The following is a 56,344-nucleotide window of genomic DNA, read 5'->3' on the forward strand; positions in this document are numbered from 1 at the left end:
GAGTTACTGGAGCACAACCATGTCGATGTTATATTTTTAGACATTGCTATGCCAGGCGGCAATGGATTTGAACTTATACCGGCCGCAACAAAGCAACAGGCTGCCGTTATTTTTACCACAGCATATGATCAGTATGCGATAAAAGCAATAAAAGCAAACGCACTAGATTATTTATTAAAGCCGATTGATATTGATGAGCTTAAAGAAGCAGTTGATAAGGTAGATGACTATTTAGCGCGGATGTCAATGCACGCCGAGCAAGATGATAGAATGACTAATTTGAGCATTGCACTTGCAAAAGAAACCGAGATTAGTAAAATTACGCTGCCGTTTGGTCAGGGATTTAAAATGATAGATGTAGACGAGGTCGTTTATATAGAAGCGGACAGCAACTATTCTGTTGTACATTTAATTAGCAATGATAAAATTACTGTCTCAAAAGTATTGAGAGAATTTGAAGAACTATTGCCATCTGCACAATTTTTAAGAGTACATAAATCTACCTTGGTCAACCTAGATTATCTGGCAGAATACAATAACAAAAACGGTTTACAAATTTTACTAAAAAACGGCGTTTCATTAAACGTTTCTAGACGAAGGGCAACAGAGTTTTTCGAAAAGATAAGATCATTTAAAAAAACATGACCTGCTATATAAATTTCGAACTTGATGCGCACTGAGGTACAATCTTCAATTGGCAGATTTTTCTTCCTCGTTCTTATAGTCGTGCTCGCATTCCCTAACTATGGGTCTTTGGCATTCGGGCAAACAACTTATTTACCTCACTACAGTACAAAGAATGGCCTTGCGAGCAACACCTGTTATTTTATTCATCAAGATAAAAAAGGTTTTTTGTGGATTGCTACGAGCAACGGCGTAACTAGATTTGATGGGACCAATTTTCAGAATTTTGGAATAGAAGATGGATTACCCGATACGCAGATTGTGCACATTGCAGAAGATAGGCAGGAACGGATGTGGTTTTTTGCGCTAAACGGGCAGGTCAGTTTCCTAAAAGACGGGAAATTCTACAACGCTAGCAACAACAAGGTACTTGCAAAACTAAATTCTGGTGCCGTAGTAGTTTCGTTTTTGCAAGACAATTTAGGCAGAATTTGGCTTGGCACAAACTCAAATGTTATTGTCTGCATCGCCGGTGGTATAGTTAGAACATATAGCGCTACTAGCAAAAGCCACAATTTTTTTAATGCTTTCTTGCATCAAGGTAAAAAAGGAAATATTTATGCGCTAAGCGATGGCTTTGTGCACAAGTTTTATAAAAATAACTTCGTATTGGATACTTTGAAGTTAAGTCCGCTTTCTTTTATGAATGCCGCCAATTTAGAAAACAATACGCTGGTATTTTTAGATAAAAGAGGACTTACAAGTTATAACAATGGAGAAATCAACAACGTCATAAGCATTCCTGATAATCTGCTAAAAAACAGCTCCGGTTATTTTTATTACGACCAGTTAAATAAAAGAGCTTGGTTGGCAACTTTAAGCGGTGCAATTGCGATAGACAGCGCTAAAAAAACAATTAAATATCTCCAAGATGTCGGGATAAACCAAGTGCTAAAAGACAAAGCTGCCAACATTTGGTTCGCAACCAATCAAGGCTTATATATGTTGCCAAAAGAAAGTTCAAGGCTTTCTATCATAGACGCTGAAGATGGTCTAAGTAGCAATGTTATAAAGAGCATTGCAAAAGACAATGAAAATAGACTTTGGTTAGGTACAGACGATGCTGTGATAGATATTTTGAATACCAAAACCTTTAAAACTGATGAAGTAGGATTGGATGACTTTAAAAAATTTCGAACCATTAAGCAATTGGCATTCGATGCTAGTTCCAACTCCATTTATTTTTCCTCAGAATTTGGCCTTGGCGTGTTTCAGCAGGTAGACAAAAGCACCTCGAATGTAAAATACCTTAGCGAGAAAAATAATTCTTTATTTGTAATCAAAAACTTTGGTCTCAATAAAAAGCAACATAAACTTGCTTTGGCACTATCATCTGGGGTAGTAAGTTTAACAGATGCTCCGAACAATTTAAAGTTTAATACGAGCAACTTAATTGAAAATTACAATTATATAAAAGGAAGAGCTTATCACGTTTATTATGATAAATCAGGAACCTTATGGTTTTCTAACGTAAATGGACTGAACGCTTTTAAAAATGATAAAATTGTAAGGCATTATCAAAACAATTTCCTACTTACAAAGCGCATAAATGACATCTATGAGTTAAGCGATGGGACACTCCTACTTGCAACAGATGGATATGGCCTGCTCTTTTACAGGGATAATAAGATATTTAAACAACTTAAGCAAAGCGATGGACTAACAAACAACATCTGTTTAAAAATATTTGTAAAGAATAAAGAAATATGGGTACTTAACAGTGCAGGCGTAAATAAAATATCTAATTATCCGGCGAGTCCGCAAATTGCGAATTTCGACTATGGGAAGGATTTACTTACAGATGATGTAAACGATCTATTTATCGACGATAGTACTGCATATTTCGCAACCAACCGCGGACTCATATTATTTAATTACGTAAAAAATAGAAGCAACACAAATGGTCCGCCGGTGTACATCACTTCTATAAAGAAAGATCAGGAAAGGCTATTGTTGAACACTAATCATTTTAAATTTACCAGCGGCAACAGTAGCATTTTTTTAATGTTTAGCGCCATAGACTTTTCTACTAGCGACATTACTTATCGGTATAGACTTAATGCGAACACCCCTTATATAGAGACAAAAACTCGAAGATTAGATTTTTCTTCTTTGCAACCTGGCGACTACAACTTTGAAGTAAGTGCGAAAAGTCAAAACTCTAATTGGGGAACTTCCGCTGCCTTATCTTTTTCTATTGCAAAACAGTTCTGGCAAACCTGGTGGTTTTTAACTTGCATAGTTTTGCTTGCAGGCTTCGTCTTTTATAAATTAGCAGCTTATTTTATCAGAAAGCAAAAAAACAAAGAGCAGAAAGATTTGAAATTAAGAAATAGGGTTTTGATGTTGGAGCAGCAAGCACTACAGGCTATGATGAACCCGCACTTTGTGTTTAATGTTATGAATGCCATCCAACATTACATAAACACGCAGAACACAACCTCTGCAAATAAGGTGCTAACAGGTTTTGCACGGCTGATTAGAAAAAACTTAGAAATTTGCACCAAAGGATATATTTCCCTGCACGAAGAATTAGAGTATCTAAAACTCTACCTAAAACTAGAAAAAAACAGGTTTGGGGATAAATTAACTTACCACTTCAATATAGATAAACTGTTGGATGTTGAAGAAACTTTTATACCATCTATGCTGCTGCAGCCTTACGTTGAAAATGCGATTTGGCATGGAATTATGCCCAAAGAATCTGGTGGAAAGATAGAAATAAACATGTCTTTAAAACAGGGAGAAATCTTAGCCATAGACATTATTGATGATGGCGTAGGCATAGATAATTCCATTCGTACAAAGAAAGGAGGTCATGTGAGTAAAGGAATGCAGCTCACGGCAGAAAGATTAAAGCTTTTGGCAGAGATTGGATCAAAAAACATACAGTTAAATGTTAGGCAAAACGCCCAAAGCGGCACAACAGTATCCATTTTGATGCCGATTTAAATCCCTTTTACCGTTTACTCAATTTTTAATACCATTCACTAATTTATTGCGTTGAATACAAATGTTTAGCGTTAAACTTGTTCTATAGATAAACGATAAAAGTTTTATCAAAAGTTCTTATAGGGTTGATATAGCTATTTTAATAACCTAACTTAAACTATATCTTAATTCAGGTTTCATTTGTGTGTTAAAAAGCGGTCTTGTTTGAAAAAAGCGAGACCGCTTTTTGTTCGTCAAAAGTCTTAGTTTTGTACATGCCGCCAGCAACTCTTTCTCAGCACATAGAGGCACTTATTTTTTCATCGGTACTCAGCATTACTGCCGAAGAAATTTCTTTAGCACTTAGTTCTGCGTTTGAAGAAGCTTTTTCATCAACATTAATCTTGGATCATTTAGCGGATATAGAGCGGAAATATTTAGGTGACGATTTTATTTTAGAACTTATTTATCTGAATGGTGGATACCAATTCCTGACAAAAAAAGAGTATTTTAAAACAATTAACCAACTTCAATTGGTAAGATCTAAGAAGAAACTAAGTCAGGCAGCGATGGAAACTTTGGCCATCATTGCTTATAGGCAACCAATAACTAAATTAGAGATAGAGCAAATAAGAGGCGTAAATTCTGATTATTCTGTGCAACGCCTTCTAGAAAAAGACCTGATTTCCATAGCAGGTAAATCGGAAACGCTGGGAAAACCGATACTGTATCAAACCAGTGAAACTTTTATGGATTATTTTGGATTAAGAAACCTTAAAGAATTGCCTCAATTAAAAGATTTTGTACAAACAGAAAACACCGTTGGAGAAGAATTAGAATAAATGCGAAAAATTATAACACTTGTTTTGCAAAAAAACTTATTTTTATCCTTTCAAGTTATTAAACCAATTTTTATTTTTGTGTAATGAAAACGCCAAAAAAACATTCTGAAAAACCGTCTACTAAAAAAGCTGAAGTGGATGACAACGATTTTGACGAAGACGATTCCAACGAACAACGTGGTAAATCGACTAAAAAATATGAGGACGACGAGGACGACGACTACGACGCGCCTTTAGACGATCTGGATAGTTTAGACAACTTTGATGATGAAGACGAAGACGATTATTAATCCTTAAAAAAATATTTAAAAAGCATCTTATTTACAATAGGATGCTTTTTAAATTTTACTCTCTTTCCATGCAAATCATTCACGTAAGCCAGCTAGCCTTGGCAAAAGATTTTTTACAAACTCCTAAAATACTTTACAAAGACGATTCTTGCTACATCAGTCCTTTAGACGAAGTGGTAGAAAAAGTATTCGACGTGAAAAAAAACCCTTTCTTCTCACATGGGAAATGCACCAGATGGGTGCTAAAAAATGAAAGTGGACAGCTGATTGGTAGAATCGCAGCATTTATTAATGAAAAAAAGGCCTATCAATCCGAACAGGCGACAGGAGGAGTGGGCTTTTTTGAATGCATGGACGACCAAGTTGCTGCTAATTTATTGTTTGATACCGCCAAAACTTGGTTGATGGAAAATGGCATGAAGGCTATGGATGGTCCAATTAATTTTGGCGAAAACGACAGCTTTTGGGGCTTGCTGATTGAAGGTTTCACAACACCATCGTACGGCATGAACTATAACTTTCCATATTACCAAAAGCTTTTTAAAGACTATGGATTTAAAACGGAGTATGAACAGCTCACCAACCATATAAACCTTAGCATTCCTTTTCCGGAGCGATTTACAAAAATTGCAAATTGGGTAGCGAAAAAACCGGGGTATACTTTTGAGCATTTCACAAAGAAGAACGCCGCAAAATACCTTTCGGATTTGATGGAGATTTACAACGATGGCTGGCAGGATTTTGAAAATTTTACGCCGATAAAAAAAGATACATTAATAGAAAGCTTTAAAAGTATGGAAACCATTATGGATGAAAATCTGATCTGGTTTGCGTACTGTAATGGAGAACCCGCAGCCTTTGTAGTGATTATTCCTGATGCAAATCAAATGATTAAAGGATTTAACGGAAGATTAGGTATGTTGGAGAAAATAAAATTTGCCTATCGTAGGTGGCTTGGTGTTACGCGAATGCGCGCAGTGGTAATGGGCACAAAAAAAGCTTATCAAAAACATGGCTTGGAGTCAGTATTGTTTATCAAGCTTGGGGAATATGTATTGCCAAAGAAGCAATACAGAGAATTAGAACTAAGCTGGGTTGGAGACTTTAATGATAAAATGATTGCCATCCACGAGGCTACAGGAGCAACAATGGGTAAAAAGCATTTAACTATGCGAAAAACATTTTAAACAACCGAGATTCGGTATTGTCGTATAGTAATGACAAATTAAAAAACGGTTATCCTTCTGATATTTTAATTTAAAAGATTCAGAGGCACTACTTTAAGTAAACATATGTGATTCCGTCTCCACCCCTATCTTGGTGTTCATCTTCCATCCGATCCACCTGATTGTATTTCTTCAAATATTCTCTAATAAGCTTTCTTAAAATCCCATCGCCTTTGCCATGAATGATTTTAATTGACGGAAAACCTAGCATAATGGCCTTGTCTAAATACTTTTCTACTTCAAACAAAGCAGCTTCACCACGCAAACCGCGCAAATCTAATTCTGCTTTAAAATCTGCTACAGCATCTGTCATCCTACCTGAAAATGACTGCTGAATTACCTTTTTAGCCTCCCTATTACTAATTTTATATACCCTATTTTGCTTTACAATCGAACGCAAATCACCAATGGCTAATACTAAATTATTGCGGTTTATCTCCAAAACTTGTCCTGTTGCTTCATTGTCTATGATTTTTACCCAATCTCCGACTTCAACCTTTTCGTTATCAACTTCTATCTTGGGTTTCGGCTTTTCTTTAGGCACCTCAACCCGTTCCAATTCTATTTGTAGATTTTGACGCAGTGTTTTGGTTACCACTTTATCAGCATCTTTGGCGCGGATTTCGAAAATTGTTTGCTCAACCAGCTTATTTGCATTTTTGATGATGTTCTGAGCCTCTTGCTTTGCCTCCTTTAAGAGCATTTTTTTATTTTCGGTTAAGAAGTTTTTCAACTTCTCGTTTTCGGCAATTAGATTCTTAGCCTTATTCTGTTGGTTGGCCAATGTAACTCTGCTGTCGTAAATCTGCTTTTTATCTCGCTCTAGATCGATCAATAGACTATCTAACCTGTTCTCGTTCTTGCCAGACTTTAGCTTCGCCAATCGGACCACTTCTTCCGGCAAACCAATATTTTGTGCAATCTCAAAAGCATATGAACTGCCAGGCTTTCCGGTTTCTAAAATGTACAAGGGCTTCATTAACCTGTTGTCAAAAAGCATCGAAGCATTTTCCAAACCTTGGGTATTTCCAGCGAACAATTTTAGATTAGAATAATGAGTAGTTATCACCCCATAAACTTTCTTATTGTTCAAGACTTCCAAAACTGCCTCAGCCATGGGGCCGCCGAATTGCGGGTCGGTACCTGTTCCAAACTCATCGATCAGCACCATTGTTTTTGCATTCGCACGCTCTACAAAAAATCGCATTTTGGTAAGGTGTGCGCTATAAGTACTAAGATCACTTTCGATAGATTGGTCATCTCCAATATCGGCGAATATATGCTCAAACAAGCCAACTTCGCTATTGGGATCTGCAGAAATAAGCAATCCACTCTGCAGCATAAGTTGTAAAAGTCCAACCGTTTTCATGCAAACTGATTTACCACCGGCATTTGGACCGGAAACTACGATAATGCGTGCCTTATCATTAATATTGATATTTAAAGGCGTAACTATTTTCCTCTCTAATTTGAAAGAGCGCAACAACAATGGATGAACCGCATTGATCAATTTTGTTTCTGGCGTTTTCAATAGTTTTGGCATTTCCGCACCAATTTCAATTGCAAACATCGCCTTTGCCCTTACAAAGTCTAATTTGGTTAAAAAACCATGGTAAGAAAGCAGCAGATTGGAATACGGCCTCAACTGATCTGTTAGCGCAATTAATATTTTGACGATTTCTCTGCGCTTATCGAATTCCAAATCACGCAGTTTATTATTTAGATTGAATACCTCTTCCGGCTCGATGTAAACGGTCTGGCCACTTGCAGATTCATCATGCACGAAACCCTTCAATTTGCGCTTATTTTCTGCTAAAATTGGAATACACATCCTACCATCTCTCATGGTCAAGCTTCCGTCAGCAACCCAATTACTTGCAACTGCATGCTTATAAACAGCATCCATTCGCTTTCGAATATCCTGCTCGGTTTGATTAATGGAAGAGGTTATTGTCATTAATTCTTTAGATGCGTTTGGTTTGATTTTTCCATTTGGGTCAATCACGGCTTCGATGGTTCTCAGCATACCCTTTTCTATGGGCAAATATTCAAATAGCGCTTCTAACGTTGGATAAACATCTGGTCGAGAGGCAAAAAAGTGAAGCACGCTAAAAACAGTTTGCAAGGAGGTATAAACCTTAAACAATTCATCTTCTAGTAGATAAGAACCCTCAACCTTAATTTTTTCAATCAAAGATTTAATGTCGAAAAACGCATTGATTTGTAATGGTTCTTGATTTTGGATAATGCTTTTAAACTCCTTGGTTTGCTTTAAAAATTTATCTATTTGATCAAACCGATAAATAACCTGCATTTTCTGCACCATTGCCTTACCCATAGGACTTAAACAATGTTTCGCAATGAGGTGCCTTATTTCTCCAAAGCCTAATCTCTCTTCACAATTTTCGGGATATAACATAGAACTTAAAAACTTTCTTTCTTTATCGGTAGAAGATTCTTTTTAACCTTCTTGCGAGGTAAAGTCAACTTTTTCTTCGGCTTAATTTTTTTCACTAAACTGTCTGCCTTTAACTTTTTTGCAAATGCAATAGAGTCCTTTTTTGCCTGAAGTTTCAATTTTATAGAATCCGCTTTGAGCGCCTTCTTAAGCGCGATGGAATCTCGCTGGTCCATATAACGTTTTTGCGCCTTTAATCTTGTCGAAATCCGTTTGTACATCTTCTCTAACTGTACGGGCTTCTCGGAGTAATAAGCCAGACTTTCAGTAAACTGAACTGAATCAATATCGAATTTTTTATAGATTCCATTATAATACCGAGAAGCCACTTTTTTGGCAGAATCTTCTGGATAAATGTTAGAAATATATCCATCTACTACATGAACATCATATATAACGTTTTCCATTTTATCTGGCTTTATTATGCCATTTGGAACGCTGTTGCTACAGGCAAGCCAAAAAATACTTAAAAGTAAAGCCAAAAATATTTTTCTCATTCAGAATTAAAACAGTAATTGTTGCCAAAATTTCGGCAAGGTTGTTAATTTTACCAAAAATAGGTATAAATGAGCATAGCTGATAACATAAAGAAATATAAAAATGAGGTTGAGAGCCAGGGAGTGATGCTCATTGCAGTTTCTAAAACAAAACCAAAGGAAGATCTTCTACAAGCGTATGAGGCCGGACAAAGAATTTTTGGAGAGAACCATGTACAAGAAATGTGTAAAAAACAGGAGGAAATGCCAAAAGATATTCACTGGCATCTTATCGGCCATTTGCAGAGTAATAAGGTAAAATACATTGCTCCATTTGTAGAGTTGATACATGGTGTAGATAGTTTAAAACTTCTACAAGAAGTTAATAAGCAAGCTGCAAAAAACGAAAGAATTATAGATTGTTTATTGCAAGTGTACATCGCCGATGAGGAAACTAAATTTGGATTAGATTTTGATGAAGTGATCGAGTTGCTTAGGTCTGAAGAATATTTAGCCCTTAAAAATGTAAAAATAACAGGGTTAATGGGCATCGCCACGAATACAGAAAATGAAAAACAATTGAGCGTTGAATTTAAGGAGTTGAAAGTTTTCTTTGATGGAATTAAGGTAAGTTTCTTTAGGAACGAAGCGACATTTAAAGAACTTTCTATGGGTATGAGTGGAGATTACAAATTAGCCATAGCAGAAGGAAGTACCATGGTTAGGATTGGAAGCAATATTTTTGGAAGCAGAACGTCAAAAGACTAAAGTAAAGCAAAATATTTCTTTGATTTTTTGGCTATTCTGTTTTTATAGCCAACACTTTTTAAGAAGATAAAGAGATTATACACATGAATTTAAACATCAGAAAAGCAGAATTAGAAGATTGCGAAGCCATTTTAACTTTAATAAACGAGCTTGCACTTTATGAACGTGCGCCACAGGAGGTGACGGTAAATTTAGCCCATTTTAGAGATGCAGGGTTTGGAACTGCCAAAGTTTGGGATGCTTTTATTGCAGAAGTAGATGGGAATACAGTTGGATTTGCGCTCTATTATACTCGTTACTCCACCTGGAAAGGCTGCAGATTGTATTTGGAAGATTTTATCGTAACCGAAAAATTTAGAGGAAAAGGAATTGGCAAACGCCTATTTGAAAAAGTGATCGAAGTTGCCAAAAATGACCACTACAATGGTATGGTTTGGCAGGTGCTAGACTGGAATAAGCCCGCATTAGATTTTTACCACAAATACAATGCAGAAATAGAAATTGGCTGGTTAAATGCATCGTTCAGCGCAGAAAAAATAAGCAAATTTTAACCATGGATGTATTTAAATTTGGCGGTGCTTCAGTAAAAAATGCAGCTGGAGTGATAAATCTGGCAGAAATTGTTAAAAGTTACAACACTGGAGCCCTATTAATCGTAGTTTCTGCAATGGGCAAAACTACCAATCAGCTAGAGAATTTAACTAAAGCATATTTAAGTAAAAGTCAAGAAATCCATCAAATTTTTGAGGAGATTAAAAACTTTCATTTTGACTTAATTGATGAATTGTTTGGTGGCAATCAAAACGCTGTTCATGATGATGTTGCAAATGTATTTGTAGAGATTGATTGGTTGATAGAAGATTCAGCAGATGAGAACGACGACTACATTTACGACCAAATTGTATCGATTGGCGAGATCGCGTCCACTAAGATTATAGCTGCTTGGCTCAACCACTGCGGGCAAAAAAGTATTTGGGCAGATGCAAGGAGCTATATTCAAACAGACAATACCCACCGAGAAGGGAAGGTAAACTGGCAGAAGACAGAAAAAATAATACAGGAGGATTTATCATTAACATTAAGCAAAAGCATTGTGGTAACCCAAGGTTTTATTGGAGGCACTACAGAAAATTACACCACTACATTGGGAAGGGAAGGTTCAGATTATTCGGCTGCAATTTTTGCTTATTGCTTAAATGCAGATGCAGTAACGATCTGGAAAGATGTACCGGGAGTGTTAAATGCAGATCCTAAATGGTTTGATGAAACTAAAAAAATAGATCAATTAAGCTACTACGATGCCATCGAGCTTACTTATTATGGTGCGACAGTCATTCATCCGAAAACTATCAAACCTCTGCAAAATAAAAATATACCTTTGTATGTAAAGTCTTTTTTGCAACCCGCAGAAAAAGGAACAGTAATAAATAATACCGCAAACCCTTTACCAATACCATCGTTTATCTTTAAAATAAACCAAGCCCTAATATCTATTTTTCCGAAAGATTACTCTTTCATTATTGAGGAAAATTTAAGCAAAATTTTCGACGTTTTTCATAAACATCACATTAAAATAAATACAATGTTAAACTCTGCAATGAGTTTTTCTGTCAGTGTAGACGATGATGAGGGCGCAATAAAAAAGCTCTTAGAGGTGCTTTCTGTGGATTTTATGGTAAAGTATAATAAAAATCTGGAGTTGGTTACCATCAGGCATTATGATGACCAAACCATAAAAAGAACAATAGTTAACAAAGAAATACTGTTGGAGGTGAAAAGTAGACATACGTGTCAAATGGTCATGAAAAATTTATCGAATGGTTTATCCTAAATGCTGAACATTGCCATTTTAGAACCACAGGTACAGAATTTTATTACGAAAAATCTAAATGCGGATCCAGCTGAAATTGCGCTTGCAAAAAGCCCGTTTCCTGATGTCTCTTCTGCAGCCTTAGCCGCGCAGATTTTGGCAAAAACAAAGGCAGAAAAAAAGCTTCCCACATGGTTTAACGCAGCTTGTATTTACTATCCAGCTTCGTTATCTATTGAACAAACTTCCTCTGAAATCGCGGCGAAGCATAAAGCATCTATTGTACCAAGCGAAACACTTATAGACCTTACAGGAGGTTTTGGGATTGACGCTTTTTATTTTGCACAACAGAACAAAAGTGTGATTCACTGTGAAATTAATGAGGATTTGTCTGACATAGCCCAACACAATGCGCAAAAGCTTGAGGCAGGAAATATCGTTTTTTTGAAAACGGATGGAATTTTATTTATAAAGCAAGAGAACCGCAGATGGAATACCATCTATGCAGATCCAGCACGTCGAGGCAGTACTGGAAAGGTTTTTAAATTGGCCGACTGTACACCAAATATCCCCTTACATCTTGATGATTTATTGACTAAAACGGATGTTTTAATGTTAAAAACTTCTCCTCTGTTAGACATTGATGCAGGATTACGAGAATTGAAACACGTAAAAGAAGTACACGTAATTAGCATAAAAAATGAATGCAAAGAATTGCTATGGCTTATGGAGAAGAGTTTTAGTGGAAAGGTAAAAATTATAGCAACCACCCTCAACAACCAAGTAAAAAGGGCTTCTTTTTACAGACAAGAATTATTCCATCTTAGCATTTTTGCGGACAATATATTTCCGGGGTTATTTCTTTACGAACCTGATGCGGCCGTGCTCAAAGCAGGAATACAAGATTTGATTGCGTTGCAATACGGACTCGAAAAACTAAACCCCAACACCCAATTATTTGTCTCTACACAAAAAAACATTAATTTTCCTGGAAGAATTTTCGAGATTTCGGGAGTGATGAATAGTAAGGATATAAAAAGAAAAATGCAGTTAAAAAGTAACGTGATCGTCAGAAACTATCCTGCAAAAGCAGAAGAATTGGTTAAGAAATATGCTATAAAGCCGGGTGACGAAGCATTTTTGATTTTTTGTAAAGCATCTGGAGAAAAAAATATAGTGATAGAGGCAAAAATACTTCAGTACTATTAAAAAGTAAAACAAAAAGACATCAAAAACCGCAAACGCTGTCAAACAAAAAGTTTAATAGCGTTTGCGGTTTAAAAAGGCCACAAAAAGCAATGTACAGTTTTGTCTATTTATTGGGCTGCGGCGTAGTTCTTAAATACGGTTTGATAATTTTATATCCTTTTGGGAATTTAGCAGGAATATCTTCTGTTTTTATGGCTCCAGAAACAATTACATCTTGTCCATCTTCCCAATCGGCAGGCGTGGATACGCTATAATTTGCGGTAAGCTGCAGAGAGTCTATTACTCGAAGCACCTCATTAAAATTTCTGCCAGTAGAAGCAGGATAAATGATCATTAATTTAATCTTTTTATCGGGACTGATTACAAATAACGACCTTACGGTAAGTGTTTCCGAAGCATTAGGGTGAATCATATCGTACAAATCTGCTACTTTTTTTTCTGGATCTGCAATAATGGGAAAATCTACAGTTGTGTTTTGTGTTTCGTTAATGTCGCTAATCCATCCTTTGTGAGAATCTACTGAATCAACACTCAATGCGAGAACTTTAACATTTCTTTTTTCGAACTCTCCTTTTAAAGCAGCGGTTCTACCAAGTTCCGTTGTGCAAACAGGGGTGTAATCTGCAGGGTGAGAAAATAAAACCCCCCAACTATCTCCTAAATAATCGTAAAAATCTATTTTTCCTATTGAGGTTTCAGCCTGAAAATTTGGCGCAGTATCTCCTATTCTAATACTCATAATTTTATGTTTAATGTTAATAAAACAAACTTACATAAAAGTATACTAAAATAGTAGTTTTAATTTGCTATGGAAATAATATGTCCGTAAAACCACAATTATAGGTCACCGAAGGATTTTTAAGCTTAGGATGGATAAAAGCGAAAAAACCTTAATCTAAAAAAGTTGCGTCCTATGTTAACTAATTGGATTAGTTAGTTATATACCTTAATCATAAAAACATAGTCTTGCAGTTTTTCTATTTGCTTAGTACGTTTTAGTCCAAAAAGTGCACTTTTATGATTTGTAGATGGTCTTTTACCGAGCGAATCGGCAGGTATTGCGTTAATTGCCTCCAATATATAGGTAGCCTTTATAGCGAAAGCTGCACCATCGGCCTGACTTTCCTTACCGCTGATGATACCTACTAAATTACCAGAATTATCTAAAAGCGGGCCGCCACTGTTGCCCGGATTTACTGGGATGGAAACCTGATACTGCGTTGTATCGCCCACAAATCCATTTTTTGAACTTACATATCCTTCTCCCAATACCGCATCATCCTTTGGATATCCTAAAGTGTACACATTCTCGCCTATGGCCGCACTATTTTTCTTAATGGTGTAAGGAATGGCCAGTAAATTTTTAAATTTATTATCCTCTATCTTTAAAATAGCCATGTCGTACAAAGGGTCTGTATGTACAACTTTTACTTTGAAAGACTCACCTTTGCTGTTCTGAATGTAAATCGAATCAGCATCTCTAACCACATGTAAATTAGTAACAATGTAACCGTTTGTAGAAATTGCAAAGCCAGTACCCCCATAGTTACCGGGCCTCAAGGCCTTAGGCTGGCTTGTCTCGGCATTTACTTTTATATTTCTTATTAAATTGTTTTGACTTTTTATTGCTCTAACCACATCTTTACGCATTTGTAAATAGCTGTCAGCTTGTTTACTACTGTGCTGGATGGAATAAATAGAAATTAAAGATAGAACAATAAAAGATGCCGCTATTCCGATAAGTGCCTTGTTTTTACGCCAAATGCCAACAATTTTAGAAGGATGGGGTCTAAGTTCATTTGCGAGGGCAACAACGTCTATTTGATTGTGAATGGTATTGAGTTGATTTTTTAACTGCAGTCTCGAAGCATAAATATCCATCGAATCTAAAAAAAATTTATGTGTAACAACCTGGTGATCTATGGCAGGCTCATTTTTACGCAATAACTCAAACGACACCGATTCCTCTTTGGTAAGATTACCCAGAAGATAGTCTTCTATAATTGTCGCTAGTTCTAACTCGTTTCTCATTTAATCTTTTGTCTTAAAAAACAACTTCTTTAATCGCTGTAAACACTTGTATTTCTGTGTCTTGGCATTGTCTGTATTTGTGTATCCGAATTTCTCACAAATGTCGTTCATGGATAAACTATGGAGGTAAAAATCCTGAATAATTGTTTTACAGGGTTCGCCCAACGTAATTAATGCTGAATGCATCTTATCAAAATGCGCTTCCTTCTGTTCAAAATCCTCTACATCCTCTTCAACTTCCAAAAACTCTTCATAATCTGTAATGTTCCCCACCTTTTTACTCTGACTAGCAAGTTTTTTTAACCAAATTCTTCTGCTAACAGAATAAATATAGGTTTTTAACTTGCTGGTAAGCTCAAAGCTACCTTGCTTTACCTTGTCGTGCAGTACGATAATCGCTTCCTGATAAACATCCTTTGCATCATCTTCACTGCCGTTATTATTTAAAACCAATTGCAACACCATGGCAAAATAAGCTTTGTACAACCTACTAAGTACATCTCCAGAATTATTTAAAATTCCTAAAATTACTTCCCTATCTGTCGGCACGGATTCTCTCAAAGTAAACTTCACCAGTTAATACATTTTATGTTAAAAAGTAACCCAATAATAGGTAAAAAATTGTGTTGAAGGCAACTTAACCTCATAATGTTACCGGTAAGCGCGTTGCAGGCATCTTAGAGTAAGCTAATTTGATAACAATCCGGTAAGCAAAAATATTAAATTTTAAATATGATGCTGTACCGCACACATGATCAACAAAAAAGATCAAAAAATGACCGGATATGAATAAGCATTTGAAAATAATTATTTAGAAGCATTAGGATTTATTAAAATAAGCTATACCTTTGCGGCCTCAATCAGAAAAAAATGAAAAACACTTTAAAACTTACCTTCTTAGCAGTTGCTGTTTCTCTAGGTATGGCTGCTTGCAGCTCAGAAAAAAAAGCTACTGCAAATGACACAACTATGGTAGATACTGCAAATGTGGATACAATGGTTAAAGATTCTACAATAAAAGATACCACTGTAAAAATTACGACAGAGAAAACAGAAACTAAGACTAACTAGTCTTTAAAATTATTTTAAAAATTTTTGGGTTACCTTTTTCCTTAACCCGTATTAACGTTAAATTAAATTACCTTAAAAAAGAAAAAAATGAAAAATGCATTTAAATTCGGCTTCTTAGCTTTAGCCTTATCATTATCAGTAGCTGCTTGTAACTCAGAGAAAAAAGCTGACGGTGCAGATACCACTATGACTGATTCTTCTACTATTGTTACTGACACTACAGGTGTTGATACAACTGTAAATGACTCTACAGTAAAAGATACTTCTGTAAAAGTAAAAACTACTACTACTGAAGTTAAACACTAGTTTTAACAAGTAATTGAAAAGAAGGCTTGGAAAATTTCCTTAGCCTTCTTTTTTTTTAAAAAATGGGTTACCTTTTATGTTTTTTAGTATTAATAAGCGTAATCATTATTAAACTTAAAACAAAAGAAATGAAAAATGCATTTAAATTAGGCTTTGTTGCCTTCGCTTTGTCTTTATCTGTAGCTGCATGTACCTCTGAAAAGAAAGCTTCTGCCACTGATTCCTCAACAACAGATACATCTATGATGTCTACTGACACATCGATGAAAGACACGATGATGACAGACACCATGAAAAAAGATACTACGATGAACAAAATGTAATTTTATACATTTCATCTAATTTATTAAAAGGGTTTCAGGAAATTTCTGAAGCCCTTTTTTATTTATACAGTCTTAAGCCGCCATAATGAAAAAAAGCCGATCAATTCTTTTAAATTTGCGCTTTAATTAAAAAAATCAGGCATGAAGTTAACCACATTGCGAGCAATTTCTCCAATAGACGGGAGATACCGCAAGACATCAGATCAATTGGCGAATTATTTTTCTGAAGCAGCGCTCATTAAATATCGCGTTTTCGTAGAGATAGAGTACTTTATATCGCTGGTAGATTTAAAATTGCCTGGATTAGAAGAATTCGATATTAAATTATTCCCTAAGCTTAGAAACATTTACAGCGAGTTCTCTGAAGTTGATGCGGAGGAAATTAAGGAAACCGAAAAGATAACCAACCACGATGTAAAAGCGGTAGAATATTTTATCAAAGCAAAGTTTGATGATCTTTTGCTTAACGACTATAAAGAATTTATTCACTTTGGCCTTACCTCACAAGACATTAACAATACCGCCATTCCCTATTCTATTAAGCTGGGTTTGAATGAGTGTTATTACCCGGCAATCAATACTTTAATCGAAAAGCTAAAAAGTTTATCCGAAACTTGGGCTCATATCCCAATGTTAGCGCACACCCACGGACAGCCTGCGTCGCCTACAAAACTTGGTAAAGAGTTTTTAGTTTTCACAGAGCGCTTATCCATTCAACTTAAAAGCTTACAACAGGTGCCGAATAGCGCAAAATTTGGTGGTGCGACTGGTAATTTTAACGCACACCACATTGCATATCCAGAGGTAGACTGGGTTAAATTCTCAAACAAATTTGTAAATGAGGTATTGGGATTAGAGCGAGCGCAATATACCACTCAAATCGAACATTACGATCAATTTGCAGCCCAATGCGATGCGATGAAACGCATCAATAACATCATTATCGACTTAGATAGAGATATTTGGACTTATATCTCTAAAAATTATTTCAAACAAAAAATAAAAGAAGGTGAAATCGGTTCTTCTGCCATGCCCCATAAAGTAAATCCGATAGATTTTGAGAATGCCGAAGGTAACGCTGGAATTGCAAACGCACTCTTTGAGTTTTTTGCAGCAAAACTACCTATTTCTAGGATGCAGCGAGATTTAACAGATTCTACTGTGTTAAGGAACATTGGTGTCCCTTTTGCCCATAGTTTAATTGCGTTTAGCTCGACACTGCGTGGCCTGGATAAAATTATATTAAATGAAGATGCGCTTAATGCAGACTTAGAAAATAATTGGGCCGTGGTTGCAGAAGCAATTCAAACTGTTTTAAGACGAGAAAAATTTCCGAATCCATATGAAGCACTTAAGGATTTGACTCGGACAAATTCAAAAATCGATGCAGAAAGTATTTCGAGTTTTATAGACGGCTTAGCTGTAACAGCACATGTAAAAGCTGAATTGAGAACCATTACTCCTTTTACCTATACGGGAATCTTTTAGCTTTTTATAGGGGGTAAAACCTTTCTTCCATAATCCATAAACGGCAAAACCGATAAAAAACGGGTATTGCATGCAGCAAACGGCATTTTTAACATTAGATATGTCTTTAGCAAAAATTAAACGAATCTTCCTTATTACTGTTATGTACCGTTCCGGTACCATACGAGCGGATCTAGTGGTTAAATCTTTACCATTTACGGCCATAATCATATTTAAAATGTATTTAAACGTATTTTAATTATCAATTGTGTGGTGTTTAAAACAAGCGTTTAAACGCAATATTTGTGATTTCTTATTTTGCCAAAAATTACGCTTTTATTGCATTGGATATTAGATTGCATATTACAATGGATATTAAAAACATGGTTTTAAAAGTTCCGAAAAACAGCCTAACAACGTTAAAAACGTTCGTACTACCCTATAAAAAGCCATTTTGCGACATTTTAAGCATAGGTATATCTATCTAGTAAACAAATGATTACAATTACTTACAGTTATTATTTTACTATAAAAATTGTGTGTGAGAGTTTAAGTAGAAGTTTTGTTGTTAGTTTTCCCTATAGAACCCCAGCAGAAGAAGTGAGAACGTCCTTCTTGCCGGTCTGAGAAGCGATAACAGTTTCTAGAGCATTAATAGTTTTGTCTTGCGCACTGATTACCTTATGTAATGAGTTGATAATTTGCCGATCTGAAACTGTATCATACTGAGGAGCCGGCTCTGCTGCCATAGGTAGATTTCTATCTGGTAGAATCATATCTCCTCTATCTATAAGCCACCAATCTAAATTTATTTGAGGGTATGAATTTTTCATATCTCTAATATTTTCAATCGATATCTTCTTGTGGCCTGTTTTTAAGTCGTTAATACCTGCCTTATTGGTATTTAGGACACCCGAAAGCTCGACTAGAGTTTTTATCAGCCCCTCTCCCTTCAGGTATTCAAACACCTCAAATAGCTTCTCGTTATCCGACATTAATAATTTAGTATGAAATAATTATACTTAAAAACTTGCAAGTATGAAATAATCATACTATACTTGTGCCATTAATAGAACAAATATAGAACAATATGCAAGATAATAAGCTAGAAATTCAAAACGATGTTGAAGGAATATACGAAGGAAAGTTAACTGAGCTATTGGAGGGCAAACGCAAAGGCGATTGGTTGCTTGTGGCTGAGCTCGTTGGTATAAGTTCTAAGAACGCAGAAGTTGCATTTAATCGCATCTATTCTAAAAATCATAAGCAGGTGGTTACCGCTTTACAAAGAGTGATCAATAACCGCAAATCAATGTTGCAAAACCCTAAATAATCTACAATGCCAATCTATCACAACAATATACTTTGCATTTCCTACAAGGAGCTGGTTAACAAAGAGGCTAAGCCTAACGTTGTTGGCGAAGGTGCAATTATTACACAATACGACTTTGTAAATCTCTCTAACGCTAAAAAGCTAAAGACAGAACGGAGAGCTTGCCGAGGTACCGAAGCACTTTACCAATTAGATGCGCTGCCCGAATTTGTACAGAACGAAATCGCTAAAAAATACGATGTTTCTAAAGTTGCCCGCCAAGAGCCAATCAAAAAACTTTTGGTTAACGACTACAGGGCTTACCAATTCTTTAGCACTTACACCAAAGATAACGGCGAGCATTTAAAGCCTAACAAGATTAGAGAGTACACGTCTACAGCTACTGTGCTAAATGTGATTACTAGCTTAATGAGCGATGCAAAAGCATGGCGCAAAGCTTTGGGCGGTACAACTTCTACAGCCGGTGCTTTAAAAAACCTTACAGAAATCCTTTCTACCATGCAGCCTGCTTACGGTTGGAAAATTCCAAGTAGCGATCGTGGTTTGCGTGGTAAGATTAAAGTTTATAGAGAAATGGGCTATGCCGGTTTGATTAACGGCAACGAGGGCAACGACAACGCTGCAAAAGTTACCGAAGATGCACAAACGGCAGCGCTTCGTAGAATTATGGCTCTTGGGCGTAATTTAGATGATGTGCAGGTAATGAAGCTCTACAATGTGGCTGCCGAAACTTGCGGATGGAAAAATATTACCAAAGGTACGGTTGCCAATTATAGATCTGAGTGGCAAGTGTATGCAGATGCAGGCAGCCGCGGTAAATCTCACCACGATAATAACCACGCTATGCAAGTTAAACGTAGCGCACCTACTTCGCCATTGCTTTATTGGACTATTGACGGATGGGATGTGGAACTTCTTTATCAGCAAAGAGAAACCGACAGAAAAGGCTATTCTAAAGTTACCTATCACAACCGGTTAACGGTGGTGGTGGTTTTAGATCCTTGTCAAAAATACCCAATTGGTTACGCCATCGGCACGCACGAAACGCCAGAACTTATACGGAGTGCAATGCGCAACGCTGTAAAGCATACCGAAGAATTATTTGGCGAAATGCACCATGTACATCAATTACAAACAGATAGATATGGTAAAGGTAATTTAACACCATTTTACGAGGGTTTAAGTAAGGTTTACACACCCGCTAGAGCGCACAACGCCAAGGCGAAGGTGATAGAGCCTTACTTTAAGCACCTCAATAAGAACTTTTGCCAATTACAGGCCAACTGGTCTGGTTTCGGAATTACATCCCGCAAGGAAGTACAGCCAAATGCAGAATATTTAAACAAGATCCGCCACTCCTTCCCCGATTTGCAAGGCTGTATAGATCAGATCGAAGCAATGATAAGTGGCGAGCGTAGAGCAAAGAAAGAAGCTTATTTAAATGCTTGGGAAAATCTATCTAGCGATTTAAAGCTGACTTGGACCCATGAAGAGTATTTGCACAACATCGGCGAGGATTACGGCCGTAGTAACAGATTAGAAGGTCAGGGGATAAAGAAAACCATTAACGGTGATTCATTTTTCTACGAAAGCTTTGAATCTAACTTTAGAAAGCACCGCAATACCGACTGGGTTTTAAAATGCGATCCGGATGATATGACAAAGGTGCTTGCAGAGAACGAAGATGCAACCCTACGCTTTATGCTCTCAGAAAAACACGTGCAGCCAATGGCTTTAATAGAGCGAAAAGCTGGCGATGCAGATCAACTTGCTAGAATTAATCAATTCAATAAAGCACAGGTGCAAGATATACTCGACGTGCAAGAACACGACTTCCAAGTTTTGGGCGATTTAATGAATAAGCAACCGGCCCTACAAGAAACCCTTGGCAAGCTGCTAATTGTAGACAGCAACGGACAGCATAAAGACAATAGAAATGCCGCCAGATTAAACAGCCAAGCGCGTAGAATAGAGATAAAAGAAGCTGCCAAAGTGCAAAAGCAAGCAGAACAAACCCAAGATGAGGCGCAAGATGCTTACATCGACGGAAAATTGAATTTTAACGACTTTTTATAACCAAACATGAAGATAGAACAGAAAACCGAGATTATAGAAGCGCTAGAAACTTACATGGCTTTACACCAAGTTTCGCAGAACGAGATTGCTAAAAAATCTGATGTAAATGCAAGTTACCTGGTTAACATGCGTAAGGGAATTTTTGCAACCTCTACCGGTGTAGCTTTCGCCGATAAGTATTTTGAGCGTTTGGCATCTATCATTGGCTTTAAAATAGAAAACGATAGTGTAGGTATTAAGCAAACCCGCCAATTTAACTTTATCCTAGCAAATTTAACAGATGCACGAGAATATGCAGAAACGTCCGTTTTAATCGGCGAAACTGGCGCAGGTAAAACCTTTACCGCAGATTTCTTTAAAACTAAGTTTACAGACCTATTTTCTATAAAAATTGGCTCGTCTGATACGCTTAATGACGTGCTAAACAAGATCGCTTTGGAGTTAAAGCTAGATTTTATAACGCACTTAAGAAGCGGTTCTTCTAGGTCTATGAAAATAAACTACATCTGTAGAAAGCTTGCCGGATTAAGAGACAGCGGCAAAAAACCTGTTTTAATTTTCGATGAGGCCGAATATATGAAGCCTGCTGCGCTTTGTGCCTACAAAGAAATTTATGATGTGCTGCTTGGTATTTGTCCAACTGTTTTGTTAGGCACTCCAGAGCTCATTGCCAACATAGATAAGTTAATTTCTAAGAAACAACCAGGTGTGGCGCAACTGTTTCGTCGCATAAAATTCAAGATCAAACACATTCCTAAAATAAATACCAAGTTCGAGCTATTTATAAACGACATAGAGCCCGAATTAAAAAAGTGGTTGCAAACCAACTGCAACAATTACGGCGAGCTTACCGATGTGCTTAAACCCTGCATCCGCGAAAGCGAAAGACTTGGCAAAGATCTAACGCTCCGCTTAGTTTGCCTAGTGCTAAACCTAGATTATGAATCGGCAAGGAACGGCCGCTAATGATAGAGGCCAAAATAAAAAAGCGACCATCTAAGCGCATCGCTATTAAAACCGATGCGCCAGATGTGCCTAAGAAAACTAGAGTTCAGAAAGGTACCCCGCCCAAAGAGCTCGATAAAATAAAGTTTGATCTATTCGACTTTACAGGCGAATGGTTCGAAGCCTTTAGTAAGCCAGAGCGCAACGGCATGTGGTTTATTTGGGGCAACAGTGGCAATGGGAAAACAACCTTCGTGCTGAAGATGGTAAAGTACTTAGCCAATTTTGAGAAAGTGATTTATAACAGTTTAGAAGAGGGCGTGAGAAAAACGATGCAAGATGCCTTTAGAAAAGTGGGGATGAATGAGGTTAACGGCAAGGTGCTGCTAGTTAAAGAATCTATAGATGATTTAATTATCAGACTTAAAAAAAGGCGCAGCGCCAAAATAGCCGTTATCGACAGCACCCAATATTCGGGCTTAAATTTTAAAGCTTGGTTAAAGCTTAAAGCAATGTTTCCAGAGGTGCTTTTTATTCTAGTGAGCCAAGCAGATGGAAAAAAGCCGAAAGGCCGCCCCGCAGATGACATACACTACGATGCAGATTTAAAGATTTGGGTAGAAGGGCACAGGGCAATAAGCAAGGGCCGCTACATAGGCACTAAAGGATATTACACCAATTGGATTGAAGGCGCTATAAAATATTACGAACATTAAAAACTGCAATGATGATAAAGAACTATGATTTTGATTACAACTGTGGAGAAGGAAGAGCCTGTTTTATTGTTGATACTGAAAAATTTAATACTGAATTGACAAGAGAATATTTAGATTTTTTTACGTGGGATTATGATGAAGATGAAGATCCAATAGATGCGTTGATGAAAAAATATGCAATGCAAGCGATAAGAATAAGCACGCTTGAGAATTATAATGAATTCGGAGTAATATCATGGTTCGCAGATGCAGAAGGATTCCCGCTTATCGATGGCTCTATTGGAATCAAACTTACTCAAGTGGAAGGATATGAATTTGATGATTATAACCTATTTGTATTAATCGATTAGCACCCATCTATATGAAGACACTAACCAAAATTACCAGAGTTGAGGAAATTAGAAAGATAGACTTAACGCAAAAGCAAGCGGTGTGCGAGCTGCTGCAATGGACCGAGCAAATGTATTTCGATTTTATGTTTGCTCAGTACGAAGAATTTCTAAACCGCATGTTTAGCGGTTATCCCATACAATTTTTAAACGATGTAAAGTACTCTCCAGTATTTAGTGGCTTTTGGAATAATGAGATTGCAGCTCGCAATGAATTTGATTTTCTACCATTTGCCAATACAGAGACAGAAGATTACTACGAGGTAGATGTAAATGGCGAGCTACAGGTTTTGCAGGCGCTGCCGGTTGGCGATATCTATTTGATAGACGAGTTTATGTTTATACACAACCCACAGCGCTTAATGCACGATGATGCCTTTATGCACCGCTACAACAAAACACTTAGACTTTTAGATAGAAAATATGGAAAACTTAAATAGCCTACAAAATGAGCTTTTGCAATTCTCTAAAGCAAATGCAAACGCGGTAAAAGTTACCGAAGCCGAAGAGATTATTCTGGCTGTGTGCCAAGCTTTAAATGTTGGTTTTGATGATTTAACGAGTGTTAGGAAAAACAGCGAATTTGTAGAAGCACGCCAAATTGCCTTTAAAATACTTAGGGATAAAAAACACAACTGTGATACTATTGGCGACTTATTTAACCGGGACCACAGCACGGTACTTTACGGCGTAAAATGCTACGAAGATAAGATATACACCAAAGATAGATCCTTCTTACAAAAAGTGGCCTTGGTTGCAGAAGAAATGGAGGGGTTATGCGCGTAAACCTAAACCGCGAGAAGCTAACCCGAGTGCATGAAATGGTAACGCTTCTTTTAAACGATTACCCTGCGGGCGATGCTGCCGAAAAGCTTATTGATGCGCTGATAAACAAGGTTAGACTAAAAATGCGCAATAAGTTGGATAAGATGAGTTTTAAAAACTGCTACAGCTTCTCCATACCCCAAGAAGAGGCAATGGCGCTTTTTATATGGTTTGGCCAAATGGAAGCGGTAGTGCAGCCAACCGATTACATTTTTGAAAAGAACGTGCTACAAGACATCATTAACCAAATAGATAGAGAATATGGAACGATTAATAGAACTGGAGAAGTTGATAGAAGTGTACAAAGAACGATTAGTTAAATGGAGTGGCGCAGAGCAGATCAATATTTTGTATAAGCACTATGTAAAAATTCAAGACGAGATCATCACAATACAAAACGAACAAATAGAAAATTTAAAAAGACAGATCAAATGAAAACAATTAACCAACAAAAATCAGCCGACACCTTTTGGAAAGACGAAGCCGGCATTAAAATCCCGTATGCTAGAACCACTAGCCTCGAACGGAAAGCAGAGCGCACGGTCGCCAAACTAGCAAAGGATGCAGTTAAAGCGCATAACATTTTAACGGTATTTAAAAGCGATTTAAAAGCGCAGGTAGAGCAGCTTTATGAGGCGTTTTGCATTGAGAACAAATGCGAGCCTAGAGAAGGGAAACATGGCATTACCTTTTACAATTTCGATAGAAGCATTAAGGTAGAAGTAGCCATTAGCAAGCCACCAACTTTTGATGAAAATACAATTGAATTGGCGAAGGCGAAGCTAGACGAGGTTTTTGAAGACGGATTAGCAGGTGCAAAAGAATGGATTAAGCCGGTAATAATGGACGCCTTCCAAACCAGTAACGGCAAGTTAGACCATAAGCAAGTATTGGGGTTGCGTAAATACACTGATAGAGTGGATGATGCCCGTTATGCCGAAGCTATGGGGCTAATAGATAAATCTATCCGCAGACCAAGCAGCAAAGAGTATTTCCGCGTGTGGATTAAAGATACGCATGGTGAGTACATCGATGTACAATTAAACTTTTCAGCAATTAAAATAGAGGATTAAAACTATGAATATCATCGAATCAGAAATATTAGCGCTTACCAAAGAGGTAAGAAAAGCACAAAAGGCAATTTTTACGGGTGATGCAAAAGCATCATCTACAGACCATAAGAAGATGCGAGATGCAGAGAAGCAGCTCGACAATTTAATTACCAAGGCAGATGCTTTAAACGCCGCTAAAAAGGCAGACAATAAGTTCGATATCGTTATCAAATTAGAGTTTGATGCAAAAGGATCGCCAATGATGCGCCCCGAGTTGCCCGGTCAATTGGTGGCAGCTACCGCAATAGATGCGCTGCTATCTTCTGCGAGTAACATCCAAAAGATGGTAAACGCTAAAAGTGGCGATGATGTGCTTAGAAAATCTACCATTAAGATTTGCGAACTTTTTTAATCCCCCAAACCATGAAAATGATAAGAGCTTATAGGGCAAACGATTTAGAGAGAGTAGACGAGAAATTTTCTATGCCTCTTGTTAGGAAGTATCCTAAGATAGAGCGGAATATGCCTTGCCCATGTGGCTCTGGTATTAAATACAAAAAGTGTAATCATCAAAAATAACGATGCCAATTATGGTAAACGCCAAAAGTGGCGAAGATGTGCTTAGAAAATCTACCATAAAGATCTGCGAAATTTTTTAATCCCCCAACCCCCGAAGGGGGCTTTTAACTACTTAGCCATGAATAAGAAACTATTTGCTTGCATTACCATCATTGTCATTATTGCAGTTATTGGGCTCTTGGCTTTGGGTTGCGGGTGTATCTATGTCATTTATAACATAATAAATTAATGAACGCTAACAAACAAATAAACGAAGGCTTTACGAAGCTTTTTACAGAAGCAACCGAAGAGGTAATTAAAATAACTGCCGCCATCGAGATGCTTAAAATAGACAACGGTTTAGAGATCGTTTACATAGCCGGCAAAGTAACCGGTTTAGATTACGAGGAAACCAAGCAGAAGTTTAGCAACCGTGCAGAGCTATTAACTAGACGAGGTTACATTGTAATCAACCCAATGGACTTTATTGCGCCAGGCACAGATTGGAAACTAGCAATGAGCATTTGCCTACTGCTGCTTTCTGTAGCAGATAACATAAACCTACTGCCCGATTGGTATTTGAGCAAGGGTGCGCAAATGGAAAACGACACCGCCGATAGGTACGAAATACCAACATTGTTAACGTCTATTGCAGACAAAACTAGCTTATAAAAACATGATAGACTTATATAATTATTTAGCATTCATAGCGGTGATGATCATACTAGGTGTGGCGATGGATAGCATAAGCAGAAAGAAAGCAGCAAAAAGAAAGGTAAAAGTTACGGGTTACGGGTTAAAGGTTACAAGTCTAACCGCCCAAACCCATAACTCGCAACCCGCAACCTGTAACACAAAACCCCATGACTAGAGGCGATGTAACCGAAATAAGTAGCCTTTACCCAGGGGATAGGTTTTACTTACACAGCGATAGAAACAAAATCGTTTGGGTGTTTAGAGGCATAAAAAATAGAAAGTTTGCAGCCTATCCGAGTACAGCTTCAGAACGCTACGCAAAATCTCAGACTAGAGAATTTAAAGAATATACCTCGGTGGTATTTCTTAGAAACGAACCGATATCGGGCAATGAGCCGATAACTGTAGATATCGCACAATAAGCCGATACATGAAAGCCTTTAAAATCTTTTACGAACCGATTAACAACCTGCAAAGCGTTGGCGAAACCGTGCTAATTGCAGCAGAGAACGAAGGGAAAGCTAGACTATACTTTCGCAGTGTGTATGAGGGTAGGATTTTAAAGGTTAAAGCAATAAAGCAAGTTTAAATTTATGAGAAAAGACATCATCATCACCGTAATTATTATCGCTGCCGTTTCCATCATCATTTTTGGATTGTACCTGGGCGGCTTCACTAATCCATATAGAGCATATTAATTATGATCAACAAACCCTCAACCTTCAACCTTCAACCCTCAAGCTCAAAGCGAAATTACGCCCAACTCTTCGCTATTTGCAAAAAGCATGGTCTAGATTATAAAGACAAAGTTTTTGAGTTTACCGACGGCCGCACCGATAGTTTAAAAGCGCTTACCGATGGCGAGTATAGAGAATTGATGATACGGATGCAGTTGTTAAACCCCTCCCATCCCCCTAACCCCCAAAGGGGGAACGGCCTAGCGTTTACGCCCAAGCCTGGTGATAAGCAGCGGAAATCTTTTATAGGTATTGCAAGTCAGATGCGGTGGGGTAAAGATACCAAGGAGTTAATTGCTGCAATAGATGTTTGGTGCCTCGCACAGAAATACAAAAAGCCGCTAAATAGTTTGGATGTAAAGGAGCTTAACACGCTGCTCTACATCTTCGAAACAAAAGTATTGGCAGATTATTACTTAAAATTAAACGGATAATATGAAAGGTTTTACTATCGGCAGCCAAACTGCTAAGAGAATCATTAACAACAGAGCAGATGGTGGGGTTTTAAGAAATATTCAAATTAGGATTTCAAAATGGATGTTGATTTGCTTTAATGAGAAAATAGCTTATGATATAGATGAAAGAAGCCACCGGTTCTTAGAGGAAGCTCTCGAGTTATGTCAGTCAGTTGGAACTACTAAAGAGGAAGCGATTTTACTGGTAGATTATGTATTCAATAGACCCACTGGTGAAACATATCAAGAGGTTGGCGGAGTAATGGTTACTTTAGGTGCGCTTTGTAATGCAGTAGGAAAAAATATGGAAGACTGTGCGCTTACTGAAATAGAAAGAATTGAATCGCCTGAAGTAATGGAGCGTATAAGAGTTAAACAACAGAGTAAACCACCTTCAAGCCCCTTGCCACAATGACAACCTACGAACTTACAAGCCTAAAAACGCAAGGAGATTTCTCTTTAGAGTTTGATGCAGGCGGATGTTTAATTACTTGTAAAATGGCATTTAAACAGTCGTTAAAGAGCGAAACCCTGCATAACCTACTATTTAGCAATATCCCATTTAAAGAGGCAGATTTGCCGCAATTAAATAAATTAGGTTTCACTATTACCAAAGCCGTGCCTACAAACCATAAGATTGCCCTATTCTGCCGCCTGTACGAGAAATACAAAGAAATTAAGTATAAGGTAAGCCCAAGCGACACCGGTAAGATTAAAAGCATTAAAATAGATGAAGCCTTGCTTAAGGTTTACTTCGAATCTGAAACCTTTATTTTTAAAAGCAAACAGAGCATCGCCAACCTTGCCAAATATTACAACGAGCTACGTGCAGAGATTGCCGCAGGTGGCAAAGGCAAATATCCAAATAACTATAGTGCAGAATTTATAAAGAAACTCCCAATGGACCAATGGGGCGGTTATTGGGAACATTTACGCAGCTTGGGTTTATCTCCGGTAAAAGATAGAACAGGTAATACTACAGACTGGATTCCATCCCCCAACCCCCAAAGGGGGCTTAAATAAACGAAATTATGACTATAGAGTATTTCGAGAGTGCAAAAAGAATTGTTGAAAATGCTACAAAACAGAGCTTAAATGTTGGTATGAGATTTGCATACCATTATAGAATGCAAATAATTTAACTAATTTAAAGCTCAATCCTTTCTAGCAAAGCTTCTAAATCTGCTGAGGTTAGCAGCTCTACATTATTTAAGTAAACTAAAAAGCCTGTATGAGTTCTAACAATAACGCCGCTATAAAAATTATCTATCATGATATGGTAGTTACCCTGCCCGCCGTGGGGTTGTGTAAGGCGAACAGTTTTAACTTCATTGCCGAAAGCAGCTTTAAATGTTATCTCTGCCATTAATAGTAAAATAATTTATAAATTTAACCGACCTGCCGTTATGGTGGGGTTTAACCTCTAAATAATATGAAAACAATACTCTTAGCATTAATAGTGGTATTATCCATTTCTACAACTTGCCTTGCACAAAATAATAAAGAAAACAGTAAAATCACACAAGTAGAAAAAATAAAAAATAAAGTAAAAGTTTGGTTTAAAAGCAGCTATGTAGCTGAGAATTTTAAAGACCCCTATAGTTATAAGTTATTGAAATTTGAACTATCTCCTATTAGTAAAAAGGACTACTTAATAAATGAGATAGCAACATTAAGTGTTCAAACAAACGAAGATAATAAAGTTATCATAGATACTTACAAAGAAATGATTCAAAAAGGAACTAAGGAATACCTTTCAAAAATCGACAGATATTACATTTATTTAGATGCTTATGGGAAAAATAGCTATGGAGCAAATGTCTTAGGTAAGTATCGTTTTTTAGTCGACCCAAATGGTGTATTGATTGGTAAAGTTGTTGATATGAATGATTAAAATTCCAAAGCCCCGATTTATGATCGGGGCTTTTTGTTTAATTCTTTTTTGTCTTTAGCAAAACGCGCTTGTTATATTTGTCTATATGCAGGGGCAGCAACTACTATTTACTTCTTTATTTGCCACACAAGCGCCAACCGTAAAGCGCAAGCCTGCTATTATCCAGACAGAAAGTACCGATGCTAGAGACCGTTGTTTAGTTTATCGCTACTATTATCACATAGAAATACAGCGCACCCGGTACGATGATGTGCTAGAATATTTAGAAAAGGAATTCTTTATCAGCTCTTGTGTAATAATTAAACGCCTGGGCATTCAATACGATTTTCTAAAAGAAGTGGTAGAGCAAAAGCCAAGGCTACCGAAGTTGAAGAAATTATATCCGCATTTGGTGTGGTCGCCAAACCCACAAAGAGGTACATAAAAAACCCCGAGCAGATCTGCTCGGGGTTTTTTATCGTTAATTTTTTTATATAATTACCTGCCGTTGTAATATCCGCATCCACTACCTGCGCCAAAGGTAAGTCCGTTTTTGTCCGTTACCTTAACATCTGTTCTAAACCAAGTACCGGCAGGGTATTTAGACGAATCGAATGTAGCTTTACCGCTTAATTCGGGAACTAAAACGTTATTGGTAACATCGGGATTTTGGCCATTACCTGCACTGTACCAGGTAACATCTACCTTACCAATAGGTACGTTGGTTGGCGAATAATAAACAAATTTTGCAGTTACGTTTTTGCCGCTAAAACCCACACCTACGCTTTTTGCTATTGGGAATGGTAAATCTTTACCGATGCCAAAACCTTGCTGTAAATCTGCAAATGCTTCGTTCGCTTCGGTATCTGTTAGGGCGTGGTTAACTTGAAAAATACCTGCAAAGTTCCATTTGGCGTTGTTGGTATCGGTGCCCGCGCCAATGCGTGTAAATGCTTTGTTAGAGCCAAAAAGATAGGTTTTAAGCTCGCCTTTGTAGATATTGTCTATCCAATACTTTGCGGTGTTTGTTGCGGTGTACTGCACCCGCACAACAAACGGCTTGTACAAAGGGAGACGACCTTGTATAAATTCGTTGTTTGCATTTGTGGCCCTAAATTGACCGCCTAAGTCTCCTAGGTATTTACCGTAAACATTCCAGTAAGCTTCGTAACTAAAACCGCTTAAATCTAGCCCAATAAACCAATCTTCGCTAGGTTTACCAATTTGCATATCTGGCGAAACGAAATAAAATTTATTCTCGTTATCTAGTTGGATATACCGATTGTTGTAAGTCATTATCTCTGTGCGAGGCTGATCTAAAGAACTTGCATAGAGAGAAACGCCACTTTTGCTGTTTGGTATTTGCGCAACAAAATCTCCGTTGCCAACTTTTTGTCCATTTTTGTTTATCCCGTTAGCGGCGAAGAAAACATTATCGAAAATGGCGTTCAGTTTTTCAGTAGTAGTTACTGGTGGCACTACAACAATAGGGGGCGCGCTTGGTAACGCATTGTAAAGCTTTGCAACCTGCGCGGCAGTTATTGCAGTTTTGCCTTCAAACGGTGGCAAGACGACACCATTTGCCATGGTAACTTCTGAGGTTACAGTTTTAATATACTTAATTTTGCCATCTTTTGTAGTGGCAACTTGGGCCATTAAACCGGTACTTACCAGTAAGGCTAGAATTGTGAATTTAAGTTTCATTTTATATTGATTTATTGTGTTGCTGATTTATCCATAAAAATGGTATCAAACGGAATATTCATAACCGTTAAACCATCTTGCCGAATTTCTTGCGTTTGGCCTTTGCGCATAAACTTGCCAATGTTATCATCTCCCTTGTAGTGGATTGCTTTAAAAACATCGTTGGTAACTTCGAAATAGTTGAGGCTATTGGCTAAAGCTTCAACTGGTACGTGGCTATTTGTATCTCCTTGGTAATCGAACAACAAGCGCACGTTACAGCTGCAGAAACAACGCTGTAGGCCGCCGCCCATATCTTCTGTCCTATTTATGTTAATCCGAATTAACGCACTCGGAAAAGGCAGCGCAGGGCGTAACTGATAATTATCTAACTGCCCTTTATCTAAGTCGGCCCATAAAATAGCCGGTACCGTTGCAATAAGTTCTTTTAGTTTTTCAAATATTTGTATCATCTGTCTATAGCTTTATACATTTCGGCTTTTGCCGCTTTAATTAATCTTGCTGCTAAAATTGGACTTGCGCCTAAAAATTGGCGTTTAGGCATGTTAATGGTGTATGGTTTAAAGGTGAACCCTTGGCCCTCAGTTGTGCCTTTTGTAAAACGTCCTTTACTCTTGCCTTTTTTCTTTCTGTTACGTAAAAAGGTTTCGCTGCTTGCAGCTCTATTAATAGCGCCACCGTAATTGTGTATGGCTGCATAGGGCACATCTGTAACGCCCACATTAAAACCATTTGCCCTGGTGGCAATTACGCGCAAACCTCCTTTTAGTTTACCTGTTTTTACCAATAGCGCCCGTTTGTTCTTTTTATCTTTTCGAGGTGCCCAGGCTAACCCGTCGAAGCTTTCTTTGGCGAAGTTCTCTAACCCGTAGTTAACTGTATCTTCTGCCAAAATCGGAATGATTTGCACCCTTGCAATTGCAATTCGGTTTTGAAGCTCTAGAAAATATGCATCGATTTTGTCTTGGTTGCTCATTGCTGGGTTACGGGTTGCGGGTTAAAGGTTATATGTCATTGCGACCAAATATAATTTTACGATCGGCAGCAGCTATTCGGGTAAATCATGCAATATCGCAGCAGTTTCACAAAATTTAATTTTGTTTTTTCCTTTCTCGCTCTAAAACAGATTTAGGCACATCGCTGAAATACGGATGATCTTGCGCAAATGCTACACCTTCTGCTGCTAGGTTCTTTTTAAAAGCTTCGGGAATATCCGGATAGTTTATTTCGCTATCTGGCGTTTCTACCGCATCTCGTAGTTTTCGAGTTCTACTTCTACAGTTGTAATGGTTTAACGGGAAATATATTTTCCAAAATGGACTATCCCAACGTTTTATAACACCATTTAGCGAGCTACACAGTTCTGTACTATGCTCATCTATAACGGCATCAAACTGTATAAAAGGAAATAGATCTTTCTGCGCTACAATGCTTGCCCACTCGCGCGCCATCTGTCCACTGCGAAAGGCCGTTTCATATTCCGTCTTTAACCAATTTAAATTCTGATCTGCAATTTGCTCAGCGCTCCGTTTAAAGTTATCCCAACTTTTTACCTGTCCATTTGGATCTATAAGCGCATCGTTCATCATTTGCAATTCTTTCCACGTTTTAACAGCAGAGAATTGCTGTACATTCTTTCGCAGCGAATCTGCCAAGCTGGTATCAACGGTTGTAAAATCTGCAACATCGCTTTGTCCTAAACCTTTTAAAATGGCTTTGGTTAATTCATCTACATAGCTTTCAAAAAGGCTATCATCAAAATCAATAGCAGTTTGCGCTTCGAATATTTTACGGATGATGTCTAAAATCATTTGGCTAAATTTTGGTGTAGTATCTGCCAAAGTAATTAAATCCTCCCCCTTGCCCCCAAAGGGGGAATGAGAACACGTTGTGTAAACGCTATTTACATTGTCTTTAAAAGTTAAAAATTTCTGATTTGTCGCCCGAGGTGCTACCGCTCGGGCGGGTTGAAAAAAATCGGTTAACTTTCTTAAAATAGAACGATCGGCAAGCGTAACCTTCCCCCTGGCCCCTGAAGGGGGAATAGGCTGTTCCGCCCCCGAAGGGGGAACAGGATTCTCGGTGGCTTTTGCGCGTGCTGCTATTTGTGCATCGTAATCATCGGGCTTTGGCATTTCGTATTCCTCGTAAAAGAAATCATTGCTGTAAGGAACTTTTAACTCTAAAGCCATTTCCTTATGAATCTTGAACGCTTCTTTCTTCTCGATCTGCTTTTCGCTTTTAAGAATGAATGTGCCACCTTTAACATTAAAGCCTGCGGAGATCAGCACTTTTACAAATTCGCTATTTAGGTACCTGCGTACGTAGTTAATATCAGCTTCGTTTTTCTTATTATCTTCTTGCTGGTGCGTTGCCGATTGTGCGTAGCCGCTTGTATTACTGCTATCAATTGTTTCAGTACTACCAAGCAGCGCTTTAGAAATCTCTTTATTACAGTAATCTGTAAAGCTCATCTGTAGCTGACCATTCGCGTTGCCTGTTGGCATAATAGCGGTAATCTTTGTGCCTGCGGGGCGTACAATTACACCGCCGCTGCCCATGCCGTCTAAAGCTTTAGAAAGTGCAATACGTTGCGCATCATCGTAACCATCCCACTCACCATCTATAATGCCTTGCCCAAACTTTTCTACAAAACTTGCCCAATCTCCTGTTGCACCACGTTTTAAAATGGCATAACCGGCAGCGGCTAAAAAGATGCCTAAATCGTTATCCTTGCCAACATTCATTACGGTTTTAGCATAAATGCCTTCTAGGTAATTCGTACCTGAATCACCTGTTTGCTCGTTGGTTACCAAGCCTAAATCGCAACGGTAATGCTTGCGCGGAATGAGATTTGGTACAACCTCGTGCATCTCGTTATCATTAATGATAAATGCAGGCTCTAGCAAAGTTTTACCAAATCCTTTGGTTGCAATGAGCTCGCTTAATAGATCTTCGAAACCAATACAATCTAGCAGCTGGTTAACTTCTAGCACCGGCTCGCCATTTGCATCTGTAAAAAGCCAATCGGCTGTAGTAATTGCATCTACACGCTTACCCCAAACGCCTTGCCAATGCCCATCGGTACTGGCTAAATCGTTGTACATATCATACAACTGTATGCGGCGCGGTATGGTGCTTTCTGCAAATTTGGTAGCGTTACGCCATTTTCTTAAATCGAGCGAATCTCTTACAATTGGGCGTACCTCTATGTGTGTGTTTAATACGTTCCCTGTTATTTTGCCTCGGGTTTTTGTTACCCTGTCTTTTCTAGGTGCCATAATTAATAATAAGTAGATCGTTTAGGATTGCTGGTTACAGTAAAGCCCTGGTTAAATTCTATGTTTGCCGCAATTACAGGCCAAGTGGTGTAAATTAATTTGCCGCTTTGTATGCGCATTAATTCGGCAATGGCATCGTCGTAACATTCTTTGGCAAGCTCTAAGCTCATGCCTGCGTTGCAAAGCTTTAGCAAATTCCAAATGGCAATGTCTTTGATGAAGATGATCAATGCTGCAAACTTTTTTCTTTCGGTTGCATCTGTAGTGGCAAAGATGGTTGCATAATCGTAGCGGTTTAAATAACCTTCTGCTTGGTTAATGGCTGCATCGATTGCATCTTGTACAAGTGCATTATTGCCCCGGGTAATTACATCGACTTTCTCGTTGTATATGTGTGTGCCTAAATCGGCTTTGCTTATAAAACTCATGCTTTAATAGTGTTTAGTGCCTTTACGGCTTATTTGTATGGTTTCAATTTTACTAACATCGTTAATGGTGCGGGCATTTAAAGAACTAACTCCGCCTTCTACTGCATCGGGTCCGTCATCATGCGCACGGCTTGTAGGGCTTAGCGCCTTAAACTGCCCTTCCATTGCTACCATGTGCGGGTTTTCTTGTAAATCTTTGTTGAAGATTAAATAGCCGTTTCGGTTTAGCGGGTTAAGTGTAGATTCTATACGATGGTATTTATCTGGCTTATCTCTTGGATCGGGCACAGGGTGAATGGTAATACCATGTTTGATATTTGCAGCCTTGATCTCTATTTTCAACAAATCATCTATCCACGGCCACTCAATAATAAAGTAAATAGGCACCACGCCTCGCACATAATTATAGATCTCGTAATTCCAATCTAACATATCAGAAGTGGTGGTTTGCGCACAATAAGCTTTTAACACATGGTATTGATCTCGCCACCTACCAATTAATGCTGTAGCCTTAAAATCGCCTTTCTTTTTGTACGATGGATCTGTATAAGAAATTAGAAACTTATACTCTTTGAGCGGGCGCATTTGCCCGTAATAAAGTTTCTCGAAAACCTTGCCCTCTGTAATTGGATTGTTGTAGTATTCGCCCTGTTGTGCTTTGTAGCTTAATACCCGCAAGGCGATATCTATAAAAGCTTCGGTGTTTTTTTGTGGCCAAGTAGATACACCGTTTTCATCTCTAATGTTTACAATCTCGAAACTATCAGCTACTTTCATAGCTAAGGTGATACAAGAGTATTCTGCAATGATGTTACCGTTAAAGATCACTAACAAAGGCACCGAGATAGAACGGGTTGGAATTAGCGCACGTTCTAGCCAATCGTAGTCTTCTGTAACTGTATCCGGGTTGCGGCACTTTGCATCGGTATCAAAATCATCTACAATAATACCATCGGGGCGGTACTCATCTTGCCTGGCACCACGCGGAGATTGACCCGCACCAATGGCACGAAAGCTAAAACCCGATTTTGTGGTAAATTCGCCCGATTCCCAATGGCCTATGTTTTTTTGAATGCCGTAATCGTTAATAATACGCGCATTGTTTTCTAAAATAGATTTGTATGGCATTAGCAGCCTAACTGCATTATCGTAACTGTTGCTGCCCAAAAACCAATTGCGTTTCTTTTTGGTAAGCGAAAGCTTTAAAGCTTCCATCATGGTACGCCCCGACTTAGCTAATTCTCTACTCCAAGGACGCACTAAAAAGTACTCGGGGTTTCGCATTACCAACTTGGTAGAGCGAATGTGAAACGGTGCAGGCTCTGAGCTATAGAAGTTTGGGCAGTAGTATTTAAACCAAGCTTCATCGTTACCCTCTAGCTTTTCTACACGCTTGCGCTTCTCTAGCTCGCTTTCGTTAATGTTAACCGGGAATTGCTTGCTTTCATTAATGATAAACTTATCCCAATTAATGAGAGCCTGTTTATCTATAGCCGCTTGTATTTGCTGAATTCTATCGTGCATTACGAACGGGATTTAATGAAGATATCTGCCCATTTGCTAATCATTTTGCTATCTGCCGGGCTTTCTGGGCGGACAAAGTTTATAAGTGAAATAAAGGCGTGTACAATCTCGTGCATAGCTGCTTTTGTTTCTAGCTCTTTAATGTCTTTTACGAGCTTGCGTCGTACATCGCCCATTTTGCTATCGGCAAATCTTTGCCCTTCTGGCTTTAATTTAATGGCGTTCTGTATTTCGGTTAACTCATCTAAAAGATCGCTCATGCGCTCGGAGCGTGTTAAAAGCAAGTTTCTTTTAAGCTTCTCCCAGTTGTCTTTCTCTTCTCGTACCCACTTGCCCATTGTCTTTTCGGTAACGCCAACACGCTCTGCAAGTTCTTTTTGGGAGGTAATGCCCTCTTTAATATACCAAAGCTTTGTGCTTTCTTTTAGCCTTACTACCTCGGCTTTTGTGAGTCGTTTTCCTGCCATAACAGTACAAAAATGGTATATAAGTTATGTATAGTAGATTTTATGTTTTCAAGTACAAAAACAGCATTACCAATGCGGATGCGTGGGTTTGCCACTTGTAAACCTTAATTTTTTTAGGGTAAAAAGTCGGGTTACGTTTGCATAACAAATACGATAAACGGCGATGCTAAAATCTACCAAACGCTTCTTGTTAACGAGTGAGAAAAAGAATAACCAAGGCTTTAAGGTTAGAACTGCGGGCATAGATTTAACCGATTTCTATAACAACCCAATTATGCTTTTTATGCATGAGCGCCCGAAAGGCTTAAGCACTACAGAGGTGCTGCCGTTGGGTTTTTGGGCTGACTTGGAAATTTTGGCAGATGGTAGAGTGTACGGAACGCCCGTTTTTGATGATACGGATGACTTTGCAGTAAAGATTTACAACAAGGTAGAAAACGGAACTATTAAAATGGCATCGGCTGGGCTTGCCCCTGGTACTTTTAGTGATGATCCTTTGGACCTTTGGCTAGAGACTTCTATAGGTGTAGAATTTAGCATTGTAGATCGTGGTAGCAATAGCGAAGCATTAAGTAGCTCCATTGCCTTATACAACAAAACAAATGAGCTGGTAACCCTATCAGACTTTCAATCCATTATAAATTCAACTAAATCTTCAGAAATGAAAATCATTCAATTAAGTGCTGCAACTGCGGCCTTGCTATTATTAAAAGATGGCGCTACCGAAACCGAGGCGCACACTGCAATTGAAAGTTTGGTAACGCTTGCCGCTACGAACAAAACAGCAATTGAAACCTTAACAGCCGACAAAGCAGCTCTAGCGACTGAGAAAGTAGAGCTACAGACGAAAGTAGATGAAGCTGTAAATCTTGCATCTACAGAGAAGGTAATTGCCCTGGTAGATAAAGCAATCGATGTAGATCGTAAGATCACTGCCGATTTGCGCGAAGACTACATTAAGTTGGGTTTTGATACTGCGAGCTCTATGCTTGCTAAAATGCCTGCAAATCCAACCATTAACTCCAAGGTAGAGAAAGAGGGCGGAGCTGCAAAACAAGACCCCGATTTTGTAAAGTTGAGCTATTCGGAGTTAGACAAAGCTGGTAAGCTTATTAAGTTGAAAGCAGACAACTTAGAATTGTTTAAAGCCAAGTTTAAAGAGCAATACAGTACAGATTATACAGGCTAATCCCCCTTGCCCCCAATGGGGGAATAAAAAGGGATTTAAACACCATTTAAACACACAAAAAGAAAATACACCCATACATTTAAACACCCAAATAACGTGAAAAATTTAAAATTAAAACCCTTAGCCTTACTTTACAATGTACTTGTTTGGCTTGTAGTATTTACCATTGGCGGTTTATCGCCGGTGATGGCTTTGGGCGCTGCCTGTGTTGCAGGCACCGTAACCGGATCGGCTTTGAGTTTTACAAGTTTTGGCTTAGCAATGGCCATACAGGTAGAGATTTGGCAGAACCATATTGAAGAGGAGTTATTTAAGGATAATACCTTTCTAAAAAAATGTTTCAATGCCGATCAATACGTCCTCGAAGGTAAAATTGTGCACATCCCACAGTCGGGCGGTTCTGGCACAACAGTAAAAAACAGAACTTCGTTACCCGCTAATGTTCGTAAAAGAAGTGATACAGATATAGTTTACGCTTTAGATGCTTACACTACAGACCCTGTTTTAATCCCTAATGCAGAACAGCACGAATTAAGTTATGACAAGCGTAACTCGGTACTTGGCGAAGATAAAGACAATCTTAACGAAACCATTGCAGAAGAGGTATTGTACGATTGGACTAACAGCCCGTTAAACTCTACAAGCTTGCCTGCTAGTGCTATTTTTAAAACTTCTGGTGCTGCAATTGCCGCCACTTCAGATGCTGCAACTGGTACTCGTAAAAAAGCTACGCTTACAGATTTACAAATCATGAAAACTTATTTTAAAAATAAGAAACGTTGGTTTGAAGGTAAAATGAATGCTTTATTAACACCACAAATGGAAGCTGATTTGTTTCCTGCCGATAGCGTGGTTACTGCCACTTATATGGCATCTGTATCTCAAGCAGAACGCGAGAGTGGTGTAATTGCTAAAGTACAGGGTTGGAATATTATGACGCGCTCTACCGTGTTAGTAACTACTAGCGCATTTGCTATTAAGGCACCAGGTGTAGTAGGTGCAGCGGGTGATAACGAAGCATCTTTATTCTGGTATGAAAATGCAGTTGAGGCTCCTATAGGTGCAGTAACTGCATTCGAGCAAATGAAAGCTCCTCAATTCTATGGTGATGTTTATTCTTTCGAAGTACGTATGGGCGCTAGAGCTAGACGTGCAGACTACGGCGGTATTGCTGTGTTAACGCAAGATGCGGCTGCATAATCCTCCAAACCTCCAAAGGAGGCTTAAGGGCACATAACATAAAGGTTAGACACAACTAAATAGCGGGGAGGCGAAACGCCACCCGCTTAACCTAAATCCCCTAAATCCCCAAAGGGGACTTTGAATAACGAGAACATGAGGCAGATCAATTACATCGTATTGCATTGCACGGATGGGCCACCAAACCAAAGTACAGCAGAAATACTGCACTATTGGAAAACGGTTAACGGGTGGAAATCTCCGGGTTATCATTTTGAGATTAATGCAGATGGAAGTTTCGAGCAGTTGTTGCCAATAGAGCAGGTTGCAAATGGTGTAAAAGGTCACAACCAAAACTCCGTGCACATCTCTTATAAAGGCGGTCAAAAGGGAATAGATACCCGTACCTGTGGGCAAATACAAACTCAAATTAAGCTCATTAACGACATGCGGGTTAAATTCCCAAATGCAAAGATTTTAGGGCACCGAGATTTTGCTGGTGTTACCAAATCCTGCCCGTCTTTTGATGTGGCAACGTGGTTAAAAAAAGTAGGAATAAAGCAATTATAATGACAAATGGACATAACAGACAGCCTACAAAAGATTACGCTAAAGGAGATAGCGCAAACACCCTTTGCGTGGGCACTTTATGCAATTACACTCGTGCTAGTAAGTGTAATTTTTGCCCAACGTCAAGATATGATTCAAGAGAGAAAAGACCACAACCTAGAGATTAAAGAAGAGCGCAAGCTTAAAGATGATATTGCAACAGCCTACATGGTAGAACACATGACAAACCAACAAATACAAAAAACGGTAGATAGTACCGCGATAAAAAACTATAAGAAAAATGAAAAATAACACTTATAAAATTTTATTCTTTGTTGCTGTTATAGCAATACTCGGGCTTTTAATAAAGCTTGCCTTTCCGAGTAAAGATGGCGTTAAACTATCAGACCGAAAGGAAACCACTATTATAGATGATGCTATGATAGATGCCAAAAAGCTAGCGGAATCTGTTAACTCTAAAGGTTTAAAGAAAGCCACATTTGAGCGTAAGGCAGACATTATAGGCAATGGCGATTTAAGCAAGTTACCAATAAGCCAATCGGTGCTAGATAGCTTAATGTTGGATAACACAGATAAAACCAAAAAATACCAGAGCGTGGTTGCTATAAATGCCACACTTTCTGCAAAAGGCTTGAAAGCGGAAAAGCAATTAGACAGCTTAAGCCATGTTTCTTACTTTCATCAAGATTCTACCATTACCGCACGCTTTACGCTAAATGATAAAGGTGGTATTTTCGACATTACCGGTAAAATTAGATTAGCTACGAAAACCTATACCGAGAAGAAAAACATTTTTGCACCTACTCGATATTTTACAGATGTGCTCGTCACTGATAAAAGACTATCAATCGAAAGCCTTAAACAATTAACCATATCGCCACCACCAGGCAAGTCTAAAGTTGGCTTTGGTGTAACGCTTGGCTATGGAATCCAATTAGGAAATAACAACGAATTAAGCTATGGCCCACAAATAACTGCGGGCATACAATATAGATTTTAACAACCGTAAAATATATCGTTATGAAACTTACATCATCCCAAAAAAAACAAGTAGAAAGCGCCTTTGCGCACAATCCCGAAGTAGAGGTATTATATATGACTTCGGATGATCAAATGTTTACTGAAAGCGCAAAAGCTGATAGCCACTCCCAACGTCTAAAAGACGAAAAGGTATTTAGTGCGGTTAGATCTGCTTTTGAATCTGGAGAGGATCCATTGGCAACCGATAGAGCACAGGAAGCTGGCGAAGGCAAAATTAAGACTGTACAAACTATTCCAAGTGAAATTAAAGATTTAGAGCCTGGTGTAAACAAAGATGCTGCAACCTCTACCGCAGAAGATGTAGCCGCAACAAAGGCAAGTTTGGGCGAAGCTGATAAATCAGCAGAAGCAAATAAAAGCAAGATAAAAGAAGCGGCTAAGGCGGCGGTTACCGAGCAAAAAAAAGCTGTAACACCTGCAAAGGCTGCCGCAAAAGCAGATGCAAAAGCTAAAGCAGATGCAAAAGCAAAAGCTGATGAAGCTGCAAAGGTAAAAGCCGACGCTGAAGCAAAAGCGAAAGCCGATGCTGAAGCAAAAGCAGATGCTGAAGCAGATGCAAAAGTGAAAGCCGATGCTGAAGCAAAAGCGAAGGCAGATGCTGAAGCTGAGAAGTAATAAAGAAATAGCGGCGGCGATTACGCAACTGATTATCGGGCTTAGTCTAACTGGCTAAGCCCTATTTAAAACCTCGTTAAATAGTATTTAAATAGCTTAAAAAATGGAATTATATGCATTCGGTCTAAAGACCTTAAAAATGGGAACGATAGACCCAGCAACGGGTTTACCTGTAGCGCTTACCGATGTTGGTAATGTGTACAAAGATAGTGTTGGTTATACTGGTGGCGACGTTACCAAAACACCAGTCTTCTCGCAGCAAAAACCAAATACGCCTGCCAAAGAATTTTCTAGCAAAGGTGCAGGTGCTTTTGTATTTAATTTGATGAGTACGGATGTAGACAAGTTAGCTCTGTTTGCTGTTGGTACAGTTACAACGTTAAATACCGTAAAGCAGTTGAACATTGCCGATGATCCGATTACTTTGGAAGCAGCTTTTGAGATGGAAACTACCGATGGTACAAAGTTTACGATTCTACGTGGATCTGTAACATCAAAAGCTAATTGGAAGGTTGCAGATAATGGCATTTGGTTAACAGAGATTACTGTTACGCCTTTGTTGCCAAAAGTTGCAGGTTTATCATCTGTTACGGTTGTAAACCCGGCAGCATAATATGGGCGGCCAGATAGAACAGGCGGCCGCTGATACTCTTTTAGAAAGGGGCATTCCAATTCCGATTGCTGCCCCTTTTTTTATAAGATGGTTTGGTAAAAAAGAAATTCACCCAAAAATTAAAAGCCCATACTACGGCACACAGTTAAGGGTTAGCAGTTATTTCGCCTCTACAGGTTTAACCGTAGAAGCGTTAGAAAACATTAGCGTAGCAGATGCAAACCTAGTTTTTGCAAGGCACGGTAAGGTAATTAGTAAAATAATTGCTTGCGCTTTAATTAACACCCGGTTTAGAGGTTGGCTATTTACAAAAGCTTTGGCCTCTTATTTACGTTGGAACGTGAAAACCATAAAGATGTTAGATGTAGTGTACTATTTGATAGTGTTGGGTAACACACGGGATTTTCTGAATATTATCAGATCGGCGCAAAGTTTAACGATAACAGCGCCGAACCTGAGCCAACCGACTTAGGGGAGTTAAAGCCATACGGCATGCATAGCCCTTGGGGTGCGTTATACCCAATTATAGAAAAAACAGGCTGGAAACTTAACTACATTTTGTGGGGAGTTAGCTGGATAAATCTTCAGTTAATTATTGCAGATCAGCCTGCGTTTACAAAATCAAAAAAAGCGGGTGCCACAACGGTTACCCAAATAGCAGGCAAAGATTTAGCCTCGAAGTTTTTTAGCTAATGGAGAATTTAAATTTAAGCGTCGAATTAGATTTTAACCAATCGCAACTTAAGGCAGATGCCGAAAAGGCGAAGGCTGAAATTACTGGCGTTGGCAATACTGCTGAAGCTTCTGCTAAAAGAGTAACCGAGAGCGTTAAACGTATATCTCAATCAAACCAAGATTTACTGGATAAATATGCCAAGAATGCACGGGAAGCAGAGGCGATTTATGCTGCGAAACAAGCGCCGCAAAAAGCAGATGTAAGTAGCATTAAAGACCTTGCGGTCGAGGTTTTAAATCTAAAGGATGCAAACCAAGAGAACAACCAAGCGCAAAGCGAAAGTTCTAGTCTATTAAGCGGTATTATTGGTTTATTGCCCGGACTTAGCATTGCTACAGTTTTAGCCTTCGCCGCAGGTCCTATTCTAAAATACCTCTCTTCGTTAGATTTATTTAGTGAAAAAATTAAGCAATCTGTAAAAGATAAAATTGCATTTAACGAAGTGCAGCTTCAAGGGGCACAAGCTGCGCAGAAAGAAAAGGTAGAACTAGACACGCTCTACAAATCAGCTACGAACTTAAATCTACCTCTTGCAGATCGGAATAGGTTTGTAGATGAGATACAAAGCAAGTACCCCTCGTATTTTGGCAACTTGACTAACGAGGCTATTTTAGCTGGCAATGCCGCTACAGCTTATAAATCTCTATCTGAGCAGATTGTAGCAGCTGCAAAAGCGAGAGCTGCGCAAGATAGAATAGCGAAAAACCAAGCTAGAATATTAGAGAATGAGCAGCGGAATATTGATGACCAAGCCATTAATATAAAAAATGCTGCGTTAGCTAAAGCAAATGATGAGTTTTTAAAGAAAGCTGGCAACTCTGCGAGTAGCGGTACTGCTACCGGTACAGGAAGTTTTAACAATGGATTTTTAGAAAATGCCCGTAAAAAGGAAAGAGAGATTATTGATAAACGGATTACAGATCGGGCCCGAGATACTCAAATACTAAGCAATCAGAACGAGAAACTTGCAAACGCCATACAGGGCGGCATTGAGAAAAACGGTGCGATTACTATTTTAGGAGAGCCGGCTACACCGAAAACTCCTAAAGTTCCTGCTGCACCTAAAGCGCCTAAAACCCCCAAAGAAGCAAAAGACAATTACGACGGTATTTTAAAAGGTCGTGAAGATTTAAACGATAAGCTTTTGGCTTATGATGCCGAATATACCGGAAATGTATTGAGTAATGAAGATAAAGAGATAGCTAGGATTAAAGCACTTTTTGTAAAAATTCGCAAAGCAGTAGAAGATGAGAATGTAAAACTACAAGCTTATAATGATGATCCTAAAAATAAAAAGAAAGTTGCTTTATTACCTGCCGGCGATGCAGATCGTATTGAAAAAAATGCAATTGATGCGGTAGAGAAAAAACGTTTCGACAATTTACTGAAGGCAAACGAAACCTATAAGCAAAAGGCATTAAAGCTAGAGCAAGATTACGAGAAAGACAAAGCCGATTTGTTAGCCAAAGGGAAAACAGAAGAAGCAGGTGTTTTATTCGAGACGTACCAATCGCAGTTAAGCAACTTAAACGAAGTCCACATTAAAAAGCTAGACAGCTATAAAAACCTATACAAAGGCATAGAGTTGTTAAGCAATGCAGAAGCCCAAAAGGTTATAGATAGTGCCAAAGAACTGCTAAATCGTGCAGATTTCCCCAAAGAATTATACGCAGAATTTAAAGCCTTAATAGAGAAAGCAGAAGTAAGTCTTACGAATAGAGCTTATGATGCTCTTGGTAAAATTGGCGATGCGTTTGTTGGTATGGCCAACGGCGTTAAAGACTTAGATGAAGGCTTGGCCAATTTGATAGGCACTTTGGGCAATGTGCTTAAAGCAGCCGAAACCGTAGGCAAAAGCATTGGCGGTATAAAAAAAGGCATTGCAGATTATTCTAAAACCAAAGCAGATGCTGGCGGCGGTTTTCTTGGTAGCATTGCCGGTATTGCAGGCGTTGCGGGTCCGGTTGGCGCGGCGGTTGGTGCTGTTACAAGTTTAGTATCTGGTATTGTTAATATTTTTAAAGCCGCAAAGGAATCATCAGACAAAGCAAAAAAAGAAATTGCAGACTACTACGCCACAGCAAAAGCAGGCGAGTTAGATTATAACCGAACACTCCGAGAACGTGCAAGAACACAACAAAGCATAACTGATGCCACATTATCTGAACTAGATGCAAGAAAGCAACTCCTCAACACGCAAGGCAGTCAGGCGCAGCAAGATTATGACAATGCGCTTAGAGATATACAAGCCAATGGAAAGCAGATAACTGGAGAACGCACCGAGAAATACGGAGGCTTTTTAGGTATCGGTAGAAAAACAAGGGTAGTACAAGATACTGCTGGGATTAACGGATTAACTTATGATCAGTTAGAAAAACTATCTGCTGGTGGTAAGTTAGATGCAGCTACCCAAAAGCTTTACGAAAATCTAAAGAAATCTCGTGATGAGTTAGATGCCATTGGCGCAAGTGCAGAAGAAACGGCCGCCGCTTTAAATAAAGTAATAACCGGCACAACTGCACAGAGCATTACCGATGGTATTATCCAGGGATTTAAAAATGGAGACGATGCAGCAACGAGCTTTGCTAACAATTTTAAAGACTTGATGGATAATGCCGCCATTAGCATTTTTGAGAGCACCTACCTAAAGGGTGCGATTGCAGGATTTTACGAAAATTTTGCAGCCGCGGGTAAAGATGGTATTTACACAGATGCAGAAAAAGAAGCGCTAAAAGCAGAGTATCTAGCAATTGGCGAAGAAAGTAAAAAACGGCTAGATAATTTAACAGATATAACCGGTACTAAAAAAAGCTCCAACAACCTACAAGGCGCTTTTAAATCTGCATCTCAAGATAGTATAAACATTCTTGCAGGTTATACCGCAGGCGCTCGGTTGGCGGCATTGGCGGGCAATGTAATTGCGAAAGATAATGCACAAAGTCAGCTGGTAGAAATGAGAGCTGCACAACTTACCCGGTTACAAATACAGGCAAACACATTAAGAACTGCCGATAACACCGACAGTTTGCAAGATATAAAGATTGGCATTGCAGTAATTGCAAAGGCAACCTCAGACACTTACAATTATGCACTTAGAGCCTCTGGGCAGAAAGGAATTTAAAAATGGATACAATAGATGGCATATTATTTAGCGACTTAGGTATCATAATTTCTGCTTGGACAGACTTTTTAAAGATGCCCGAATTAAAGCCGCCCTATACTAACGATTGGCCTGATGAAAACGGCATTGAAGTAGATTTAACTGCGCCAATTTTTAAACATAAGCAAGTAAGTATTTCATTTGCGATGGTTGCCGATAGCGAAACGGAATATTGGGCAAATTACCGCGCCTTATTTAACCTTTTGGCAAAGCCCGGTTTACGTAGAATATATGTAGCAGACTATCAGCGCAGCTTCTTTCTGTATTACACCGGCACACAAACGGCCGAAGCCATTACGAACATTGCAGGTAAAACCTCTATTGGGGTAAAGTACGTTTTGCAGTTTACCGAGCCTGTGCCTTCTATGATGGTGCCCTACGCTTTCTTAACTAAAAAAGAAGGCGGCTACCTTTTAACCAACGATAATAAACTCATAAACACTAATACTTAAGATTATGCCAACTGAAACTAGCGAAGACCAACCTATAAGCGGAATACCAGATGCAACATCGATTGTTGGCGCTAGAATTTTGGGTACTGATGCTGATGGGAAAACAAAAAACTTTAAAATATCTGATATTAAAGGAGATTTAAAAGGAACGGCAACTGCGGCTACTGATCCGGGTACGCCTGTACTCGCACAATATTGGAAAGCAAAGCCCGGTGTAACTTATACAAATTTCTTGGATGCGAATGCAGCTGCTATAACTATACCGGCTAAGGTTGGAGAGTTATTTGTGTTGACTGCTGAATTGGTTTTTGATGGAACGAACTGGGCGGCGGAATATAGTGAGGTAAGTTTGAGTTTCACCGGTTATGCTACTACGGTAGACCTAAATGCATATCCAAGATCAAATACAATTTTAGATGGCGCAAATACATATAACTACCTTGACGATATTGATGGGTTTTATATTAATTCGACTTCAGGTGCATTATCCGCAAATGGCACAAGTGCAGTTTCTAAAATTTATCCAATTACAGCAGGGCAAATAATATATTTGTTTAACCGCACAGGAGATTCTAATTTCAGATTTTTAGACGCTTCAAATGTTGCATTAAAACCCTTAAAAACGGATGGAACTGCATACCCTGCATTTTCAACAACGCTAAATGGTGGAGTCAAAGCCCCCGCTGGAGCAGTAGGGTATCAATTTACTACAAAGTTCACAGGGACGACCAATAGGACAAATATTATAGTTTCTTCATCTTCTACTGTGTTAACTACTATAAAACAGGCTCTAATACCACCTTTACAACAAGTTACAGATTTGCAAGCATCAGTGGCTGCAAGTCAGTTAGTTCTACAAAGTGGAGTAGACTCCAATACAACGGCTTTAAATGCTTTAAATTCAGATATTCCAATATCAAGAATTAATAAAGGAGAAAGCACTGCAACACCAGAGGCTTTCCCCCCTGCTGTTGAGGGCGTTGGTGGATTCGGCGTTACAAACATTGCAGATACCACAAGCCCTACAAAAGACATTGTTGGTAGAAAACATATATTCTCTAATACAATGACCGCTGATGGCGCTACTTGCTACCGTATTTTCAACATTTTAATAGGAACAAATAGACCGCCGATAGTTTCATTCGCTTTTTGGGTTAAAAAAACAGAATTTCAAGCAATTTTTACTACTGGTATTAATAGTTATTTTGGTGTTAAGAATTTTACTGTTAATCCAACATTAGTTTTAGCAGGAACACCGCAGACAGTATCGCCAGCTGGAGCGATTACAGAATATACTTCGGCAACCTTAACCGCCACAAAAATTGCAGAGGTTGGTGCTTATATTCGTTTAAGGCTTACATTTTCTGCAATCACTTGGAATAGTGGTTTTGTGGGAACTTCTATTCCTTACTACTTCCTATTTAACGGCGCAGCATCAAATGGTAAAAGCATGGAGTTTATTGACTTCACTGTTTTATTTAATCAAGAGCCACAGGGCACAATTATATATCCAGACCCTCAAAACGCTTTTGGAAGCAACGTAGTTAGTTTAAAGGGCATACAGGCAGATGTTACCGCCTTGAAAGCAGGAAGTGGATTAGGTAGCGTAAAGGTTAAAAAGGTAGGTGCATTTGTTTATGTATCGTCTCCTTGGAGCGCAACGCTCGACCTTGTAAAAGCTTTTGAGATTAGGCAAGGGTCGTTCTTAAACAACGGAAACCTTAACTTCCTAAACGATTACACCGTAACGAAAGGCTCGGACATTTCTGTACAGGGAACGCTATTGAAAGTAAGCACCGATGATATTACGCCTGTAAGCGTAAATGGAAGTTATGTCGGCGGAAACCACTCTTGGAACCAAGTTAGAAATATTGTAGCCTCATCACACGGAAAAACACTTGCAGACGTTGGGGCGATTTATAAGGATTCCGCAAATAATCAATTTACAATTTTAAGAATTTTGGACGCTAATAATATTTGGGCTATTGGGGACGATAATTTGCCAGAGGGGCAGTATGGTTTTAATGTGCCAGTTATCGGAAATCTTACCTACGTTTCAAATGGAGTAAATAACACAACTTTCTCTTTTAGTTCAAGCGCAAGCGCAGGTAACGGGTACACAACAGTAACCCAAACGACACCTGTTATGATGTTAGATGGTAAAACAAAAATCACAGCCGATGGAACTTATTATTGTGAGTTTATGGATGTATTAGAGACTTACAATATTTTAGACCTCAAAACAATACGAAGCGGAATTACATCAGGACGACCAACAGGTGGATATTTGACGCAGCCTTTATTTAATCAATTTGGCGATGCATTGGTAAATATATCGAATACGTACCGATTTACGGATAATGGGAACACAGTAGTTTTCAATAATTTCAGGGACTACAAGGCTATAACATTATCATATTCTGGAGTAATACAGTGCATTAAAATCACAGATCCAAACACACTTTACATTCCGAAATCTTTACCTATTTCAGATGGGGTAAAAACATTTGACTTTAGAAATAAAGAAAGTTGGACAGCAGTTCCGGCAGCTATAATGAATTTAACTTCTGCCTATTGGGAAAATCCACTTTCGCCACCAGATAGGTTTTTAAACACAAGCGCGAACTTAAATTTAATGGCAGGGTACATTACAGATAGAGGCTCGCAGACAAGCAGAAAGGACGCAGTTAATAATGCTATATTTTTAAACACGACAGGTAAAATTTATCCCTATGCTTTCGATAAACCCTATGTTCTGTCCGCAAATTCAAGCTTCTCAACCGTAGCTTTTAGAAGTTATACAAATCCTGCAAACAATCCAACAGGCAGAACTAATTTCAGCTATGTCGATTTGGGAAATACCATATTTATATTCTTGGACTATCATGGAGCGATCGATGATAATATAGCTGCAAACACGAAATGGATAGGTAAAAAAGTTGAGGTTTATGAGAAAAATGCAAAATGCATTTTATTCGGCAACGTGGTAACCGCAAGCATAAATATATTAAGCACCGCATCAGCAACAGATTACGGATTTATAGTTTTAAAAATTAGTTAATTTCTATGCTAACCATCCTCCGCGGAAGCGTACCACTAATTAATGTAATACCCGATGTAATGGATTACCAACACAAGCAACGTAATGGCATAGATTACTTGGTGTTGAATTTTCCGCGCATTAGCGGTACGGCTACTACTTTGGCTTTTGGCGATACTGTAGAGGTTTTTGGTAAGACGTACTATTTAAACAGTTTGCCGCAGCTTACTAGGGTTGGCAACAGGCGGGTAAATTTCTCATGTGTGTTCGAAGCAGAACATTATTCGTTAAGCAGGGTGCGATATATGTATTTAGATATTGCCAATAACCTGCGAGAGCGATCTTTTAGTTTAATGGGCGATCTTTCGGTATTTGCAGGGCTTGTGGTTTTAAATTTAAATAGAGACTATCCGGGCATTTGGAAATTAGGAACTATAGAGGTTACTGAAACTAAGAATCTACCATTCTCTAGTGTTAATTGTCTGGAGGTTTTAAACACATTGAAGGATGAATTTTCTGTCGAGCTTTGGTTTGATGGTAATGTGATAAACTTGGCCACTCGTAACATTGATAGCGGGCTAAGCTTTTCTTATGGTATAAGGAAAGGTTTAACAAGCATACAGCGTAACAATAGAGCCGATGATAACGATATGCCTATCACACGTCTTTATGTGTATGGCGGTAGTAGGAATTTGCCCGATGGTTACCGCAACTATGCTAATACTTTGCAGCTTGATGGGCCAATTGAGTTAACGCCAAACCCAAATAATTACCCGTTAAATGAGGCAGATATAGAATTTCCAGATGTTTTTCCTCAATACGTTGGTACAGTAAGCTCGATTGATGATTATTTAAATTTTTATTGCGCTTTGATTCCTTTTAATATTAATGATTATTTGATAGCAGGCTTGGTTGCTAAAGTGACTTTCCAAACAGGGCAACTTGCGGGATATGAGCTAGAGTTGAGCGCGTACAACAATACGACCAAGAAGTTTACTATAAATGTTTTAAAGACAGAAACGGCTTTAGAAATTCCATCGGCAAATGTATTTGCAGATGTTGGCGATTTGTTTATCGTTACAGATATTCAAATACCAACCGAGTTTGTTACGGAATCAGAGGCTAGGTTGCTTCAATTTGGGCAAGATCATTTAGATTTAAATTCGTTCCAAAAATCAAGCTATACGGTATCGCCAGACCAAAAGTATTTTAAGGATAATGATATTTTGCTTTCAGAAGGTTCGCAGGTCCATTTGATAGATGAGGGTTTGAATGTAGATAGGTTGATTAATCTTGAGAGCTTTAAACGCTATTTAAAAGCGCCGTGGGCTTATGAGTTGGAACTGGCAGACAAACCGATTGTGAGCCTCGCTACACGGTTGCTTCGTCAACAGATTAAGCAAGCAGCAGATATTAAACCAGTACCGGCAATTAGAAGTCCGAAGGTTTATACCGTAACCAAAACACAGAACTTTACACGCAACAATTGTGTTGGTACGACAGGGACTGTTGTTGAGTTTTCAAAAAAATACATTTCAAATGTATCTCTTGCCGATGCAAATACGCAACAAACTGCTGATGAAAGTAATTTTGCTACTGCTGGGCAGGCGAACGCAAATGAGAAGGGCAGTTGTTACGTAGTTAAGCCTTTAATTACGATTTCGCTTATTGATGTTACCAAAACAAACAAAAAAGCAAGCTTCACAGTTGAAGCATCACAGGCCGTTGGTAGTTTGATAACGGTTAAGGTAAGTGTGTCTGGAAATAGTTCTGGCAATTATCAAACAGGCACGGCTGATATAGATACCGGCACAACAGAAGGGTCTGGCGTTACAACGCTTACCTCTGGAGATTTTACGCCAGAGGATACTTTAACAGGCGCTGTTGTAGAGGTAACGCCAACCGAAGATGCAAACTATAGGTATACTTTTTAATGAGTTAAAAAAAAAACGCCCCAGCTCCATTTCGTAAACTCTCACATAAACAAAAAAGAATGCATTAAGCACTTGCTGAGGCGTAAGCCAAGCAGATTTGCAAAATACATTCTGTTTATGTGAGAATACAAAAGTAATAATAATAGTAACGAAATGGGAAAGATTAATTTAAAAACGCCAATTAGCTATTACGGCGGTAAACAGAAGTTAGCTACAAAAATTTTAAGTCTCATACCAGAGCATAAACTTTATTGTGAGCCATTTCTTGGCGGTGCAGCTGTATTTTTTGCAAAGCAAAAATCAGAGATCGAAGTTTTAAATGACACAAATAAAGAGCTTATTAACTTTTACAAAACAGTTCAGAACGAATTTGTAGCATTGGAAATGGAGATAAGAATTTCTTTGCATAGTCGAGATTTGCACCGTAAGGCCTCTGTTATTTATAACCATCCGGATATGTTTACGGAAATTAAACGGGCATGGGCAGTTTGGGTGTTGAGTTCTCAAAGCTTTAGTTCTCAGTTAGATAGTAGTTGGGGCTATGATTTGAGTAAGAACACCACGACAAAGAAGATTATAAACAACCGAGATCGTTTTACCGAAGAAATGGCTATCAGATTGCAGAATGCACAGATAGAAGCCGCTGACGCTTTGTATATCATCAAAGGGCGTGATACTTTAAACTCTTTCTTTTACTGCGACCCACCTTATTTTAATAGCGATTGTGGGCATTATGATGGTTATAGTGAACAGGACTTTGAAAATCTTTTAAAGGTGCTGTCTGGGTTAAAAGGAAAGTTTCTATTGAGTAGTTATCCCTCGCCGCTGTTATTAAAGTACGCGAAGTTATATAAATGGAATATGTGGAGCGTTGAGAGTGGGGTGTCTATTAATAGTAAGGGAGGTTATTTAAAGCGGAAGGTTGAAGTGTTAACTGCTAACTATCCGATTGATTAAATACTGTTTAAAAGCCATTTAATTATTTGTTAAATGGCTTTTATTTTTTTGGTTTAAACTGCTATTTTTGGCAAAATTGTTTTTAAAGTGCGGAAAAATCGTTTTGGCGCTTATATTTTAAATTTACGCTGTCAAGACAGGAAAAGCAGCCGAAATCCCTAATTTTGAATGATTAAAAATAAAGACATGACCATTAACGTATATACCGAGCAAACGCCCAATCCTGCTACCATGAAATTTATGGTAAATAAACTTCTTATCAATGGAAGTGAAGATTTTGCTACAAAAGAAAGTGCCGAAAGGTCTCCATTTGCCAAAGAATTGTACAAATTCAATTTTGTTTCGGGCGTGTTTTTCGCTAGTAATTTTGTTACCATAACAAAAACATCAGATGCCGAATGGGCTGATATTGAGGCTATTCTTAAAGAATTTGTTAAAGGTGCCGTGGAAGCCGAGCTTAAAATAACTGAAGTAAGTGCGGAAGATACTCCAAGTTTTGAAGGATCAGAAACTGAAATAAAAATTCAACAGATTTTGCACGATTACGTTAGACCCGCTGTAGAGCAAGATGGAGGGGCAATTTCCTACAAATCCTTCGATGAGGGAGTAGTAACGGTTGAACTTAGAGGTTCTTGCAGTGGCTGTCCATCTTCTACAATTACGCTAAAATCTGGCATTCAAAGCTTATTACAGCGCATGGTTCCTGAAGTTACGGAGGTGGTTTCAGAATCCTTATAAAATATTTTTTTCTCGTTGATTAGAAAGCCTGTAGCGTTATTATCGCAGGCTTTTTAAATGTAGCGATGTTTTTATTAATTCGATTTAAAAATATCTGTTTACTGCTTCCAGCAACTCCGAAGTTATTTTTCTATTTGTTGCTATCACCTGCCTTTTTTCTAAAAACGAATTGCCGCCAGCAAAATCCAATACCTCTCCCCCGGCCTGCTGTACAATAAAACAACCTGCGGCGATGTCCCAAGCTTGAATATTAAATTCGAAGTATGCTTCAAATCTTCCGCAAGCAACATAGACTAAATCAGTTGCGGCAGAACCTATGCGCCTTAAACCATGTGTCTTTTGCATCATTTCGTTAAGCAACTGCATATACTGGGGTAGCTTGTCAAATTCGTAATATGGAAAACCAGTAGCCAATAAACTAGACTTTAAATCTGGATTGGCGGACACTCTGATCTCTTTTTTATTTAAAAACGCACCCCCGCCTTTGTAGGCATAAAACATTTCTCCACGGTTTAATTCGTATACAACACCCAACACAGCTTCTCCATCTTGGTAGAGCGCCACACTTACCGCATAGGTCGGGATTCCATGGATGAAGTTTGTCGTACCATCCAACGGATCAATGATCCACGTAAAGTTTTTACCTGCCCTATTTATGGTTTTTTCTTCTGTTAAAAATCCTGCATTAGGAATTAATTTATCTAAGTTGTTGACCAGCTTTTCTTCCGCAGCTTTATCTACGTAAGAAACCATGTCATTTAAACCCTTATATTCCACCTTGTCAAGATCAAATTGTAAGGCCTCTTTTCTAATGAAGTTTCCTGTGAGCCTTACGATATTTACTACGCTAGTGCACAATTTTTCGTAATCCATAAAATTATTTTATTGGCCTTCGCCAAGAAGTAGATGACTTATTAAATCTTTGGTTTAGCTTAATTTATTACCTTTTCGAAGCGCGTAAACACAAAGGCCAATACCTCCAATAACAAGAAAAGTAGAAATCATTTCTGCCTGTGTAAACGCAAGGCCAAAGGCGTGGTATTTAGAATTTACCCTTATAAGTTCGATTAAGAAGCGCTCAACCCCAGCTAAAATCATATAAATTCCGAACATCAGCCCTGGCGCTTTAAGCTGTTTCCTGATGCTCCATAAAAAAGCGAACAAGAGTAAGCAAATAATTACTTCATAAAGCGGTGTAGGATAAACGCCTTCAGCCAATTCATGACAAAATTTCCCTACGCAACCGTCTATTGGAATCCCCTCATTTATAACGTTGTTTGGATATTTGTAAGACCACAACCAATCTGGCAACCAATTGAAGGGTTTTGGGTTCAAATTCGGAATGCCCCAATCGCCATCTCCAGCCAAATGACACCCGATTCTTCCCACCCCATAAGCCAACATCATGCCTGGTCCACCAACATCCAACATATGAAGCGGCCTAATTTTATTCCTTTTCGCAATAACTAATACGGCGGCACCACCACAAATTAACCCACCGTAAAAAGTGAGTCCACTAAAAGACAGCAGCCTTTCTACAGGATTTGCTACAAAGTCATTCCAATATTCAAGATTATCGAAAAATTTCGCCCCTAAAAAACCCCAAACTGCAGCCCAAACAATCATATTGCTCATCAATTGATACGGATGTACAATAACCTGCGTAGCTTTAGGCTTATCCAATTTGAACTTCGCCTTTTCTTTATAATCCCAGTAGGCAAAAAGCACCGCAAAAGCTAATCCACCCAAAATATTCCCCTTTAAAGAAAGTAAGACGGTTTGCGCATCGCTCACAAAAAGCGAGTAATTAAGCAATGCAAACACTAATTTGTACCCAATTAAAAAACCAAATAGTGCATTTAAAAAAAGCTCTAAAGTTGTTGCTGGCTTACCTACGACAATTGTTTTTGTAACAGGATGTAGAATCCCTAAGCCTTCCTTTCGCTTTAACTCCTCAGAAAAAGCCCAATAGCCGGCGATAAAAGCAAACGCAACGAAAACTCCAAAAGTATTGAACGGCATTGGAATGTTTACGCCAAACAAATATTCTATAAAATGCGAAACGGTAGGGAACATAAAAATTATTTGCTGCGAAGATAACAAACAAAGATGAAAGGCTGAAGTACCAAAGCTATAAAAGCCAAAGCATCAAATAGCGATTTATAAGACGAATACTTATGTAGTGTTAGCTTGAATTCAAATGTTTATGACTAGTTTGAAAACCTAAGAATAGTTGGAATTCACAAAATTCAGCCCCGTTTCTAAGTTTAGTTGAATGCGCTCAGCTCATTTTAAAATGGGAATTCGCACGTTTACTCCTGTCTAAAAGTATCCCATCATTGTTTAATGCGCAAAAACCGAGTCTAACTCCTCCACATCTACTTCACCATCGGCAGCAAGCGAGACCAATTTGACCGATTTTAAAGCATTGATATTCAACGGGTCATATCTGGCTCTTACTTTAACATAATTTTTGGTAAAACCATGCATGTAACCCTCTTTGTGGTCTGCTTCAAAGAGTACTTCTGCGCTACTGCCAATTTGCGACTGGTAAAAACTTCGACGTTTTTTTTCCGATAAAATATGTAGCATCTTATTCCTGTCGTTACGCTCTGAGCCAACTACAACTCCGTCCATCGCTGCAGCTGCCGTATCAGACCGCTCAGAATAGGTAAAAACGTGAAGATAAGAGATATCCAATTCATTTAAAAATTTGTAAGTTTCTAAAAAATCTTCTCTCGTTTCTCCAGGAAATCCAACAATTACGTCAACACCAATGCAACAGTGCGGCATGATCGATTTTATCTTCGCAACCCGTTCTCTGTAAAGATCACTCCGATAGCGCCTCTTCATTAAACCTAAAATCTTATCAGATCCGGACTGTAAGGGAATGTGAAAGTGAGGAACAAACCTCTTAGAAGTTGAAACAAATTCTATAATTTCGTTACTTAAAAGATTTGGTTCAATAGACGAAATACGTATGCGATCTATCCCCTCAACTTCGTCTAGGGCTTTAACTAAATGGATAAATTCGTTTTTTCGATGAGCGTCAATGATACCGAAATCGCCGAGGTTAACGCCCGTTAACACTATTTCTTTAATTCCAGATGCAGCCACTATTGTTGCGCGATCGACCACATTTTCTATTGTGTCGCTTCGGCTGGAACCT

At 38.5% G+C, this 56,344-nt stretch carries 65 protein-coding genes and 1 pseudogene (2 of these 66 only partly in view); 47 read left to right on the top strand and 19 right to left on the bottom strand.

Annotated elements, in window-relative coordinates:
• The 5 genes from ACVWYG_RS12245 to ACVWYG_RS12265 form a co-directional block, all read left to right on the top strand.
• Positions 1-645: the 3' portion of a LytR/AlgR family response regulator transcription factor gene (locus tag ACVWYG_RS12245; protein ID WP_457270513.1), read on the top strand. 129 nt of this gene lie to the left of the window's left edge; 645 of the gene's 774 nt are visible here — the last part of the coding sequence; its start codon lies beyond the left edge, outside the window; the stop codon is at positions 643-645.
• A 24-nt stretch (positions 646-669) separates the two neighbouring features.
• Positions 670-3,636: a ligand-binding sensor domain-containing protein gene (locus ACVWYG_RS12250; RefSeq protein ID WP_457270514.1), complete on the top strand. Its 2,967-nt coding sequence runs from the start codon at positions 670-672 to the stop codon at positions 3,634-3,636.
• Positions 3,637-3,890: 254 nt separating this feature from the next.
• Entirely contained in the window at positions 3,891-4,457 is a 567-nt protein-coding gene (gene scpB / locus ACVWYG_RS12255) for an SMC-Scp complex subunit ScpB (RefSeq protein ID WP_457270515.1), read from the top strand.
• A gap of 83 nt (positions 4,458-4,540) precedes the next feature.
• The gene (locus ACVWYG_RS12260; protein WP_457270516.1) at positions 4,541-4,747 is read left to right on the top strand and encodes a hypothetical protein; all 207 of its coding nucleotides are present in this window, start codon (positions 4,541-4,543) and stop codon (positions 4,745-4,747) included.
• Positions 4,748-4,815: 68 nt separating this feature from the next.
• On the top strand, positions 4,816-5,934 hold the full coding sequence (locus ACVWYG_RS12265) for a GNAT family N-acetyltransferase (RefSeq protein WP_457270517.1): 1,119 nt from the start codon (positions 4,816-4,818) through the stop codon (positions 5,932-5,934).
• 88 nt (positions 5,935-6,022) lie between these two features.
• Here the strand turns inward: ACVWYG_RS12265 and ACVWYG_RS12270 are convergent, their stop codons facing one another.
• Both ACVWYG_RS12270 and ACVWYG_RS12275 read right to left on the bottom strand, forming a co-directional pair.
• Positions 6,023-8,392 (bottom strand): endonuclease MutS2, encoded by a 2,370-nt coding sequence (locus tag ACVWYG_RS12270; protein ID WP_457270518.1) that lies wholly within the window; start codon positions 8,390-8,392, stop codon positions 6,023-6,025.
• A gap of 5 nt (positions 8,393-8,397) precedes the next feature.
• A complete protein-coding gene (locus ACVWYG_RS12275; protein ID WP_457270519.1) occupies positions 8,398-8,928 on the bottom strand; it encodes a DUF4296 domain-containing protein in 531 nt (176 codons plus the stop codon).
• Positions 8,929-8,997: 69 nt separating this feature from the next.
• On the opposite strand from ACVWYG_RS12275, the gene ACVWYG_RS12280 reads away from it, so the two are divergent.
• The 4 genes from ACVWYG_RS12280 (at position 8,998) to ACVWYG_RS12295 (ending at position 12,694) form a co-directional block, all read left to right on the top strand.
• On the top strand, positions 8,998-9,675 hold the full coding sequence (locus ACVWYG_RS12280) for a YggS family pyridoxal phosphate-dependent enzyme (protein ID WP_457270520.1): 678 nt from the start codon (positions 8,998-9,000) through the stop codon (positions 9,673-9,675).
• Positions 9,676-9,758: 83 nt separating this feature from the next.
• Positions 9,759-10,226: an N-acetyltransferase family protein gene (locus ACVWYG_RS12285; RefSeq protein ID WP_457270521.1), complete on the top strand. Its 468-nt coding sequence runs from the start codon at positions 9,759-9,761 to the stop codon at positions 10,224-10,226.
• 2 nt (positions 10,227-10,228) lie between these two features.
• Positions 10,229-11,506, top strand: coding sequence for an aspartate kinase (locus ACVWYG_RS12290; protein ID WP_457270522.1), 1,278 nt, complete (start codon positions 10,229-10,231; stop codon positions 11,504-11,506).
• A complete protein-coding gene (locus tag ACVWYG_RS12295) occupies positions 11,507-12,694 on the top strand; it encodes a THUMP-like domain-containing protein (RefSeq protein WP_457270523.1) in 1,188 nt (395 codons plus the stop codon).
• Between the two features lie 103 nt (positions 12,695-12,797).
• Here ACVWYG_RS12295 and ACVWYG_RS12300 read toward each other — a convergent pair whose 3' ends face one another.
• From ACVWYG_RS12300 to ACVWYG_RS12310, 3 genes are all read right to left on the bottom strand, one after another.
• Positions 12,798-13,433: a peroxiredoxin gene (locus ACVWYG_RS12300; protein ID WP_457270524.1), complete on the bottom strand. Its 636-nt coding sequence runs from the start codon at positions 13,431-13,433 to the stop codon at positions 12,798-12,800.
• A gap of 194 nt (positions 13,434-13,627) precedes the next feature.
• Positions 13,628-14,725 carry a S1C family serine protease gene (locus ACVWYG_RS12305; RefSeq protein ID WP_457270525.1) on the bottom strand — a complete coding sequence of 366 codons (1,098 nt, stop codon included), beginning with the start codon at positions 14,723-14,725 and terminating at the stop codon, positions 13,628-13,630.
• Positions 14,726-15,298, bottom strand: a complete 573-nt coding sequence (locus ACVWYG_RS12310; protein WP_457270526.1) for an RNA polymerase sigma factor — start codon at positions 15,296-15,298, stop codon at positions 14,726-14,728.
• A gap of 297 nt (positions 15,299-15,595) precedes the next feature.
• On the opposite strand from ACVWYG_RS12310, the gene ACVWYG_RS12315 reads away from it, so the two are divergent.
• Both ACVWYG_RS12315 and ACVWYG_RS12320 read left to right on the top strand, forming a co-directional pair.
• Entirely contained in the window at positions 15,596-15,796 is a 201-nt protein-coding gene (locus ACVWYG_RS12315) for a hypothetical protein (protein ID WP_457270527.1), read from the top strand.
• 87 nt (positions 15,797-15,883) lie between these two features.
• Positions 15,884-16,102, top strand: a complete 219-nt coding sequence (locus ACVWYG_RS12320; protein ID WP_457270528.1) for a hypothetical protein — start codon at positions 15,884-15,886, stop codon at positions 16,100-16,102.
• 67 nt (positions 16,103-16,169) lie between these two features.
• Here ACVWYG_RS12320 and ACVWYG_RS12325 read toward each other — a convergent pair whose 3' ends face one another.
• Positions 16,170-16,418 carry a hypothetical protein gene (locus ACVWYG_RS12325; RefSeq protein WP_457270529.1) on the bottom strand — a complete coding sequence of 83 codons (249 nt, stop codon included), beginning with the start codon at positions 16,416-16,418 and terminating at the stop codon, positions 16,170-16,172.
• A 148-nt stretch (positions 16,419-16,566) separates the two neighbouring features.
• On the opposite strand from ACVWYG_RS12325, the gene purB reads away from it, so the two are divergent.
• On the top strand, positions 16,567-17,913 hold the full coding sequence (gene purB, locus ACVWYG_RS12330; RefSeq protein WP_457270530.1) for an adenylosuccinate lyase: 1,347 nt from the start codon (positions 16,567-16,569) through the stop codon (positions 17,911-17,913).
• A 557-nt stretch (positions 17,914-18,470) separates the two neighbouring features.
• On the opposite strand, the gene ACVWYG_RS12335 is transcribed toward purB, so the two are convergent.
• Positions 18,471-18,887 (bottom strand): hypothetical protein, encoded by a 417-nt coding sequence (locus ACVWYG_RS12335; protein ID WP_457270531.1) that lies wholly within the window; start codon positions 18,885-18,887, stop codon positions 18,471-18,473.
• Between the two features lie 95 nt (positions 18,888-18,982).
• Here ACVWYG_RS12335 and ACVWYG_RS12340 point away from each other — a divergent pair, with 95 nt between their 5' ends.
• The 18 genes from ACVWYG_RS12340 (at position 18,983) to ACVWYG_RS12425 (ending at position 28,697) form a co-directional block, all read left to right on the top strand.
• The gene (locus tag ACVWYG_RS12340) at positions 18,983-19,225 is read left to right on the top strand and encodes a hypothetical protein (protein WP_457270532.1); all 243 of its coding nucleotides are present in this window, start codon (positions 18,983-18,985) and stop codon (positions 19,223-19,225) included.
• A 6-nt stretch (positions 19,226-19,231) separates the two neighbouring features.
• Positions 19,232-21,301 (top strand): hypothetical protein, encoded by a 2,070-nt coding sequence (locus ACVWYG_RS12345; RefSeq protein ID WP_457270533.1) that lies wholly within the window; start codon positions 19,232-19,234, stop codon positions 21,299-21,301.
• 6 nt (positions 21,302-21,307) lie between these two features.
• Complete coding sequence (locus ACVWYG_RS12350; RefSeq protein WP_457270534.1) at positions 21,308-22,267, top strand: AAA family ATPase; 960 nt, start codon at positions 21,308-21,310, stop codon at positions 22,265-22,267.
• Positions 22,267-22,962 (top strand): hypothetical protein, encoded by a 696-nt coding sequence (locus ACVWYG_RS12355; protein WP_457270535.1) that lies wholly within the window; start codon positions 22,267-22,269, stop codon positions 22,960-22,962. Before ACVWYG_RS12350 ends, ACVWYG_RS12355 begins: the two co-directional genes overlap by 1 nt.
• Positions 22,963-22,970: 8 nt before the next feature.
• Entirely contained in the window at positions 22,971-23,312 is a 342-nt protein-coding gene (locus tag ACVWYG_RS12360) for a DUF2528 family protein (RefSeq protein WP_457270536.1), read from the top strand.
• An 11-nt stretch (positions 23,313-23,323) separates the two neighbouring features.
• Entirely contained in the window at positions 23,324-23,791 is a 468-nt protein-coding gene (locus tag ACVWYG_RS12365; protein ID WP_457270537.1) for a hypothetical protein, read from the top strand.
• A complete protein-coding gene (locus tag ACVWYG_RS12370; protein ID WP_457270538.1) occupies positions 23,775-24,137 on the top strand; it encodes a helix-turn-helix domain-containing protein in 363 nt (120 codons plus the stop codon). The genes ACVWYG_RS12365 and ACVWYG_RS12370 overlap by 17 nt, the downstream gene beginning before the upstream one ends.
• Positions 24,128-24,496 carry a hypothetical protein gene (locus ACVWYG_RS12375; RefSeq protein WP_457270539.1) on the top strand — a complete coding sequence of 123 codons (369 nt, stop codon included), beginning with the start codon at positions 24,128-24,130 and terminating at the stop codon, positions 24,494-24,496. Before ACVWYG_RS12370 ends, ACVWYG_RS12375 begins: the two co-directional genes overlap by 10 nt.
• 111 nt (positions 24,497-24,607) lie before the next feature.
• Complete coding sequence (locus ACVWYG_RS12380) at positions 24,608-25,249, top strand: DUF3164 family protein (protein WP_457270540.1); 642 nt, start codon at positions 24,608-24,610, stop codon at positions 25,247-25,249.
• A 4-nt stretch (positions 25,250-25,253) separates the two neighbouring features.
• Positions 25,254-25,640, top strand: coding sequence for a hypothetical protein (locus ACVWYG_RS12385; RefSeq protein WP_457270541.1), 387 nt, complete (start codon positions 25,254-25,256; stop codon positions 25,638-25,640).
• Between the two features lie 71 nt (positions 25,641-25,711).
• Positions 25,712-25,807, top strand: a complete 96-nt coding sequence (locus ACVWYG_RS12390) for an SEC-C metal-binding domain-containing protein (RefSeq protein WP_457270608.1) — start codon at positions 25,712-25,714, stop codon at positions 25,805-25,807.
• Positions 25,808-26,035: 228 nt separating this feature from the next.
• Positions 26,036-26,458: a DUF4406 domain-containing protein gene (locus ACVWYG_RS12395; RefSeq protein WP_457270542.1), complete on the top strand. Its 423-nt coding sequence runs from the start codon at positions 26,036-26,038 to the stop codon at positions 26,456-26,458.
• Positions 26,459-26,462: 4 nt separating this feature from the next.
• Positions 26,463-26,657: a hypothetical protein gene (locus ACVWYG_RS12400; protein ID WP_457270543.1), complete on the top strand. Its 195-nt coding sequence runs from the start codon at positions 26,463-26,465 to the stop codon at positions 26,655-26,657.
• Entirely contained in the window at positions 26,650-26,904 is a 255-nt protein-coding gene (locus ACVWYG_RS12405) for a hypothetical protein (RefSeq protein WP_457270544.1), read from the top strand. The genes ACVWYG_RS12400 and ACVWYG_RS12405 overlap by 8 nt, the downstream gene beginning before the upstream one ends.
• An 8-nt stretch (positions 26,905-26,912) precedes the next feature.
• A complete protein-coding gene (locus ACVWYG_RS12410) occupies positions 26,913-27,071 on the top strand; it encodes a hypothetical protein (protein ID WP_457270545.1) in 159 nt (52 codons plus the stop codon).
• Positions 27,072-27,182: 111 nt separating this feature from the next.
• A complete protein-coding gene (locus tag ACVWYG_RS12415; protein WP_457270546.1) occupies positions 27,183-27,653 on the top strand; it encodes a hypothetical protein in 471 nt (156 codons plus the stop codon).
• Between the two features lies 1 nt (position 27,654).
• Positions 27,655-28,089, top strand: coding sequence for a hypothetical protein (locus ACVWYG_RS12420; RefSeq protein WP_457270547.1), 435 nt, complete (start codon positions 27,655-27,657; stop codon positions 28,087-28,089).
• Positions 28,086-28,697: a hypothetical protein gene (locus tag ACVWYG_RS12425; RefSeq protein WP_457270548.1), complete on the top strand. Its 612-nt coding sequence runs from the start codon at positions 28,086-28,088 to the stop codon at positions 28,695-28,697. The genes ACVWYG_RS12420 and ACVWYG_RS12425 overlap by 4 nt, the downstream gene beginning before the upstream one ends.
• 124 nt (positions 28,698-28,821) lie before the next feature.
• On the opposite strand, the gene ACVWYG_RS12430 is transcribed toward ACVWYG_RS12425, so the two are convergent.
• A complete protein-coding gene (locus tag ACVWYG_RS12430) occupies positions 28,822-29,040 on the bottom strand; it encodes a hypothetical protein (protein ID WP_457270549.1) in 219 nt (72 codons plus the stop codon).
• A 66-nt stretch (positions 29,041-29,106) separates the two neighbouring features.
• Here ACVWYG_RS12430 and ACVWYG_RS12435 point away from each other — a divergent pair, with 66 nt between their 5' ends.
• Positions 29,107-29,568, top strand: coding sequence for a hypothetical protein (locus ACVWYG_RS12435; RefSeq protein ID WP_457270550.1), 462 nt, complete (start codon positions 29,107-29,109; stop codon positions 29,566-29,568).
• An 85-nt stretch (positions 29,569-29,653) separates the two neighbouring features.
• Positions 29,654-29,992, top strand: coding sequence for a hypothetical protein (locus ACVWYG_RS12440; protein ID WP_457270551.1), 339 nt, complete (start codon positions 29,654-29,656; stop codon positions 29,990-29,992).
• A 53-nt stretch (positions 29,993-30,045) separates the two neighbouring features.
• Here the strand turns inward: ACVWYG_RS12440 and ACVWYG_RS12445 are convergent, their stop codons facing one another.
• The 8 genes and pseudogenes from ACVWYG_RS12445 to ACVWYG_RS12480 form a co-directional block, all read right to left on the bottom strand.
• Positions 30,046-31,251, bottom strand: coding sequence for a hypothetical protein (locus ACVWYG_RS12445; protein ID WP_457270552.1), 1,206 nt, complete (start codon positions 31,249-31,251; stop codon positions 30,046-30,048).
• 11 nt (positions 31,252-31,262) lie between these two features.
• A complete protein-coding gene (locus ACVWYG_RS12450) occupies positions 31,263-31,703 on the bottom strand; it encodes a hypothetical protein (protein ID WP_457270553.1) in 441 nt (146 codons plus the stop codon).
• Complete coding sequence (locus tag ACVWYG_RS12455) at positions 31,700-32,227, bottom strand: phage virion morphogenesis protein (protein ID WP_457270554.1); 528 nt, start codon at positions 32,225-32,227, stop codon at positions 31,700-31,702. Before ACVWYG_RS12455 ends, ACVWYG_RS12450 begins: the two co-directional genes overlap by 4 nt.
• Before the next feature lie 115 nt (positions 32,228-32,342).
• Positions 32,343-33,386 carry a phage head morphogenesis protein gene (locus tag ACVWYG_RS12460; protein ID WP_457270609.1) on the bottom strand — a complete coding sequence of 348 codons (1,044 nt, stop codon included), beginning with the start codon at positions 33,384-33,386 and terminating at the stop codon, positions 32,343-32,345.
• 12 nt (positions 33,387-33,398) lie between these two features.
• Positions 33,399-34,532 (bottom strand): annotated as a pseudogene (locus tag ACVWYG_RS12465) (phage portal protein family protein); the annotation flags it as partial.
• A 2-nt stretch (positions 34,533-34,534) separates the two neighbouring features.
• The gene (locus ACVWYG_RS12470; protein WP_457270555.1) at positions 34,535-34,960 is read right to left on the bottom strand and encodes a hypothetical protein; all 426 of its coding nucleotides are present in this window, start codon (positions 34,958-34,960) and stop codon (positions 34,535-34,537) included.
• A gap of 3 nt (positions 34,961-34,963) precedes the next feature.
• The gene (locus ACVWYG_RS12475; protein WP_457270556.1) at positions 34,964-36,484 is read right to left on the bottom strand and encodes a hypothetical protein; all 1,521 of its coding nucleotides are present in this window, start codon (positions 36,482-36,484) and stop codon (positions 34,964-34,966) included.
• Positions 36,484-36,951, bottom strand: coding sequence for a hypothetical protein (locus ACVWYG_RS12480; protein WP_457270557.1), 468 nt, complete (start codon positions 36,949-36,951; stop codon positions 36,484-36,486). Before ACVWYG_RS12480 ends, ACVWYG_RS12475 begins: the two co-directional genes overlap by 1 nt.
• Before the next feature lie 163 nt (positions 36,952-37,114).
• Here ACVWYG_RS12480 and ACVWYG_RS12485 point away from each other — a divergent pair, with 163 nt between their 5' ends.
• From ACVWYG_RS12485 to ACVWYG_RS12555, 15 genes are all read left to right on the top strand, one after another.
• Positions 37,115-38,140: a hypothetical protein gene (locus ACVWYG_RS12485; protein ID WP_457270558.1), complete on the top strand. Its 1,026-nt coding sequence runs from the start codon at positions 37,115-37,117 to the stop codon at positions 38,138-38,140.
• A gap of 96 nt (positions 38,141-38,236) precedes the next feature.
• Positions 38,237-39,340 carry a hypothetical protein gene (locus ACVWYG_RS12490; RefSeq protein WP_457270559.1) on the top strand — a complete coding sequence of 368 codons (1,104 nt, stop codon included), beginning with the start codon at positions 38,237-38,239 and terminating at the stop codon, positions 39,338-39,340.
• Positions 39,341-39,475: 135 nt separating this feature from the next.
• Positions 39,476-39,889, top strand: coding sequence for an N-acetylmuramoyl-L-alanine amidase (locus tag ACVWYG_RS12495; protein WP_457270560.1), 414 nt, complete (start codon positions 39,476-39,478; stop codon positions 39,887-39,889).
• Positions 39,890-39,895: 6 nt separating this feature from the next.
• Positions 39,896-40,180, top strand: a complete 285-nt coding sequence (locus tag ACVWYG_RS12500; protein ID WP_457270561.1) for a hypothetical protein — start codon at positions 39,896-39,898, stop codon at positions 40,178-40,180.
• Positions 40,170-40,889: a hypothetical protein gene (locus ACVWYG_RS12505; protein ID WP_457270562.1), complete on the top strand. Its 720-nt coding sequence runs from the start codon at positions 40,170-40,172 to the stop codon at positions 40,887-40,889. The genes ACVWYG_RS12500 and ACVWYG_RS12505 overlap by 11 nt, the downstream gene beginning before the upstream one ends.
• 20 nt (positions 40,890-40,909) lie before the next feature.
• Positions 40,910-41,545: a hypothetical protein gene (locus ACVWYG_RS12510; protein WP_457270563.1), complete on the top strand. Its 636-nt coding sequence runs from the start codon at positions 40,910-40,912 to the stop codon at positions 41,543-41,545.
• Between the two features lie 103 nt (positions 41,546-41,648).
• Positions 41,649-42,158, top strand: a complete 510-nt coding sequence (locus ACVWYG_RS12515; protein ID WP_457270564.1) for a hypothetical protein — start codon at positions 41,649-41,651, stop codon at positions 42,156-42,158.
• 1 nt (position 42,159) lies between these two features.
• Positions 42,160-42,630 (top strand): hypothetical protein, encoded by a 471-nt coding sequence (locus tag ACVWYG_RS12520; protein WP_457270565.1) that lies wholly within the window; start codon positions 42,160-42,162, stop codon positions 42,628-42,630.
• A 20-nt stretch (positions 42,631-42,650) separates the two neighbouring features.
• On the top strand, positions 42,651-42,851 hold the full coding sequence (locus ACVWYG_RS12525; protein WP_457270566.1) for a hypothetical protein: 201 nt from the start codon (positions 42,651-42,653) through the stop codon (positions 42,849-42,851).
• Complete coding sequence (locus ACVWYG_RS12530; RefSeq protein ID WP_457270567.1) at positions 42,851-46,015, top strand: hypothetical protein; 3,165 nt, start codon at positions 42,851-42,853, stop codon at positions 46,013-46,015. Before ACVWYG_RS12525 ends, ACVWYG_RS12530 begins: the two co-directional genes overlap by 1 nt.
• Before the next feature lie 2 nt (positions 46,016-46,017).
• Positions 46,018-46,506 (top strand): hypothetical protein, encoded by a 489-nt coding sequence (locus ACVWYG_RS12535; protein ID WP_457270568.1) that lies wholly within the window; start codon positions 46,018-46,020, stop codon positions 46,504-46,506.
• Positions 46,507-46,510: 4 nt separating this feature from the next.
• Positions 46,511-49,567 carry a hypothetical protein gene (locus tag ACVWYG_RS12540; RefSeq protein WP_457270569.1) on the top strand — a complete coding sequence of 1,019 codons (3,057 nt, stop codon included), beginning with the start codon at positions 46,511-46,513 and terminating at the stop codon, positions 49,565-49,567.
• A gap of 5 nt (positions 49,568-49,572) precedes the next feature.
• Positions 49,573-51,480: a DUF5977 domain-containing protein gene (locus ACVWYG_RS12545; RefSeq protein WP_457270570.1), complete on the top strand. Its 1,908-nt coding sequence runs from the start codon at positions 49,573-49,575 to the stop codon at positions 51,478-51,480.
• A gap of 153 nt (positions 51,481-51,633) precedes the next feature.
• Positions 51,634-52,437, top strand: a complete 804-nt coding sequence (locus ACVWYG_RS12550) for a DNA adenine methylase (protein ID WP_457270571.1) — start codon at positions 51,634-51,636, stop codon at positions 52,435-52,437.
• Positions 52,438-52,623: 186 nt separating this feature from the next.
• Positions 52,624-53,175 carry a NifU family protein gene (locus tag ACVWYG_RS12555; protein ID WP_457270610.1) on the top strand — a complete coding sequence of 184 codons (552 nt, stop codon included), beginning with the start codon at positions 52,624-52,626 and terminating at the stop codon, positions 53,173-53,175.
• 84 nt (positions 53,176-53,259) lie between these two features.
• On the opposite strand, the gene ACVWYG_RS12560 is transcribed toward ACVWYG_RS12555, so the two are convergent.
• From ACVWYG_RS12560 to mtaB, 3 genes are all read right to left on the bottom strand, one after another.
• Positions 53,260-54,048 carry an inositol monophosphatase family protein gene (locus ACVWYG_RS12560; RefSeq protein ID WP_457270572.1) on the bottom strand — a complete coding sequence of 263 codons (789 nt, stop codon included), beginning with the start codon at positions 54,046-54,048 and terminating at the stop codon, positions 53,260-53,262.
• 54 nt (positions 54,049-54,102) lie between these two features.
• The gene (locus tag ACVWYG_RS12565) at positions 54,103-55,251 is read right to left on the bottom strand and encodes a prolipoprotein diacylglyceryl transferase (RefSeq protein WP_457270573.1); all 1,149 of its coding nucleotides are present in this window, start codon (positions 55,249-55,251) and stop codon (positions 54,103-54,105) included.
• A gap of 267 nt (positions 55,252-55,518) precedes the next feature.
• A protein-coding gene (gene mtaB / locus ACVWYG_RS12570; protein ID WP_457270574.1) for a tRNA (N(6)-L-threonylcarbamoyladenosine(37)-C(2))-methylthiotransferase MtaB crosses the window boundary here: on the bottom strand, positions 55,519-56,344 show its 3' portion. Its footprint extends 494 nt past the window's final position; 826 of the gene's 1,320 nt are visible here — the last part of the coding sequence; its start codon lies off the right edge, out of view — the gene reads right to left on this strand; the stop codon is at positions 55,519-55,521.

It is taken from the genome of Pedobacter sp. UYEF25 (assembly GCF_054061655.1).

Excerpts from the sequence above, each read along its gene's own strand:
- ACVWYG_RS12250 (WP_457270514.1), top strand. The coding sequence starts at position 670 with ATGCGCACTGAGGTACAATCTTCAATTGGCAGATTTTTCTTCCTCGTT.
- scpB (WP_457270515.1), top strand. The coding sequence starts at position 3,891 with ATGCCGCCAGCAACTCTTTCTCAGCACATAGAGGCACTTATTTTTTCA.
- ACVWYG_RS12260 (WP_457270516.1), top strand. The coding sequence starts at position 4,541 with ATGAAAACGCCAAAAAAACATTCTGAAAAACCGTCTACTAAAAAAGCT.
- ACVWYG_RS12265 (WP_457270517.1), top strand. The coding sequence starts at position 4,816 with ATGCAAATCATTCACGTAAGCCAGCTAGCCTTGGCAAAAGATTTTTTA.
- ACVWYG_RS12270 (WP_457270518.1), bottom strand. The coding sequence starts at position 8,392 with ATGTTATATCCCGAAAATTGTGAAGAGAGATTAGGCTTTGGAGAAATA.
- ACVWYG_RS12275 (WP_457270519.1), bottom strand. The coding sequence starts at position 8,928 with ATGAGAAAAATATTTTTGGCTTTACTTTTAAGTATTTTTTGGCTTGCC.
- ACVWYG_RS12280 (WP_457270520.1), top strand. The coding sequence starts at position 8,998 with ATGAGCATAGCTGATAACATAAAGAAATATAAAAATGAGGTTGAGAGC.
- ACVWYG_RS12285 (WP_457270521.1), top strand. The coding sequence starts at position 9,759 with ATGAATTTAAACATCAGAAAAGCAGAATTAGAAGATTGCGAAGCCATT.
- ACVWYG_RS12290 (WP_457270522.1), top strand. The coding sequence starts at position 10,229 with ATGGATGTATTTAAATTTGGCGGTGCTTCAGTAAAAAATGCAGCTGGA.
- ACVWYG_RS12295 (WP_457270523.1), top strand. The coding sequence starts at position 11,507 with ATGCTGAACATTGCCATTTTAGAACCACAGGTACAGAATTTTATTACG.
- ACVWYG_RS12300 (WP_457270524.1), bottom strand. The coding sequence starts at position 13,433 with ATGAGTATTAGAATAGGAGATACTGCGCCAAATTTTCAGGCTGAAACC.
- ACVWYG_RS12305 (WP_457270525.1), bottom strand. The coding sequence starts at position 14,725 with ATGAGAAACGAGTTAGAACTAGCGACAATTATAGAAGACTATCTTCTG.
- ACVWYG_RS12315 (WP_457270527.1), top strand. The coding sequence starts at position 15,596 with ATGAAAAACACTTTAAAACTTACCTTCTTAGCAGTTGCTGTTTCTCTA.
- ACVWYG_RS12320 (WP_457270528.1), top strand. The coding sequence starts at position 15,884 with ATGAAAAATGCATTTAAATTCGGCTTCTTAGCTTTAGCCTTATCATTA.
- purB (WP_457270530.1), top strand. The coding sequence starts at position 16,567 with ATGAAGTTAACCACATTGCGAGCAATTTCTCCAATAGACGGGAGATAC.
- ACVWYG_RS12335 (WP_457270531.1), bottom strand. The coding sequence starts at position 18,887 with ATGTCGGATAACGAGAAGCTATTTGAGGTGTTTGAATACCTGAAGGGA.
- ACVWYG_RS12340 (WP_457270532.1), top strand. The coding sequence starts at position 18,983 with ATGCAAGATAATAAGCTAGAAATTCAAAACGATGTTGAAGGAATATAC.
- ACVWYG_RS12345 (WP_457270533.1), top strand. The coding sequence starts at position 19,232 with ATGCCAATCTATCACAACAATATACTTTGCATTTCCTACAAGGAGCTG.
- ACVWYG_RS12350 (WP_457270534.1), top strand. The coding sequence starts at position 21,308 with ATGAAGATAGAACAGAAAACCGAGATTATAGAAGCGCTAGAAACTTAC.
- ACVWYG_RS12355 (WP_457270535.1), top strand. The coding sequence starts at position 22,267 with ATGATAGAGGCCAAAATAAAAAAGCGACCATCTAAGCGCATCGCTATT.
- ACVWYG_RS12360 (WP_457270536.1), top strand. The coding sequence starts at position 22,971 with ATGATGATAAAGAACTATGATTTTGATTACAACTGTGGAGAAGGAAGA.
- ACVWYG_RS12365 (WP_457270537.1), top strand. The coding sequence starts at position 23,324 with ATGAAGACACTAACCAAAATTACCAGAGTTGAGGAAATTAGAAAGATA.
- ACVWYG_RS12370 (WP_457270538.1), top strand. The coding sequence starts at position 23,775 with ATGGAAAACTTAAATAGCCTACAAAATGAGCTTTTGCAATTCTCTAAA.
- ACVWYG_RS12375 (WP_457270539.1), top strand. The coding sequence starts at position 24,128 with ATGCGCGTAAACCTAAACCGCGAGAAGCTAACCCGAGTGCATGAAATG.
- ACVWYG_RS12380 (WP_457270540.1), top strand. The coding sequence starts at position 24,608 with ATGAAAACAATTAACCAACAAAAATCAGCCGACACCTTTTGGAAAGAC.
- ACVWYG_RS12385 (WP_457270541.1), top strand. The coding sequence starts at position 25,254 with ATGAATATCATCGAATCAGAAATATTAGCGCTTACCAAAGAGGTAAGA.
- ACVWYG_RS12390 (WP_457270608.1), top strand. The coding sequence starts at position 25,712 with ATGCCTCTTGTTAGGAAGTATCCTAAGATAGAGCGGAATATGCCTTGC.
- ACVWYG_RS12395 (WP_457270542.1), top strand. The coding sequence starts at position 26,036 with ATGAACGCTAACAAACAAATAAACGAAGGCTTTACGAAGCTTTTTACA.
- ACVWYG_RS12400 (WP_457270543.1), top strand. The coding sequence starts at position 26,463 with ATGATAGACTTATATAATTATTTAGCATTCATAGCGGTGATGATCATA.
- ACVWYG_RS12405 (WP_457270544.1), top strand. The coding sequence starts at position 26,650 with ATGACTAGAGGCGATGTAACCGAAATAAGTAGCCTTTACCCAGGGGAT.
- ACVWYG_RS12410 (WP_457270545.1), top strand. The coding sequence starts at position 26,913 with ATGAAAGCCTTTAAAATCTTTTACGAACCGATTAACAACCTGCAAAGC.
- ACVWYG_RS12415 (WP_457270546.1), top strand. The coding sequence starts at position 27,183 with ATGATCAACAAACCCTCAACCTTCAACCTTCAACCCTCAAGCTCAAAG.
- ACVWYG_RS12420 (WP_457270547.1), top strand. The coding sequence starts at position 27,655 with ATGAAAGGTTTTACTATCGGCAGCCAAACTGCTAAGAGAATCATTAAC.
- ACVWYG_RS12425 (WP_457270548.1), top strand. The coding sequence starts at position 28,086 with ATGACAACCTACGAACTTACAAGCCTAAAAACGCAAGGAGATTTCTCT.
- ACVWYG_RS12430 (WP_457270549.1), bottom strand. The coding sequence starts at position 29,040 with ATGGCAGAGATAACATTTAAAGCTGCTTTCGGCAATGAAGTTAAAACT.
- ACVWYG_RS12435 (WP_457270550.1), top strand. The coding sequence starts at position 29,107 with ATGAAAACAATACTCTTAGCATTAATAGTGGTATTATCCATTTCTACA.
- ACVWYG_RS12440 (WP_457270551.1), top strand. The coding sequence starts at position 29,654 with ATGCAGGGGCAGCAACTACTATTTACTTCTTTATTTGCCACACAAGCG.
- ACVWYG_RS12445 (WP_457270552.1), bottom strand. The coding sequence starts at position 31,251 with ATGAAACTTAAATTCACAATTCTAGCCTTACTGGTAAGTACCGGTTTA.
- ACVWYG_RS12450 (WP_457270553.1), bottom strand. The coding sequence starts at position 31,703 with ATGATACAAATATTTGAAAAACTAAAAGAACTTATTGCAACGGTACCG.
- ACVWYG_RS12455 (WP_457270554.1), bottom strand. The coding sequence starts at position 32,227 with ATGAGCAACCAAGACAAAATCGATGCATATTTTCTAGAGCTTCAAAAC.
- ACVWYG_RS12460 (WP_457270609.1), bottom strand. The coding sequence starts at position 33,386 with ATGCCAAAGCCCGATGATTACGATGCACAAATAGCAGCACGCGCAAAA.
- ACVWYG_RS12470 (WP_457270555.1), bottom strand. The coding sequence starts at position 34,960 with ATGAGTTTTATAAGCAAAGCCGATTTAGGCACACACATATACAACGAG.
- ACVWYG_RS12475 (WP_457270556.1), bottom strand. The coding sequence starts at position 36,484 with ATGCACGATAGAATTCAGCAAATACAAGCGGCTATAGATAAACAGGCT.
- ACVWYG_RS12480 (WP_457270557.1), bottom strand. The coding sequence starts at position 36,951 with ATGGCAGGAAAACGACTCACAAAAGCCGAGGTAGTAAGGCTAAAAGAA.
- ACVWYG_RS12485 (WP_457270558.1), top strand. The coding sequence starts at position 37,115 with ATGCTAAAATCTACCAAACGCTTCTTGTTAACGAGTGAGAAAAAGAAT.
- ACVWYG_RS12495 (WP_457270560.1), top strand. The coding sequence starts at position 39,476 with ATGAGGCAGATCAATTACATCGTATTGCATTGCACGGATGGGCCACCA.
- ACVWYG_RS12500 (WP_457270561.1), top strand. The coding sequence starts at position 39,896 with ATGGACATAACAGACAGCCTACAAAAGATTACGCTAAAGGAGATAGCG.
- ACVWYG_RS12505 (WP_457270562.1), top strand. The coding sequence starts at position 40,170 with ATGAAAAATAACACTTATAAAATTTTATTCTTTGTTGCTGTTATAGCA.
- ACVWYG_RS12510 (WP_457270563.1), top strand. The coding sequence starts at position 40,910 with ATGAAACTTACATCATCCCAAAAAAAACAAGTAGAAAGCGCCTTTGCG.
- ACVWYG_RS12515 (WP_457270564.1), top strand. The coding sequence starts at position 41,649 with ATGGAATTATATGCATTCGGTCTAAAGACCTTAAAAATGGGAACGATA.
- ACVWYG_RS12520 (WP_457270565.1), top strand. The coding sequence starts at position 42,160 with ATGGGCGGCCAGATAGAACAGGCGGCCGCTGATACTCTTTTAGAAAGG.
- ACVWYG_RS12525 (WP_457270566.1), top strand. The coding sequence starts at position 42,651 with ATGCATAGCCCTTGGGGTGCGTTATACCCAATTATAGAAAAAACAGGC.
- ACVWYG_RS12530 (WP_457270567.1), top strand. The coding sequence starts at position 42,851 with ATGGAGAATTTAAATTTAAGCGTCGAATTAGATTTTAACCAATCGCAA.
- ACVWYG_RS12535 (WP_457270568.1), top strand. The coding sequence starts at position 46,018 with ATGGATACAATAGATGGCATATTATTTAGCGACTTAGGTATCATAATT.
- ACVWYG_RS12540 (WP_457270569.1), top strand. The coding sequence starts at position 46,511 with ATGCCAACTGAAACTAGCGAAGACCAACCTATAAGCGGAATACCAGAT.
- ACVWYG_RS12545 (WP_457270570.1), top strand. The coding sequence starts at position 49,573 with ATGCTAACCATCCTCCGCGGAAGCGTACCACTAATTAATGTAATACCC.
- ACVWYG_RS12550 (WP_457270571.1), top strand. The coding sequence starts at position 51,634 with ATGGGAAAGATTAATTTAAAAACGCCAATTAGCTATTACGGCGGTAAA.
- ACVWYG_RS12555 (WP_457270610.1), top strand. The coding sequence starts at position 52,624 with ATGACCATTAACGTATATACCGAGCAAACGCCCAATCCTGCTACCATG.
- ACVWYG_RS12560 (WP_457270572.1), bottom strand. The coding sequence starts at position 54,048 with ATGGATTACGAAAAATTGTGCACTAGCGTAGTAAATATCGTAAGGCTC.
- ACVWYG_RS12565 (WP_457270573.1), bottom strand. The coding sequence starts at position 55,251 with ATGTTCCCTACCGTTTCGCATTTTATAGAATATTTGTTTGGCGTAAAC.